Source organism: Paenibacillus pasadenensis (assembly GCF_023715725.1).
GTDB classification, from domain to species: Bacteria; Bacillota; Bacilli; order Paenibacillales; family Paenibacillaceae; genus Paenibacillus_O; species Paenibacillus_O pasadenensis_A.
In genome coordinates, this window is record NZ_JAMBOT010000007.1 from 115344 (window position 1) to 173014 (window position 57671).

At 49.5% G+C, this 57671-nt stretch carries 50 protein-coding genes (2 of these 50 cut by a window edge); 14 read left to right on the top strand and 36 right to left on the bottom strand.

Translation table 11 applies throughout. The annotated features are described in order from the left end of the window. From M3223_RS17310 to M3223_RS17410, 21 genes are all read right to left on the bottom strand, one after another. A protein-coding gene (locus M3223_RS17310; RefSeq protein ID WP_251563815.1) for a hypothetical protein crosses the window boundary here: on the bottom strand, positions 1–291 show its start. It extends 498 nt beyond the left edge of the window; only the first 291 of its 789 coding nucleotides appear in the window; the start codon lies at positions 289–291; its stop codon lies beyond the left edge, outside the window. Further along, positions 269–547, bottom strand: a complete 279-nt coding sequence (locus M3223_RS17315) for a PqqD family protein (protein ID WP_251563817.1) — start codon at positions 545–547, stop codon at positions 269–271. The genes M3223_RS17310 and M3223_RS17315 overlap by 23 nt, the downstream gene beginning before the upstream one ends. After that, complete coding sequence (locus tag M3223_RS17320; RefSeq protein WP_251563819.1) at positions 544–1353, bottom strand: hypothetical protein; 810 nt, start codon at positions 1351–1353, stop codon at positions 544–546. The genes M3223_RS17315 and M3223_RS17320 overlap by 4 nt, the downstream gene beginning before the upstream one ends. Positions 1354–1450: 97 nt before the next feature. Next, on the bottom strand, positions 1451–1678 hold the full coding sequence (locus M3223_RS17325) for a hypothetical protein (protein ID WP_251563821.1): 228 nt from the start codon (positions 1676–1678) through the stop codon (positions 1451–1453). Positions 1679–1973: 295 nt separating this feature from the next. After that, positions 1974–2474 carry a hypothetical protein gene (locus M3223_RS17330; protein WP_251563823.1) on the bottom strand — a complete coding sequence of 167 codons (501 nt, stop codon included), beginning with the start codon at positions 2472–2474 and terminating at the stop codon, positions 1974–1976. A gap of 36 nt (positions 2475–2510) precedes the next feature. After that, a complete protein-coding gene (locus M3223_RS17335; protein ID WP_251563825.1) occupies positions 2511–3071 on the bottom strand; it encodes a VanZ family protein in 561 nt (186 codons plus the stop codon). Beyond that, on the bottom strand, positions 3072–4010 hold the full coding sequence (locus tag M3223_RS17340) for an LCP family glycopolymer transferase (protein WP_251563827.1): 939 nt from the start codon (positions 4008–4010) through the stop codon (positions 3072–3074). Then, positions 4007–5173 (bottom strand): nucleotidyltransferase domain-containing protein, encoded by a 1167-nt coding sequence (locus M3223_RS17345; protein ID WP_251563829.1) that lies wholly within the window; start codon positions 5171–5173, stop codon positions 4007–4009. Before M3223_RS17345 ends, M3223_RS17340 begins: the two co-directional genes overlap by 4 nt. A 79-nt stretch (positions 5174–5252) precedes the next feature. Next, positions 5253–6152, bottom strand: coding sequence for a dTDP-4-dehydrorhamnose reductase (gene rfbD / locus M3223_RS17350; protein ID WP_251563831.1), 900 nt, complete (start codon positions 6150–6152; stop codon positions 5253–5255). Beyond that, positions 6145–7164 carry a dTDP-glucose 4,6-dehydratase gene (rfbB, locus tag M3223_RS17355; RefSeq protein ID WP_251563833.1) on the bottom strand — a complete coding sequence of 340 codons (1020 nt, stop codon included), beginning with the start codon at positions 7162–7164 and terminating at the stop codon, positions 6145–6147. Before rfbB ends, rfbD begins: the two co-directional genes overlap by 8 nt. Before the next feature lie 22 nt (positions 7165–7186). After that, the gene (rfbC, locus tag M3223_RS17360) at positions 7187–7732 is read right to left on the bottom strand and encodes a dTDP-4-dehydrorhamnose 3,5-epimerase (RefSeq protein ID WP_251563835.1); all 546 of its coding nucleotides are present in this window, start codon (positions 7730–7732) and stop codon (positions 7187–7189) included. A gap of 16 nt (positions 7733–7748) precedes the next feature. After that, a complete protein-coding gene (locus tag M3223_RS17365) occupies positions 7749–8498 on the bottom strand; it encodes a sugar phosphate nucleotidyltransferase (protein WP_251563837.1) in 750 nt (249 codons plus the stop codon). Further along, positions 8495–9721 (bottom strand): beta 1-4 rhamnosyltransferase Cps2T, encoded by a 1227-nt coding sequence (gene cps2T, locus M3223_RS17370; RefSeq protein ID WP_251563839.1) that lies wholly within the window; start codon positions 9719–9721, stop codon positions 8495–8497. The genes M3223_RS17365 and cps2T overlap by 4 nt, the downstream gene beginning before the upstream one ends. A gap of 45 nt (positions 9722–9766) precedes the next feature. Further along, positions 9767–10993, bottom strand: coding sequence for a glycosyltransferase family 4 protein (locus tag M3223_RS17375; protein WP_251563840.1), 1227 nt, complete (start codon positions 10991–10993; stop codon positions 9767–9769). A 13-nt stretch (positions 10994–11006) separates the two neighbouring features. Then, the gene (murJ, locus tag M3223_RS17380; RefSeq protein WP_251563842.1) at positions 11007–12554 is read right to left on the bottom strand and encodes a murein biosynthesis integral membrane protein MurJ; all 1548 of its coding nucleotides are present in this window, start codon (positions 12552–12554) and stop codon (positions 11007–11009) included. Beyond that, complete coding sequence (locus M3223_RS17385) at positions 12551–13822, bottom strand: polysaccharide pyruvyl transferase family protein (RefSeq protein WP_251563844.1); 1272 nt, start codon at positions 13820–13822, stop codon at positions 12551–12553. The genes murJ and M3223_RS17385 overlap by 4 nt, the downstream gene beginning before the upstream one ends. A 27-nt stretch (positions 13823–13849) precedes the next feature. After that, on the bottom strand, positions 13850–14533 hold the full coding sequence (locus M3223_RS17390) for a sugar transferase (protein WP_251563846.1): 684 nt from the start codon (positions 14531–14533) through the stop codon (positions 13850–13852). Position 14534: 1 nt separating this feature from the next. Continuing rightward, positions 14535–15434, bottom strand: coding sequence for a UTP--glucose-1-phosphate uridylyltransferase GalU (gene galU / locus M3223_RS17395; protein ID WP_251563848.1), 900 nt, complete (start codon positions 15432–15434; stop codon positions 14535–14537). Positions 15435–15686: 252 nt separating this feature from the next. Then, positions 15687–16379, bottom strand: coding sequence for a CpsD/CapB family tyrosine-protein kinase (locus M3223_RS17400; RefSeq protein WP_251563851.1), 693 nt, complete (start codon positions 16377–16379; stop codon positions 15687–15689). Then, the gene (locus tag M3223_RS17405; protein ID WP_251563853.1) at positions 16360–17112 is read right to left on the bottom strand and encodes a YveK family protein; all 753 of its coding nucleotides are present in this window, start codon (positions 17110–17112) and stop codon (positions 16360–16362) included. Before M3223_RS17405 ends, M3223_RS17400 begins: the two co-directional genes overlap by 20 nt. Positions 17113–17138: 26 nt before the next feature. Next, positions 17139–17558: a hypothetical protein gene (locus M3223_RS17410; protein ID WP_251563855.1), complete on the bottom strand. Its 420-nt coding sequence runs from the start codon at positions 17556–17558 to the stop codon at positions 17139–17141. A 229-nt stretch (positions 17559–17787) separates the two neighbouring features. On the opposite strand from M3223_RS17410, the gene M3223_RS17415 reads away from it, so the two are divergent. The 3 genes from M3223_RS17415 (at position 17788) to M3223_RS17425 (ending at position 20589) form a co-directional block, all read left to right on the top strand. Next, positions 17788–18156 (top strand): helix-turn-helix domain-containing protein, encoded by a 369-nt coding sequence (locus tag M3223_RS17415; RefSeq protein ID WP_251563857.1) that lies wholly within the window; start codon positions 17788–17790, stop codon positions 18154–18156. A 245-nt stretch (positions 18157–18401) separates the two neighbouring features. Next, the gene (locus M3223_RS17420; protein ID WP_251563859.1) at positions 18402–18566 is read left to right on the top strand and encodes a hypothetical protein; all 165 of its coding nucleotides are present in this window, start codon (positions 18402–18404) and stop codon (positions 18564–18566) included. A 595-nt stretch (positions 18567–19161) separates the two neighbouring features. Further along, positions 19162–20589 carry an oligosaccharide repeat unit polymerase gene (locus tag M3223_RS17425; protein ID WP_251563861.1) on the top strand — a complete coding sequence of 476 codons (1428 nt, stop codon included), beginning with the start codon at positions 19162–19164 and terminating at the stop codon, positions 20587–20589. A 140-nt stretch (positions 20590–20729) separates the two neighbouring features. Here M3223_RS17425 and M3223_RS17430 read toward each other — a convergent pair whose 3' ends face one another. The 10 genes from M3223_RS17430 to kapB form a co-directional block, all read right to left on the bottom strand. After that, positions 20730–21749: a carbohydrate-binding family 9-like protein gene (locus M3223_RS17430; protein WP_251563863.1), complete on the bottom strand. Its 1020-nt coding sequence runs from the start codon at positions 21747–21749 to the stop codon at positions 20730–20732. Positions 21750–22251: 502 nt separating this feature from the next. Beyond that, positions 22252–23763, bottom strand: a complete 1512-nt coding sequence (locus M3223_RS17435) for an RICIN domain-containing protein (protein WP_251563865.1) — start codon at positions 23761–23763, stop codon at positions 22252–22254. A gap of 330 nt (positions 23764–24093) precedes the next feature. Continuing rightward, positions 24094–25461: a sulfatase-like hydrolase/transferase gene (locus M3223_RS17440; protein WP_251563867.1), complete on the bottom strand. Its 1368-nt coding sequence runs from the start codon at positions 25459–25461 to the stop codon at positions 24094–24096. Between the two features lie 18 nt (positions 25462–25479). Continuing rightward, positions 25480–27039, bottom strand: a complete 1560-nt coding sequence (locus tag M3223_RS17445; RefSeq protein ID WP_251563869.1) for an extracellular solute-binding protein — start codon at positions 27037–27039, stop codon at positions 25480–25482. 28 nt (positions 27040–27067) lie between these two features. Beyond that, positions 27068–27931 carry a carbohydrate ABC transporter permease gene (locus tag M3223_RS24570; RefSeq protein ID WP_251563871.1) on the bottom strand — a complete coding sequence of 288 codons (864 nt, stop codon included), beginning with the start codon at positions 27929–27931 and terminating at the stop codon, positions 27068–27070. A 16-nt stretch (positions 27932–27947) separates the two neighbouring features. Further along, on the bottom strand, positions 27948–28838 hold the full coding sequence (locus tag M3223_RS17455) for an ABC transporter permease (RefSeq protein ID WP_251563873.1): 891 nt from the start codon (positions 28836–28838) through the stop codon (positions 27948–27950). A 148-nt stretch (positions 28839–28986) separates the two neighbouring features. Beyond that, positions 28987–31188 carry a helix-turn-helix domain-containing protein gene (locus M3223_RS17460; protein WP_251563876.1) on the bottom strand — a complete coding sequence of 734 codons (2202 nt, stop codon included), beginning with the start codon at positions 31186–31188 and terminating at the stop codon, positions 28987–28989. A 158-nt stretch (positions 31189–31346) separates the two neighbouring features. Then, positions 31347–31805: a hypothetical protein gene (locus tag M3223_RS17465; RefSeq protein ID WP_251563878.1), complete on the bottom strand. Its 459-nt coding sequence runs from the start codon at positions 31803–31805 to the stop codon at positions 31347–31349. A gap of 175 nt (positions 31806–31980) precedes the next feature. Then, positions 31981–36588, bottom strand: a complete 4608-nt coding sequence (gltB, locus tag M3223_RS17470) for a glutamate synthase large subunit (protein ID WP_251563880.1) — start codon at positions 36586–36588, stop codon at positions 31981–31983. 629 nt (positions 36589–37217) lie between these two features. Continuing rightward, positions 37218–37613, bottom strand: coding sequence for a kinase-associated lipoprotein B (gene kapB, locus M3223_RS17475; RefSeq protein WP_251563882.1), 396 nt, complete (start codon positions 37611–37613; stop codon positions 37218–37220). Positions 37614–37785: 172 nt separating this feature from the next. On the opposite strand from kapB, the gene M3223_RS17480 reads away from it, so the two are divergent. Beyond that, a complete protein-coding gene (locus M3223_RS17480) occupies positions 37786–38904 on the top strand; it encodes an MGDG synthase family glycosyltransferase (protein ID WP_251563884.1) in 1119 nt (372 codons plus the stop codon). 894 nt (positions 38905–39798) lie between these two features. After that, a complete protein-coding gene (locus M3223_RS17485) occupies positions 39799–41211 on the top strand; it encodes an NAD-dependent malic enzyme (protein ID WP_251563886.1) in 1413 nt (470 codons plus the stop codon). 258 nt (positions 41212–41469) lie between these two features. On the opposite strand, the gene M3223_RS17490 is transcribed toward M3223_RS17485, so the two are convergent. The 3 genes from M3223_RS17490 to M3223_RS17500 form a co-directional block, all read right to left on the bottom strand. Beyond that, the gene (locus M3223_RS17490) at positions 41470–43104 is read right to left on the bottom strand and encodes an SH3 domain-containing protein (protein WP_251563888.1); all 1635 of its coding nucleotides are present in this window, start codon (positions 43102–43104) and stop codon (positions 41470–41472) included. A gap of 722 nt (positions 43105–43826) precedes the next feature. Beyond that, positions 43827–44708: a cation diffusion facilitator family transporter gene (locus M3223_RS17495; protein ID WP_251563890.1), complete on the bottom strand. Its 882-nt coding sequence runs from the start codon at positions 44706–44708 to the stop codon at positions 43827–43829. A 288-nt stretch (positions 44709–44996) separates the two neighbouring features. Further along, positions 44997–45479: a zinc ribbon domain-containing protein gene (locus M3223_RS17500; protein ID WP_251563893.1), complete on the bottom strand. Its 483-nt coding sequence runs from the start codon at positions 45477–45479 to the stop codon at positions 44997–44999. A gap of 305 nt (positions 45480–45784) precedes the next feature. Here M3223_RS17500 and M3223_RS17505 point away from each other — a divergent pair, with 305 nt between their 5' ends. The 6 genes from M3223_RS17505 to M3223_RS17530 all read left to right on the top strand — a co-directional run bounded on the left by M3223_RS17505 (position 45785) and on the right by M3223_RS17530 (position 52324). Beyond that, positions 45785–46816, top strand: coding sequence for a fatty acid desaturase (locus tag M3223_RS17505; protein WP_285891335.1), 1032 nt, complete (start codon positions 45785–45787; stop codon positions 46814–46816). Positions 46817–46896: 80 nt separating this feature from the next. After that, positions 46897–48039, top strand: a complete 1143-nt coding sequence (locus tag M3223_RS17510) for a sensor histidine kinase (RefSeq protein ID WP_251563895.1) — start codon at positions 46897–46899, stop codon at positions 48037–48039. Further along, the gene (locus tag M3223_RS17515; RefSeq protein ID WP_251563897.1) at positions 48036–48635 is read left to right on the top strand and encodes a response regulator; all 600 of its coding nucleotides are present in this window, start codon (positions 48036–48038) and stop codon (positions 48633–48635) included. Before M3223_RS17510 ends, M3223_RS17515 begins: the two co-directional genes overlap by 4 nt. Positions 48636–48765: 130 nt before the next feature. Then, entirely contained in the window at positions 48766–50133 is a 1368-nt protein-coding gene (locus tag M3223_RS17520; protein ID WP_251563899.1) for a spore germination protein, read from the top strand. Next, entirely contained in the window at positions 50130–51224 is a 1095-nt protein-coding gene (locus M3223_RS17525; protein WP_251563901.1) for a GerAB/ArcD/ProY family transporter, read from the top strand. Before M3223_RS17520 ends, M3223_RS17525 begins: the two co-directional genes overlap by 4 nt. Continuing rightward, the gene (locus M3223_RS17530; protein ID WP_251563904.1) at positions 51221–52324 is read left to right on the top strand and encodes a Ger(x)C family spore germination protein; all 1104 of its coding nucleotides are present in this window, start codon (positions 51221–51223) and stop codon (positions 52322–52324) included. Before M3223_RS17525 ends, M3223_RS17530 begins: the two co-directional genes overlap by 4 nt. A 46-nt stretch (positions 52325–52370) precedes the next feature. Here M3223_RS17530 and M3223_RS17535 read toward each other — a convergent pair whose 3' ends face one another. Continuing rightward, complete coding sequence (locus M3223_RS17535) at positions 52371–53378, bottom strand: iron-hydroxamate ABC transporter substrate-binding protein (RefSeq protein ID WP_251563906.1); 1008 nt, start codon at positions 53376–53378, stop codon at positions 52371–52373. Between the two features lie 230 nt (positions 53379–53608). Here M3223_RS17535 and M3223_RS17540 point away from each other — a divergent pair, with 230 nt between their 5' ends. Further along, positions 53609–54781 carry a MalY/PatB family protein gene (locus M3223_RS17540; protein WP_251563909.1) on the top strand — a complete coding sequence of 391 codons (1173 nt, stop codon included), beginning with the start codon at positions 53609–53611 and terminating at the stop codon, positions 54779–54781. A 28-nt stretch (positions 54782–54809) separates the two neighbouring features. On the opposite strand, the gene M3223_RS17545 is transcribed toward M3223_RS17540, so the two are convergent. Then, positions 54810–54974: a hypothetical protein gene (locus M3223_RS17545; protein WP_251563911.1), complete on the bottom strand. Its 165-nt coding sequence runs from the start codon at positions 54972–54974 to the stop codon at positions 54810–54812. A gap of 368 nt (positions 54975–55342) precedes the next feature. Between M3223_RS17545 and M3223_RS17550 the strand changes: the two genes are divergently transcribed. Together M3223_RS17550 and M3223_RS17555 are read left to right on the top strand one after the other, a co-directional pair. Continuing rightward, on the top strand, positions 55343–56764 hold the full coding sequence (locus M3223_RS17550) for an FAD-dependent oxidoreductase (protein ID WP_251563913.1): 1422 nt from the start codon (positions 55343–55345) through the stop codon (positions 56762–56764). 247 nt (positions 56765–57011) lie between these two features. Next, positions 57012–57671, top strand: partial view of an alpha-glycosidase gene (locus M3223_RS17555; RefSeq protein ID WP_251563915.1) — the start only. 1125 nt of this gene lie beyond the right edge of the window; only the first 660 of its 1785 coding nucleotides appear in the window; it begins with the start codon at positions 57012–57014; the stop codon falls past the right edge of the window.

Sequence of the window (57671 nt, forward strand, 5' to 3'; positions counted from 1 at the left end):
GCCGCTTACAAACAAGCATATATCCCCTACCGCCAGGCTCTCCGCGTTCACCCGCACAAAGCGGCTGATATCGCCCTCCCGGATTAAGGGATACATGCTCATACCGAAGGAGGTCAGCTCCATGACGCCGCGCTTCTTTAAAAGGGCGGCAATCACGGGGGCCGGATTGGCAGACGCTAGTTCACTTACCTCTCGATCATTTCCCTCTCGACCATTCCCGTCTCGACCGCTTGCCGCTTCACCGCTCCCCGGCGAGCCGTCCGCCGGGTTAGTCATGCGTGACAAGTCCAACGCGGATCAGCTCCGCCACAAAAGCTTCCACATCCGCTTCAACTTGCAAACGATCCGCGTTAAACTCCGCCGCGATGCGGTCCGTCAGCTGCGAGATCGTCGGGCAGTTCTCCATCAGCTCCCAGATATACCCGCCCATCTCATTAACCTTCGTAATGGAATGGCTGTCCAAATCAAGCAGCACCCACTCCCCGTCAAGCTCCGCCGTTTCAATGAATTCCTGCCGCTGCAGAAGCTGATTCGCCAGCACCGTCATGAGATTTGCCCCCAGAAAGTATCGTTTTTTTGAAAATACAGATTGTAGGCCGGAGTGCGCTGCACAACCTCGCGGCATACCGCAATCATTTTGGCCGTTTCCAGCTTGTTATGCTTCCAATAAAACACTTTGTCCATCAGGCCGACCAGCGTTTCGACCTTGCTCACAGGGTCGCGCCGCACATCAGCGGATTGGATGAGAAAATGAATGCCGCCAAGCTCGCAGGCGCTTACTTCGCCCCGCTCCTCGTTCTCGCTGCGCAGCGGCGAGTCTTGAATCGTCACCTTGCCGTCCGGCCCCAGCAGCAGCAGCGTCGCTTCATCGGACAAAATCGGACGCGGCGCGGACAGCTCCGTCACCGTCGACTTGCCGGCTCCGCTATGCCCGACAAACAGCCAAGCCTTGCCGTTTTCCACTACGCAGGAGCTATGGATAAGCAAACCTTTGCGGCGGTGAATAAGCCAAGCGCTGTACCAGTTGATCAGAGCATGCTTGAGCGCCAAATCATCAAATACGGCCAGCTCGACACGGCTGTAATCGGCGGAAGCAACCATCCGGTAATCGGTGCGCGTATACGTTACCGAATCTTCGTCTGATTCAATCTCCACCGGGCCGTCGTCATACATCGATCCGTAAAAATCCTTGATAGTCAGCACCGCTTCCTCCAGCGGTCCGCTTTCCCCATTCTCCGCCCCATCATGCTGGCGTTCTTCCGGAAAACGAGCTGCAATCCATTCCTTCAAATGCTCGGTCTGCACCACAAAACGAATCCGATGGTCGCCGATAACCGATTGATATAGATACATTATGTATCACCCCATATGTGACAATTCGCCGCATACCCGGCCCGAGAGAGGGGAACGGCAGCAAAGCCAGTTCCCCCTCATCGTACGGCTGCGGTTTTTAACGAGTGCCGTCAAATTTGTCCAAATAACCAAGCGGCTTTGGTCCGCATCCGCAAGGCCCGCCTGGACCTCCCGGACCCCCAGGCCCGTAGAAAAGCTTGCAAATAAACGGCTGGAAGTTTTGGCTTTTGCACCATTTGTAAAAAAAGTTGTTGCTGATATTGACGGTCCCGAACTCAACCGCCTGATGACTAATCACAGCTGGAGCCTGATACGGCTTCATCATCCGACACCCACCTCGTCTAAGTAGCTGTAAAACCTATCACTTTGGCTTCCAGCCGTCCAGATGGCCAAACGGCTTAGTGCCCTTACCGCCGCCTGATCCGTGGTTGCCATAAAACAGCTTGCAAATAAACGGCTCAAAATTGCATCTTTTACACCACTGATAGAAAAAATTATTGCTGATATTGACAGTCCCGAATTCAACCGCCTGATGCATAATGATCTTCGGTGCCGAATATGTTCTCGTCGACAATGTTCTTCACCTCACTTTATTAATTTAAGATACATTTTGTATCATGTCAAGATGATTCCGTATCGGAACTCTCTTGATATGACCAGAGGACCTTCCATTCACCGGCCTCCTGAGCGACGTAGACCTCCTGATCCACCTCAAACACGCCAAAGCTGCTGTTATATTCCATGATGACCGGCACTGCGAACACTCCTTCCAGCGGAGTCTGCTCCGGCGCCATCCTCCATGATCCGACAGCTTTGAGCTCTCCGAGCCTGATTCCGAACGTCTCGACACCGAAGTCCTGCATGAACACATGGGCACGCTTCTGGATGTAGCTGTCCTTCGTGAAATGCTCCTTCATTTGCGAATGGAACAATTCCCAGGACCCTCCGAAGTTGCCCTCCCGCTCCATCGTGTAAAATTCAAGCACGGTTTCACGGGCGCCCCCCGAATCGGTTCCACCGAGCAGTCCCGCCACGGAGCGGACCAGCAGCCACAACAGCCATGCAATGACCGCTGCGGCAAGCAGCCCGCCCAGCGGCAGTCTCCTTTTCCTACGGAACATGTCCTCACCCCTGTCCAACAAAGTACCTTGGTAATTTTATTCCAAGGACAAGGGATTAGACCTGCGGCGGACCTTCGAGACTATATATAGAACAACCACCCCGAGGCAGCCGCCGATCAGATCGATCAGCACGTCCTCGGGGTTGGGGGTGCGCGAAAGGGAAAATTGCTGGTTGTACTCGTCCAGGCAGGCGATAAGCGCGGTCAGCGACAGCGCAATGAATGCGGATAATCCCGCGCTGACCCGGTACATCCGCAGCAGCAGCCAGGCCGAAGCAGCCAGAACGCCATACACGAACAGATGAGCCATTTTGCGGAAAATAAATTCCATCACATCGTACGGGTTGAACTTGGACATATAAAATTCGCCGTTATAATGAAACGACATCGGCGGCAAATAGCGCTGCGCCGTCTCGGAGTCTATTTTGCGCTCCAGCGCAGGCTTAATCGATTGCGTTTGGTACGACTGGTTCGAAAACACAAAAATAAGCGCGATCCACGAAATGAGGCAGCCCCACAGCAGCGGCCGCAGCCGGGACGTTACGGGCAGCCTCCGCCTGACCATCGGGCGGCCAGCGCCCGCTCTTGGTTTGGCCATCTAATGCAACGCCCCTTGCGTCTGCTTCTGATGCTCCTTGATCATGTCGTGAATGCGGCCGCGCTCCGCCTGATCAACGATATAATAGTAGATGCCGCCGATTCTCGTTCCCCGGCCGCTGATTTCCTTCTGGGAAATCTTCTCGATCTTCGGACGATAGTTCACAAGCAGATCCTTCATCGTTTCGAACGAGACATCCGTTTTGACGTTGCCGCCGATCTCCTCCAGCATGCCGTTCGCCTTGGTCAGACTGCTGACGGTGAGCGCATTTTTCATCACCTGCTGGATAATGTCGCGCTGACGGCTCTGCCGTCCAAAGTCGCCCCTTGGATCGTCGTAGCGCATGCGGGAATAAAGCAGCGCCTGCTCTCCGCTCAGCAGCAGCTCCCCCTTGTCAAAGGAATGGCCCTCGTAGGTAAAAGCGAACTTGTTATCCACTTTCACGCCGCCAAGCAGATCAACAACCTTTGCAAAGCCCTCCATATTAACCTTCACATAATAATCCACCGGATAATCGATAAAGCTTTCCACCGTCTGTACGGCCATCGTGACGCCGCCGAAGGCGTAGGAATGATTGATTTTGTCCTCTGTGCCGTGACCGACTATCGTTGTGCGCGTATCGCGCGGAATGCTGAGCATCAGCACATCGTTTTTCTCGGGATTAACAGCGAGCAGCATCATCGTATCGGCGCGTCCAACGTCGTTCCTCCGCTCGTCGACGCCCATAACCAGCATTGTGAACGGCAGGTTGTCGGACGGAACCGTCTCCACGTCTGGGTCCTTACTGACATAAGACGGCCGCTTCGTCGGCTCATAAACTTTGTTAGCCGTTCCTTTAATGGAGTTGTACGCATAGATGCCAAGGCCGACTACGGCTATTCCTACAATCAATAGCACCGACAGGACGGAAATCAGAATCCGTTTTTGGGTCAGGCTCATGGGGTGTCTAGCTCCTTTGCACCGGCTCTGGCACGCCTTCCTAGCAAATGCCCCAGCCGCTGCCGATAAATTCGGGAATACAGAGACAGCAAAGAACCGCCTTGTTCTTCCTTGAACTGAGAACGCGCATAATCTGCAGGCGGCAGAAACAAATATTTGAAATGGCTCAGCATGGCGGCCGTATGGTCGAACGTCACAAAAATCGAGCAAAGCCGGAACAGATAATACCGGCGGCTTTTAATTCCAACCCCAGCCTCGCGCATCAGCTGCTCGCTCCAGAAGGGCCATCTAATGCGCCGGTCAAGCGGCTTGACCCATTGCAAGGTCGGGCAAAGACGGTATACAAGCGACAAAACGGCAGTCAGCTTGGCAAGATTGCCATCGAGTCTCGCTTTATTCCAGAGCGATTCATAGGAAAAGCCATCCCATGTCTGATCGATTACTTGAGCAATATCGACGATATATTTGAGCGAGAGCATGTGATGATTAAAACCGTGCAAAGCGGTATGATACAGGGTATCCTCATCGTTAAGCTCACGGACATAGCGGTAGCCGGTTAATGGAATGGTCCGGCTCCATAACGCTTCGAGATCCGTTTCGTGATGATGAGAACGCATGATACTCCAGTGCAGCTCAACCGCTAGAAACGGAAACATAGGATTATTGTAAAATTTGTTGAACTGGAGATGGAAATGATCGTCGTCTAGTGTTTCTCCATCTCCGAAACTAAGCTGTTTCAACAGCGCCGAAGCCCGCTCCAAATCCGATGGTCGAACCAGCACATCAATGTCCGTTGTTGGGCGGGCTGCAAAATGGCCGAAGAAGCGCTCCGACATGCGGATGCCTTTGAGCACAAGGAGAGGGATTTCTTCTTGCTCAAAGGCCCGAAACAGCTTTTTCTGTTCCGCACGGATCAGCATGTTCTGGTAGAGAATCCGTTCCGACTCGGCTTTAAGCTCAGCCTGGAGCCATTCCGGCGTCTGCTCGAGCAGATCCCTGCTTTGCAACAAATGATAGAATTGGCTTCCGGTGAATGAGCCTCGAATATCCTCCCACGCCTTTTTCCAGCCTGCATCACTCCGGCCTAGAGTTCTCTCTCCGCTGTAGATCTGATCCAACAAGCGGACCGCTTCACTCGCTTTCATCGCGTTCTTCCTTTCCATACCGAGTCATCCGGCACACTGCTCTAAAGTGGTTTAAAAAGTACCATTGCGCCAAAGCACGATCACGATCCGGTCCGTATTAAGAGTGTCGTGAATCGGCGCGCCTTCCCCCATAACCTACGGCACCAAGGTTTTCCATTGCCAAAAACTGCTGCAGCGCCTCGCGCCAATGGCGCATAACCGGGAAGCCGCCTTGCGCTAAAGCCTCATGCGCAAAGACCGAGTAGCCGGGACGTATCGCCGGACGGACGAACTGGTCGCTTGTTACAGCCTGCAGTTGCACCGAAAGGCCTGCCTCTTCAAAAATAGCCGCTGCGAATTCATGCCAAGAGCAGGAGCCCGAATTGGACACATGATAGACTCCGTAACGATCGCTGCGGATGAGCGCGACGATGCAGCCTGCCAGGTCGCGGGTAAAGGTTGGACAGCCGAACTGATCACCTACAACGGAAAGCGGCTTTCCTTGGCGGGCCAATTGCAGCATTGTGCGGACAAAGTTGCTGCCATGCAAGCCGTATACCCAGGAGGTGCGCACGACGAATGCCTTACTGGAAAAAGCCAACGTTTGCCGCTCCCCTTCCAGCTTGGATGCACCATACACATTCACCGGACTGGTCGCAGCGGTTTCCGCAATCGGCGCAACTGCCGTACCGTCAAACACATAGTCCGTGCTGACGTAGACCAGCTTCGCACCGGCCTTCTCCGCAGCTTGAGCAATAAAGCCCGCCCCGTCGCCGTTTATCTTGAAGGCCAGCCCAACCTCGGCTTCCGCCTGATCCACCTTGGTATAAGCTCCGCTATGAATGATTACGTCCGGCGAGATCCGGCCAATCACCTCATCGACTTCATCCTGGCTGCTGAAATCCAGCTCCGAACGGGTTAACCCGTGCACCTCGTAACCTTCCGCCAACAACAAAGAGACCAGATCGGTTCCGAGCTGGCCTCCTGCGCCTGTTACGATAACTCGCTGTTTAACCATTGGCGGGTTCACTGTAACGAAAGTCATATCCGTTTAAATATTGGCCGGATTGAATATCCCTCCACCAAACTTCATTCTCCAAATACCAGTCAATCGTCTCCACGATGCCGGTCTCAAACGTATATTTGGGCTGCCAGCCAAGCTGCGACTCCAGCTTTGCCGGATCGATGGCATAACGGCGGTCATGTCCGAGGCGGTCTTCCACGTAACGGATGAGCGCCTTGGAGTTGCCCAGGCGTTCAAGAATAAGCTCTACAATCTGGATATTCGTCCGTTCATTGTGCCCGCCGATGTTGTACACCTCACCGGACTTGCCCTGGTGAAGCACCAGATCGATGGCGGCGGCGTGATCCCGAACATGCAGCCAATCCCGAATGTTCAAGCCGTCCCCGTATACAGGAAGCTCTTTTCCGTCCAGCGCATGCGTAATCATGAGCGGGATAAGCTTTTCCGGGAAATGAAACGGCCCGTAATTGTTGGAGCAGCGGGTAATGTTCACGTTCATGCCGTAGGTTTCATGGTAGGCGCGAACGAGCAGATCGCCAGCCGCTTTGCTCGCAGAATACGGACTGTTAGGGGCAAGCGGCGTTTCTTCCGTAAAATAACCCGTTGCACCAAGAGATCCGTAAACCTCATCGGTTGAGATTTGAATGTATTTATCGATGCCATATGTACGAGCGGCTTCCAGCAGCACCTGCGTGCCGGAAATATTCGTTGTCACAAAAATGCCCGGGTCGCTGATGCTCCGGTCCACATGCGATTCCGCTGCAAAGTTGATGATAGCGTTAATGGAATAGGTGCGCAGCAGGTGGCGAACGAGCGCCTCGTTGCAGATGTCGCCTTTTACAAAACGGTAGTTCTCATCGTTCTCCAGATCCGTGAGATTATCCAGGTTGCCCGCGTACGTCAGCTTGTCGAGGTTGACAATCAAGTAATCCGGGTGCGTTTCTCTCATATGACGAATAAAATTGCTGCCGATAAATCCTGCTCCGCCTGTAACCAGTAGGTTCATTCTCTCTACATCTCCTCTAAAATTAGAAATTATGCTCGGCCTCACGGAAGCCGGGATGGATTTTATCTTTGTCCGACAGAACAACTTTTACGGTCGGCCAATCGATGCCTAGCTCCGGATCGTCCCAGCGAATTCCCCGGTCATGCTCTTTCGAATAATACTCATCGACTTTATACATAACCTGCGCATTCGTCGTAAGCGTGCAGAAGCCATGGGCAAAACCTTTTGGCACGAGCAGCTGGCGTTTGTTCGCTTCGCTCAAAATAAATCCTTGCCACTGGCCATAGGTCGACGACTGCTTACGAAGATCCACGACAACATCGTAAATAGCGCCGCTCACACAGCGAACCAGCTTCGTTTGCGCCTTCGGATTCAGCTGGTAATGCAGCCCTCTCAGCGTACCGGGCTCTTGAGACATCGAATGGTTATCTTGGATAAAGTTATGTTCAATCCCGGCCTGACGGAATTTCTGTTCATTATAACTTTCCGTAAAAAAGCCCCGATTGTCGCCGAATACGTCGGTCTCTACAATCAGGACTCCATCAAGCTTAGTCGGAATACTATTCATATTTATTCAAGCTCCTTTACACCTTTGCCGCGATACGGCCAAAGTTCAAGTCGAATGAATCGTGGCGAACCAGCTCATTGGCATTAGCCCAGGATTCATGCGTTCCTGCATCCGTCCACCAGCCGCTCAGCACGTCATAGGTCAGCAGCCCTTGCTGGATATACGCGTTGTTAACGTCCGTAATCTCCAGCTCGCCGCGACCGGAAGGTTTAAGGCCTTTGACAATCTCAAATACATTGTTGTCGTACATATAGATGCCGGTTACCGCCATTTTACTTTTCGGCTGTTTAGGCTTCTCTTCAATAGATACGATGAGTGAACCGTCCAGCTCCGCAACGCCGTAACGCTCGGGGTCATGAACCTCTTTCAGCAGAATTTTAGCTCCGCTGCCCTGCTGCTTGAAATTGTCAACAAACGGCTTCATATCGTCCTGGAACACGTTGTCCCCGAGAATAACCGCCATCGGTTCATTTCCAATAAAGCTCTTGGCCAATCCAAGCGCCTGTGCGATACCGCCAGCCTGATCCTGAACCTTGTAGGAGAAGCTAACGCCGAACTCATAACCGCTCCCCAAAAGATTAACGACATCGCCCATATGGTCACGTCCCGTGACAATGAGGATGTCGTCGATTCCCGCTGCTTTTAATTTGTAGATGGAATGGTAGATCATCGGGTACTGGCCAACCGGTAGCAAATGTTTGTTGGTCACCTTGGTCAAAGGATAAAGTCTAGAGCCTGTTCCGCCTGCGAGGATAATGCCTTTCATACTTTTACCACTCCTTTTGTAGGGTACGTAACGATATTTGAAGGTGATTGTATGTTTTCGCTACTAAAAATCTCTTCATATTTCTGAATTATTGAATTCCATGAATAAGCAGTTTGAACCCTATTAACAGCCCTTTCTCCATATTCCTGTATTATTTTTGAATCCAAATCATCACAATTAGAAATTAATGTTGCTAGACTGTTAGGGTTCTTATCAAAATAAAGTGCACCGTTCTCTCCTACTTCTCGATTAAAAACAACATCCAATAGTAAATTTAAAGATGTGCTTGCCAGTGCCTCTAATAGTGAAGGATTTGTCCCTCCTACCTCATGTCCATGAAAGTATCCGTATGCTTCTTCCCTTATCTTTTTTAACAACTCTGGATCGTATACAGTTCCAACAAATTTAATCCTTTTATCTTTATCAAATCCTGTTTTTTCAAGAAGCTCTTTATAAAACGAGTTGTTTTCAACATTAGATATAATCACGAAATCCTTTTTGGTATCAGACTTCATAAATTCTCGTATCATTAATTCGTAGTTATTTTCTGGAACAAACCGTCCAACAACTAAATAATATTGACGAATTCGAATTTCTTTCTCTTTTAACCAATTCACAAATGGAAGATGGCTATCGCTTAGTGTAGATCGCGTTGTATCTGCTCCATATGCTATGAATTTTGTCAACGGCTTAAATCGGGAGTATTCTTTGTGAATATATGTTTCAATTCCTTTGGAGTCACAAATAAGCAAATCAGCTCTTTTTACCATCATAGACTCAGATATCTTCCAATATTTCCTTATTAGGAAGTTCCATTTGGATCGTTTCCATTCATGACCATCTGGATTGACGTATATTTTCGTATTAAATTCATTAAGTCTTCTCTTGTAATAGTTCAAAAATGGGCCGATCCGACATGCCAATATGTAAATAACACTATTTTGAATATTGTTTTCTTTGATATAGTGATAACATTCTTTTAAACTAAGTACATCATATAGAACAGCTTTTCCGCTTCCAATATTAGGGACCGAAATGTTAAAGCAACGCGCTCCGTTGTATATATTAATTTCCTTGTTCTCAGCCAGACATGAGACATGGTAATGAATATCATCATTCTGTCGACTTTTTGTTAACTGTTCAACAAAAGTCTCAAACCCGCCATACTTAGCCGGAATTCCCTTTGATCCGATTATAAAAATATGATTTTTTATTGAACTCATTCGTATCTTCCTTTCCAAATAAAAAAAGCAGCCTATAGGCTGCTTTTATGCGGTGATTGTTCTATAAATGGGAAGTATTTGAGATAAATGATTCTTAGCATCAAAAACATACTCCGCTTTTTTTCTTGCATTTTGACATAACTCCAAGTAATTCTTTTCCGGAAGTGTTTGCATTATATCAATCTTACTCGCCAACTCGTCTGAGTTCTTAGCCTCAAATAAATATCCATTAATACCATTATCAATATGTTCCGGAATGCCACCAATATTACTTCCTATAACAGGTTTACCACTTGCAAATGTTTCAATAAGTGCTAATGGACCATTTTCATACCATTCTGATGGCATAATAACACATTTCGCATTACTGATTATTTGTTCGAGATTAGAACCGCTTATAAAACCTAACATTTCAACCTTTTCTTCCAAACCGTTTTGATTAATAAAATCATTGATTAAGTCAGTCAACGGGCCAGTTCCTGCTATTTTCAGCTTAGCTGATCCGGAGATCTTTTTCATAGCCTCCAGAAGCGTAAGTATCCCTTTTTCTTCCGACAATCTCCCTAAATATAACATATAATCTTTGTGTAAGTAACTGGGCGAAATAGAATTAGTATCGAGAAAATTAGGAATATACGAAATTTTAGTTTGAGGAAATCCCCATTCAATCATCTTATCCTTGTAAAACTGACTCGGTGTAATAAAGTGATCAATATACTCTTCATAAACCTTCATGCCATGATGAAGATAAGCTTCGAGCATAGAAATCAAACTTCCACTCAAAGAATTTTTAGTACAGCGATTTAACATAACATTATAAAATTTTCCATCCTTACATTTCTCACATATCTGGTTTTTATGAAGCATTTTATAGTTAGGACACATTACTTTTAAATCATGAACCGTATAAATAACTGGAATTTTTCTTTTTTTTAGTGGAATAAGGATAGATGGGGATAGTTGGTGTTGAAATAGATGCAAATGGGCAACATCTATATGTGTAACATCTAGCAGTCGTTCTAGATTTCTTCGTGCCTCCTGAGAGTAAATTACTTTTGAACCTAATTTGATTTTCTCAAGAAATCCAGCATTCCCATAATCAATATGATCTACAAAATAATCCTCGTACTCAGTTGGATAGTTTTTGTTATCTTTCATCGCAAAAGGAATTACTTTATGTCCAATATTTTCAAGTTCTCTCTTCAATGCAAATAAATATGTTTCACTTCCACCTTTAATATAATAAAATTTATTTATTGTCAATATATTCATTCGGCACCCCAATCTAGGAATTACTGTTTAATGTCCTCCGTGAAGTGCGATTTATTATTCCACGAACCTTTTGAATCGTCACAACACCTTCATCCACTTTAAGTAATACACTCAAAGCGAAGTAGCATACACATATCAACGACATCCCAATAAACATTGATAATATATTGATTTCAATTAAACTCGACAAAATAATTCTCCAAAAGATAATTAATGTTACTGATGTAACTACAAAAATTTTAAAATATGGCCAAACAAGATTTTTAGGAATTGATTCTCGTTGTTTGACGATATAAATAACAGTCAATATAATAAAATTTACAGTAACTGAGGTACTATATGAAATTGCTAACCCATTCCCCCCCATGCTTCCAACTAAAATAAATGAAATTATAATATTTAAAACTGTAGCCCCAATATTACTTAAAACGGGAATCCATATTTTTTTACTAGCATAGAAATAACGAGAAATAAGCATCGTAAGAGAAGCTCCGATAATCCCTAAAGAATATAGCACCACACCCGTAGCAGTAATATTTGTTGCAGCGGCGTCAAAAGCTCCCCTTTCAAAGAGAAGTTGGGTAAGCGGACGCGAAAATAATATTAAGCAAATAATTGCAGGACAAGTTATAAAGAGAGTCAGTCTAATCCCTTTGTCCAGTACGGTAAATGCACCTTTCTCATCCTTTTTACTCACCATAACCGCTAAAGCTGGAAAGATAATTGTTGAAACAGCTGTAGCAAATATACCAGAAGGTAACTGAGTTAATTTAAATGCATAATTAAGTGCTGCAATGCTACCTTCCGGGAGAAGCTTTGTAAAAAATTTATCAATAACCGTGGTGGACTGAAGAAAAATAGATCCAATTGCCATAGGTAGAGCGGTCGAAGCTATGCTTAAATAATCATCCCTTTTTAAAGGATCAACATATGAAAAGTTAAATCCCTTTCTCATAGCAAACGGAATTATAAAGATAAGAGCAGTCAAAGAAGATAAAATTGTTGCCCAAACAAGACTTTTTACCCCATTCGGCAGCAACATTAGAGTTATAATAAATGTAATGCTCATAATTAAAGGTGAAAGAGTGGGGATTACAAAAGACTTTTGCGCATTTAAAAATGAAGTAAAAAAAAGTGCTAATACCATAGCAATAGTCACTGGAATCATTAGGCAGTAAATGAGCCAAGTTAATTGGTTGGGAGAAGCAAACATTCGGTCAACGACCCACCAAGACGAACAAAAAGTGACGATTACATAAACGATTATTAACTTTAATATTAAGTTAAAATAGCCTCGTGAAAATGATTTTAACTTTCTAGAATCTTTGTTCCTGTTCATTTCAATGAATAATGGGATAAATGAAACTGTTATGACTCCCCCAAATATATTTGAAATATATTGAGGGAGTGTAAATGCTGTTACGAACATATCGGCAGAAGATGAAGTTCCATAATAATTTGCTATAATCTGCTCTCTAACAAAGCCTGTCGCTCTCCCCAAAAAAGTTAAGCATATTACTAAGAGCGTTGTATTGAAGAAAACCGCTTTTATAGACTTCATAAAACAAGCGCTTCGGTCTTTCCGTTTGTAACAAGCTTTTTAATAATAATAGCAGGTTCTTCAGCTTTTGATTTCATCATAGGAATACGATTTTCTAGATTCTGTCTATAATTATTCATTTCTCTCCATGCCAAATCACATTTATCAATAAGTTCTTTACTTGTAATTGTATTTATCTCACATACATATTCAGATAAATCCAACATTTTCATAATCCCTGTTGTCTTGGGTTCATAGGATATTGCCACGGTAGGGACGTGAGAAGACAGAGAAAAAATATTGGAATGCATTCTTGTACCCACAAACATATCAAAATTACTATATATGGCTTTCAACTCAATTGGAGTAAAATCGGTAGTCAACATTTTCACTGATTTTTTAGTCTTATCTTCTAGTAGATCCCATACATGTTTACTTCCAATTCGGTCATCTTCAATTGGTGTCGGACCAGTAACCTGGGGTACTAAATACACAGTGACATTCTTTTTTTGGACCAGGAACTCAATTGCATCAACAACAGATTGAATATATCGTTTATACTTCTCATTTGGATTGTTTTGATTTGGAAATGTCCATTGACGAACTGTAACTCCTACATTCGCACGTTCATAATCTAACTCTATTAGTTTGTTCACATCTATATGATCCGTTTCGATGACAAATGCAGAGTCTCCAACCATAAGAGAGTTGTTTACTCCTATATGGGCTAGAAAAGCCTGTGAAAGCTCTTCCCTAACTGTAATGACATCGACTTGATTAAGTATATTTCGAGAAATAATCTTTGAAATGCCACTATGAAATGGACCAATAGATTGTGCGTATGTTATAACTTTTTTCTTTAGTTTTTTCGCAAAAAATATTTGTGCTAGGTGCATTATCAAACTAGCTTCAATTAATGATGAATGAGAATAAATAAATCCTCCACCACAACTAACAATGATATCGGCACTTTGGTATTCTGAAAAAATATCAGGATTACGATGTTTTGGAATTATTCCTTTTTTCACAAAGATCTGAGCATGTCTTAAATCCTTTAAAATCAAAGATAACCTCTTAATTTTTCCATATTTCTTGTCTGGAAAACGAGTAATCTGATCAACAACTTTACACCCATAATCTAAATACAAGTCATCATCTAGCGGATAACGAGATGATATTGTAATTGAAGCATTCGGATTAAATTTTCGAATACTTTGAATCATAGAAATAATAATTGCCGCATCGCCTTTGTTCTTGCTGGAGTGAGCATTTATGATTAGTACCTTCATTATTCATCACCTGTTATCATATTTAAATTAAAATGCATTTTTAGACATTATGATTTCTCTTACAGTCAGTAAAATAATTTTAATATCAAACCAGACACTCCGGTTCTGGATATACTTCAAATCCAGCTCCACCATTTGATCAAAGGAGAGACTATTACGACCACTAATCTGCCACAAACCAGTACAACCTGGTGTTACGGCTAAACGCTGCTTATCATAAGTAGTGTATGATTCAACTTCTCTTACAAGCGGTGGCCTTGGCCCCACAAGAGACATATCCCCTCTAAGAACATTTACAAGCTGAGGGAGTTCATCAACACTGGTTCTTCTAATAAATTTTCCAATAGTAGTGATTCTAGGGTCGTTTTTCATTTTAAACATTGATCCGTTAATTTCATTTTGGGCCAATAATTTTTGAAGCATTTCTTCTGCATTAGAGACCATTGATCTAAATTTATACATTCGAAAGTGTTTTCCATTTTTACCTACTCTTGTTTGATAAAAGAATACACTTCCCTTTGGATCTTGAATTTTAATTATTAAAGCTACTGCCATAAAAAGTGGAAGCAGTAAAAGAAGACCAACAGTAGCTAATGTGATATCCAAACATCGTTTAACATAATCCGATATTATGGCGGTTTTAACATTATCATTAAAATAAGGAGACGGCCGTACCAGAGCTTCTACTTCTTTTTGAGAATTACCTTCCATGTTAATTCCCCCTAGTACTTGTTAACTTATTGGCTTCCCTCGTTAATATTTGTTCTAATTCTATTAGCAATGGAAGTCTAATTTCTTGATTTTTAAGGGCAAATTCCAAGCTTGTTAAAATAAATCCAAGCTTTTCACCTACATCAAAACGATCTCCATCAAATTCAAAAGCACACACACCTTGTAATTCGTTTAGCATTTGAATAGAGTCTGTAAGCTGAATCTCACCGCCAGCACCAATTTTTTGCATTTCAAGAAAATCAAATATTTCTGGTGTAAAAATATATCTGCCCATTATAGCCAGATTAGATGGGGCTTCGCCTATAGGAGGCTTTTCAACAAATCGATTGACACGATAAAGTGGTCCTTTATTGTTAAGAGGATCAACAATGCCGTAGCGATTGGTTTGACTTATATCCACAGTTCGTACACCAATAATAGATCTATGTAATTGATTGAACTGATCAATTAATTGCTTAGTACATGGAACTTCCGCTTGAACAATATCATCACCCAACAAGACTGCGAAAGGTTCATTCCCAATAAAATTACGTGCACACCAAACGGCATGCCCTAATCCTTTAGCCTCTTTTTGTCTTATGTAATGAATATCTACATTGGAAGATTTTCTAACTTCCTCAAGAATTTGAGACTTACCCTTTTTTTCAAGAGTGTGTTCCAGCTCAAACGCAACATCAAAATGGTCCTCAATTGCTCTCTTTCCTTTGCCAGTTACAATAATTATGTCTTCTATCCCTGACTGAATTGCTTCTTCAACGATGTACTGAATTGTCGGTTTATCAACTATTGGTAGCATTTCTTTTGGCATTGCCTTGGTAGCGGGCAAAAATCGAGTTCCTAGACCAGCTGCTGGAATAATTGCTTTTCGAACTTTTTTCATAAATTCACCTATCCTTATCTCTATTCTCTTGTCTAAAACGCCAAAAAAAACGAGCTACGTTTCCTGTCGAAACATAACCCGTTTTTATTGCATTCTTGAAATGGATAAAAAGAAGGGGCATTCAACCCCGCCTCACGCTGTACCATCGACGATTCACGTCTAAGGTCCGCTTGCGAACCCACAGTACAGCCGAGTGCCTACAGTGATAAAGGTGCAGTAGACATTACCTTTGGTGTTGCTTTCCGCAAAAACTTATCTCGCTTCTGCGCCGTAATAATAGTAGTTGTACTTGTCGCCCTTGCTGCTTTTTGTATTGTTAAGCACGACGCCCAGAATACGGGCATTTACATGCTCCAAATTCGTTTTTGCTTTACGCACCAGCTCGCTCTTCACCTTGCCGGCATGCACAACGAGCAGCACGCCTTGGCACATCGCCGATACGATCAGCGAATCGGTTACCGCTAGCACCGGCGGGGTGTCGAAGATGACGATGTCATAGGAAGCTTTGAAATCCTCCAGCGCCGCTTTCATGCTTTGGGATGCAAGCAGCTCCGACGGGTTAGGCGGTACGGGCCCGGACGGCAGGACAAACAGATTGTCAACATCCGTATCCTGAATCGCATCCTCCGTGCGGCATTGACCGGAGACGACCGTAGACAGTCCGACCCGGTTCGAGACGTTGAACACCTTGAACACGGACGGTTTGCGCAGGTCGGCGTCGATCAGCAGAACCTTTTTGCCTTCCTGGGCATACGTGACGGCAAGGTTGGACGCGGTTGTGCTTTTGCCTTCGCCGGGGTTGGCCGAAGCGACCATGATGACCTGAATCGCTTCGTCGAAGGATGAGAACTGAATGTTTGTCCGCAGCGTACGGTAAGCCTCCGAGATTGGAGACTTCGGATCGTTGTGGGTAACAAGGCTGTTGTTATTGGTTGAGCGTGGCATAGGAACCCTCCCCTACCTTTTTAGGCGTTGAAGCGGATGTTTTGTGGGAGCGCGCTCCGTACTTGTCGATTTTCGTAATGAGCGCAAGCATCGGCAGCTCCAGCTCTTTCTCCACGTCCTTCTCGGATTTGATCGTGTCGTCCAAATAATGCAGCAGGAATACGAGACCGACCGCAAGCATGAACGAAACGACAAACGTAATGAAGAGAAGCACAATCGGGCTCGTGTTGATGCTCATCGCCTGCGCCTCAGCGTCGGCTTTATTAAGAATGGTCACATTGTCGACCTTCATGATTTCCGGGTTGGTCGTGCGGAAGGTTTCGGCGATCGCGTTGACGGCTTTGGCCGCTTGCGGGTAGGAGGTGCTGACAAAGGTCAGATCCATGACCTGGGATTCCGCGGAGGAGCCGATGCTGAGTCCGCTGCGCAGCTGATTCGCGTCCAGCTTCAGATCGGGGAAGTTGCTAGCTACTTTATTAAGGATGGCGTAAGATTGTATAATCTCTTTATAGGAATTGATGACTGTGATATTGGTTTGCATCGTGCTTAAATCCAGCATGGACGTTCCTTCGAATTCGAACGCCTGGTTGACGATCAGCTTGGCCGAAGCTTGATATAATGGCGTTGTATAGTAGAAGCTCTTTACTCCTGTTGCGATGCAGGCCAGCAGCACAATGGCAGCGACGAGCCACTTTCGTTTGGCTAAAATGCTCAGATACTCTTTCAGTTCCACGTTAGAGCCTCCATTATGTAAATTAATTAGTTCCGATAAAGATAGTGGACTTTATGTGCAGGAAGAGCAGGCTGATGGCGCAGCTTCCAATCGTTCAGCTCCTTCAACCATTCCGTGCGGGGGATCGATCTTTCTATGATTTGAAGCTCATACAGATAGAGGTGTTTTTGTTTGACCCTCGAGACTATGCGGCCGGTTATCCATTGATGCTTACGCCCTAACTGCAGGCTGAACGTAAGCCTGTAGCGGTCGTGAACCGGAAATCGAAGCGTGGTGGAGAATTCCGCCTCGTCCCCGCTCATATGATGCAAAAGCACCTTGCGCGAGTTGGATACGACAGGCTGGCCTCCCACCTCCGAGATGTGAAGCTCGGCGAGCAGCTGATTATTCAGCCTCATTCGAGGAATTGCGTCAGCGCGAGTCTCCATATTCCGACGGTCAAGCATGTTTCACCTCCGACAAATACCGCCGCAAAGGTATGAAGCAAATGTCTGCGGGGAAGAATGAAAATGATACAATTTGTATCTTGGACATTTCCAACTTTACGATACAATTCGTAACATGTCAAGGGGTTTTCAGGTCAATTTTCAAAAATTGCGTCTTTTTGTAGCATTACTTTGAGGTTGAGCATTTCCGTATTAAACTTGAATATATGTAGAGTTAGGAGGTACGTAAGTGGACATTGGAACTCGGCTTGCAAGTCTGAGGGAAGACCGGGGATGGACTCAGGAGCAGACGTCACAGTCGCTTGGAATATCCCGCGCCGCCTTGAGTCACTACGAAAAAAACCGGCGAGAGCCGGATACGGATACACTGGCTAAATTTGCCGATATCTATCAGGTATCTATCGACTATTTGGTAGGAAGAACCGACAATCCTGAAGCAACGCTTGATTCGGATGTGCGGGACTTCGCCGGCAGCATTGAGCTGTCCGATGCAGAGATTTTAGAAAAATTCGCCTTTTCTATTGATGGAAGTCCTCTCACTCCGGAGGAATCCAAAATGTTTATTGCGTTCATTCGAGCGAACAGATCCATGAGATAATATAGATTTTAACTTGAAAAAACCTGCAATATTGCGGGTTTTTTGGTTTTTTTACCCACTAGCAATACATCTTAGATAAATAGAATCAGATTAGACACCATTGTGATTCTTCAGTCCTAATTCGACAAATGTTTCTGTAATGTAACCTCACATTCCGACACCCTTTGCATATCCAGTAGGGTATACTTTATCCTATGTTCCCAAACGTAGAGAAAACTGAAAGGAAATGGGAGTGGGGTAAGAGGATGAATAACAATCAGCAACGAAGCAGCGAGAAACCTCTTGTGAAGGTGTTGGAAGTACGTCAAGTGTTGGAACAGCTAGGGTTTGACCCGGATCTCGCGTTAAAGGAAATCTTTGCGGAGAGGTTTGCGGAGAGCGAAGAGATTGAGCCTCCTAAGAAGAGGTAGTCGGGGTTAAGCTTCCGATAAGGATTTTGAGGATTATAATCGGCGCTACGGCACTTATCGTCTTTTCTTTGTGTTACACTACGTATAGATACAATATGTATCACGATACATAACCATGATAGACAGCTGCGGAGCTTATTGCCCCGAGCTGTCTATTTATTTGGATGTTATTCTACCCAAGCTCTGCCGTCTTCACGGATTAGTGGTTACCTCTTCTTCAGAGTCCAATTTAGGAATTTTCGCAAGATTAAATCTATACGTATATAAAGTATACCGATTAGGAGCATTTGATATCCTAATTATAAACATCGCAGCATAACATCATTAGTTGGTCAGTAATTACCACCATAAATCTTGAAGATAACCTTTTTGGCAAAGCCATGATTTTGTCCATTCTAATAGTAATCAAAGAATACACCAATCAGTTGTCAATTCGGATACTTACAGGCCCTATTGTAACCGTCTTAAGAACTGCCAACTTTTTTTACATTCAATTTTAAATCTCATTGAAAATTGCCGAATAGTTATGATACAATTTGTAGCATATATAGTATGTTAACTGTGGATTGATCTGATTACAAAGGTGGATATCAAAATGATTGAGCACAATGATAAGTTAGACAGAGAAAAATGGTTCTGGAAAATTCTACTATCTTTTTGTGTCATAATATTTTCTTTCTGGCTCACACAAGGTATATCAGGTTCTTTAAACAAAACCTTCTTACTTATTTTCGTGATGTCATGTTTAATAATCTCAGTTGTAGGAGTACTTAATGGTATAAAAAACAAAAAATTCATTGATTTCATGTCTCCTTATATTTTATTCCCTCTTATGTATTTAGTAATTTATGCTCCAGGTACAAACGAAGTGATGAAACTTAATCCTCAACTTGGTGATAAAATGCTATTTTTTCTTTTCACAGGTCTCATAATGTTTTTAATAGGTGCATGGTCTGCAAGTTCTATATTTTTAAAGGCCTCACACCGAGGGTCGTTTGATGATAGCGGTATAATATACACGAAATGGATAAAATTTTATTTTATTTTAGGAGTATTCTTTATTTTAGTTTATTGGATAAAAAGTGGTGGAATTCCTATATTTAGTTCGGATCTAGAAAACAGTCGTGTCTCTGCCATTTCGGGAAATGGAATCCCGTTTTATATGTCATTGTTGATGAGCGTAGCTGTATGGCTTCATTTTATTAAAAGTGACCAATATACTGTCCGTAAACACCTTATTCCATTACTAATAACTGTTATATTATTAATGAGCACAGGCTGGCGAAGTACTGCGGTTGCATTTATATTTATCACTTTGGCAATTTACCATTATAAGAAGCCTATTTCTTTATCAAAACTAGGTTTAATCGGAACCTTAATCATTTCATTTATTACTATAATGGGACTTTTTCGAATTAGATCCTCAAACAGTAAGTTTGAGTTAAATGATATGATGGAAAGTGGAAATTACATTGGGGCTTTTATGCAATATCTATATAACTATCCTGTTGTTTTTGGTAAGGATATACTGAGCGCTATTATCTCAACACTTCCCAATAGTAATATGCCACTTCAATACGGAAAAACTTTTTTGTGGAACTTCCAATTAATGATTCCTGGAAACGAAGCAGAGCCCTTTGATTTCATTCTTAAGGGTGCCTTAGGCAGGGGCTTTGATGGTGGCGGACTACCTCCGACACTTCTTGGAGATTTATATATAAACTTTGCTTTTCCCGGCATTGCAGTCGGTATGCTCCTTCTCGGATTTGCTTGGTCAACCTTACATTATTTAATGGCTCGTAATACCACTAATATTATTGGCCTCGTTGCAGCCATTATTATTTATTTCTTCTCTGTTTCCATACGTGGAGGAATAGAAAATATTACCCTGATGACAGCTTGGCTTTGTTTTGGAACAATTATCTTATTCACATTCGCGTATTTTCCACAAAAAGAAGTAATGAAAAGAGTGAAATCAGAAGAAAATTTAAAAATATTACGAAAAAGAAAATTTAATTTTTAATACACGGTAATATTGGTTGATATTTTATACATCTCTTATTGCACTTAAACAATTCTAATTAGTTAAATTTTTATACGTAATATTTAAATAAATAGACAGCTGCGGAGCTTATTGCCCCGAGCTGTCTATTTATTTGGATGTTACTCTAGCCAAGCTCTGCCGTCTTCACGGATATGGACATACTCCCCTGAAGGCAGCTGCGCGGAAATGTGGAACATCTCTTTCCCGCATTCCATCTCCGGCTGAATATCCCAGCTTGCGCCTTCCATGAGCGCAGCGAGATCGGTGTTAAAACGGCCGTTCTCCGTGTAATAGTTCCGCTGGCGATAATACAGCTTGCGCAGCTCCCATTTGGCCAGCTCCGATTGCGGCACCGTCGTGTCCAGCTGCTGATCTCCGTCCGCAAACCAGACAAACCCCCATAACTCCGGGTAGTGCATGTTAACAATGCCCATCGGCGACCAGACCCAGTTCTCCTCAGGCAGCGATTTGCCCGTCTGTTCGTTTTTGCGCTTCACGTACTGGCCGTCCACGATGTCCGTATGCCATTCCACTCGCGAGAAATTGACTCTCCAATATTCCCCGGCTTGCGGCGGGCGCGCGCCTTTGGCGCATTCCTTCAGCGCTTTCCAAGGCATAGCAACCTCTAGCGTCCATTTGCGGTTCGCAGCACCGGGCTTGTTAATCTCCCCGTCGATATGCACCGCTGTTTTGAGGCCGTTAATATCCCAGCCGTCCACCGGCGGGCCGCCGTCGCGATAAGGCTTGACGAGCAGCAGATCCCATACGGTGTTAAAGGCGTTCATTTCAAATTCATAATATTGATGGGTATCGCCATCGGGATCGATGAAAATTTCGAAGTCGTTATCATAAAAAATAACGGAGTCCCGCTCCGTGAGCGTCGCCCAAATTTCATCCTCAATCAGCTCGGCGCCGAAGTAGAAATACTCGTCGTCCCAGGCCATTTTAACGCGGGTCTGTTTGGCTGGGAGGGGACGCGCATCGCCCTCGATGTCGACAAAGTCGTCCGTCCAAGGGACCTGCGACCAGAACGGCTTGTCCAGCCGTCCGTCCAGAACTAGCGGCTCTGCGGCTTTTGGGCATACATAATGTTTAGGTTCGAATATAAGGCGCGGTTCAGGCACTTCGCCGTATGACATGACAAATTCCCCCTGCTCATGGATTCGTTAGAATTGTTTGGTTGAGTTGGATGCCTAACAAGGTAGGTTTGGCGGGAACATTGTACCATGAACGGGGGCGTGGACAAACGGGGGAAAATTCCGGCTAATCTTCGGGAACAGTTAGAGCAGGCTGTTAATAGACGCGAGCTTTGGCGAGCTCGAGCCATTCCGTAAGGTCGTTTGACGTCCTTACCGTAGCGGGTTTCGCGTTCTTTTCCTTCCGTAAGGTCGTTTGACGTCCTTACCGTTTTTCATTTTGAATAACGGAGGTTCCACGCACAATCCCATTGCCAACAGTGAGGCTTATCTGTCTTTTAATAAGAAAAAGACGCCACTGCTATGCACCATTAAGATGGGCACTTGCTGTGACGTCACATTCTCCATTATCCGCACCGCAGTTCCCAGCGCGTGGTGTTTCGCTGCATGACGGCAGTCGCTCACCCCTATGGATTGGCGCTGCGTCTATTCTCTCATCCCGCTTCTAATCCAATGCCGTAAAACTCCATCTGAGATTCAAGGAGCTGGAATCTGGAGATTGCACCACGCTGGCGCCATCGGCTGTGGATTCTCCGTTAATGCCAATCACTTTTCCGCTGTTGCGGTTTTTCAGCTTAAATGTGCCTCCGCCTGTAGGGATGACCTGCCATTGCTGATTAATGGAGGTAGTGGCCATATACTGGATAGCCGGGGCGTTATCTGCTGTGGAAGCCCCGTTAATATTTAAATATTTGCCGCTATTTACGTTTTGAATTTTATAATAACCGCCGCCCGCATCATAAAATTTCCAGACTTGACCAGCTGCGCTCGAAAACGGATTTTGCACGGCCGCTGCGCCGTCTGCCGTTGAATTTCCGCTAATGCTCATAGCCTTGCCGCTCTTTTGATTCGTAATGGAATAGGTTTTGTTCACATCGATATTAACGCTCAAAGGCCCCCACGTTCCTGCCGCAGCATCAATGGACCAGCTTGTATTGCCGTTAATGGTAGGCACTCCGGAGCTGTTGAAGGTTACCGGATGCCAGTTGTTTCTGCCAGCAGCGCTCGGACCGCCCGACATGTTGTTCCAACGGTCGCCTAAGTAAACATACATCGTGCCCGAAGTGCCCTGAATCGGCAAAATCTGATCGGTTTGCGTATCGTATGAGTTCGTCGTAGCCGGATTCGTTGCGCATACGTTCTGTGCGCTCCATGTGCCGGACAGGCTGGTGGCTGACATGCAGTACGTTTGGCTTGAGCCCCAGCCGTTGGTAGCGGAAGCGAACATCCAGTAGGTAGATCCTACTTTAATGAGCGTAGACGCCTCTTTATTCGGGTAGCTAGACCCGATCGTTTTGACTGTGGACGCTACGCTTAAATAATCCGGCGCCAGCTCGGCAATGCGCAGCGAGCCGTTGATTGCAGGATAATCAACGGTCATCGAAATATACGTTTTGCCGTTGGTGTCTTTAAAGATTGAACCCAGGTCTCCTACCGTATTTCCGGTTGGCAGCGGATCGTTATTGTTAAACACAAACGGGCCTGCAGGAGACGAGCTGGTCAGGTACGTCAGCCCTTTCCGAATGGTCCCGACGGAGTTATTCCATTCAATAATCATAACGTAGTTGTTGTTTACACTGTTATACGCCACGACCGGCCGGCCTAGCCAGTCGCTGCCCGAATAACCTCCGGAAGCATCCGTAAATCCGCTGAAATCAACAACATTCCCCTGATAGTCCCAAGTTGCCATATCCGTCGAAGTATATAAAGTCACCTTTTTTTGACCGTTAACCGAATAATCGACGCCGTACCAATAAAACGTATTGCCCTCTTGCATGACCCAGCCGCCCTGCGACCAAATCTGATTGCCGTCCGTGTCGTACCAGTTGGTATTGTTGACAATGTCGGCCGACGCCGCTTTAGCAGACGGGGCAAAGCCTAACGTTGTTAAGACGAGTGCTATTGCGAGCATTGCAGTTATAAGTTTTTTGGGCAGTATGCCTTGGGTTAGTAACATTACAAACATCCTCTCTGTTTTTAAATGCTTACTTCATTTAAAATTCGGCAGCGTTAGCGTTCCGGATTTTCCTGGCGCATCCCCCCTCCCAACATTGAAACGCTTACAAAATGATGTATAAGAAACCCTAGTCTAACCATCTTTATCATGATGATTAGACTAGAGAAAGCAGCGGAGCCAAGGTCGAGCCCGTAGAAGCGACAGCGGTCGCATTTGAAGTCGGATTTCCGCCTCTAGGAATAGTTAAATTCAAGGAAATCCGAGTTCAAGAGCCGATCGAAGGACCGACCTTCGGCGCAGCCGATCGTAGGGCCTACCTTGGCGGAGCCGCTAAAGCTTTTTCCGCAGCTCGGTTATCGATGCTCTTCTGGCGCCTGAACCGCGTTGTTCCGGCGTTGGCAAAATCTCAGGAGCAGCCTCTCCCGCTTCCTGCATCCGGCGAATCAGCCGTTCGCGCAGCTCAGCGGCAATGGTGTTGAATGACTCCACCCCGACCAGGTTGTTCAGCTCATGCGGATCGGACTGCAGGTCGTACAGGAACTCCTCCACATAAGTAGCGGAGCCGGAATCCTTCCAAGCATTCGCTTCCGCCGCTTTTACGCTGTATTTCCAGCGCTGCGTCCGGATCGCGCGTCCTACCTGCTCTTCGCTGATTTGAACCAGTACCTCCTCCGGCCAGCCTTCTCTCTCGCCGCGCAGCAAAGGAAGAATAGAGCGGCCCTGCATCGAGTCCGGCACCGGTATTCCGGCAGCGTCAAGCAGCGTTGGCGGCAGATCTACCAAAGACACCAGCTCCTGCAGGCGACCGCCGGATTTGAAAGGGCCTCCGATAAATGCGGTCGGTACGCGGATGGAGCTGTCATGGCAGGAGCGTTTGTATTCTCCGTTCCGCGTTTTGAAGTGGCAGCCGTGATCGGAGGTGAACATGATGATCGTGTCTTCCTCCAACCCGAGGCTGATCAGGCTGTCGAAGATGCGTCCCAATGCTTCGTCAATGCGCTTGACCATGCCATAATAACCGCCAAGATGAGCATGCGCCGTACCGCCAAGCGTAGCGAGGTCGCCGGGAACAAATTGGCTGCCGCTGTAACGCCCTTCGTATCCGCGCGGAGCCGGATAGTTGTCTGTATGATTTTGATGATGCGGCTCCAGATAAGACAGGAACAAGAAGAAAGGCTCATCCTGATGCTGGTCGATATACCGGATAGCTGCGTCCGTCTGTGCGTCTACACGGTAACCAGGGAGCTTAACCGGTTTATTGTCATTGTCATACATGACCGTGTCGTAAGCGTCCGAGGAGTATTCCAGCACGTTGGAACCGAGCCAATACTGGTATCCTCCGCGTTGATCCTGAGGCACAGGCTCCTGCCCGGCCAGATGCCATTTTCCGATGTAGCCCGTGCTGTAACCCATTTCATTGAAATGATGTGCAAGCGTCAGTTCGCCTTGTTTCAGCGGAATTCCATTAACGTAACAGCCTGTCTCCGTTGCATATTTGCCCGTTTGCAGGGAGGATCTGGCCGGACCGCATACGGGCTGGCAGGTATAAGAGTTAAATACATGAGTGCCTTCCATCGCCATGCGGTCAAAGTTAGGGGTCAGTCCGAGGGGGTTGCCATGAACCCCCGTCGTGTCAGCTCGCTGTTGGTCGGTAAAAAACACAATTACATTGGGCCTTTTAGTCGTCTTCGCTGTCATCATCATCTACCCTTACGATTAGTTTTTGGACTTCTTCCATTCCTCGTTAGCCTGCTGCTCAATTTTCTGGCCGCCCTGCTTATAATAATTTTGCACGAATTCGTCGAATCTATCAACTGCCCATACGCCTGTTACAATTTTTACAAAGTATTCCGTCCATAGTTTCTTCTCCAGATCCGGATAATCCAGCTCTGCGGGAACCGTTTTCCACAGTTGGTTTTTCACAATATCCGTTGATGCGATCTCCAGCGCGGCCCGCACGGTATCGTCCGTCCAGCGGCGGTCCGTTACTTGAACGAATCGAACCGGATTGGAAAAACCTTTGGCATACAGGTCCGAATAAGAGGTTTTTTGCGTAATTAAATTTTTCGCTTCATCAAAGGTGTAATCTACGCCCTCTTCTCCGTAAGTCAGCAGGTTGACGCCGCCGTTTGCTTCGTCGCTAACCGACCAGTCCAGCATCTGAATAAGTCTCTCCGGATCTTTGGCATCCGCACTGACTGCCCGCAGCGCTCCGCCTGAATAAGGATTAACCTCCGGCCAGCCCTTCTTGCCGTCCGGGCCCGCGATGCGGTTAATCATCGTTAGCTTGGCCGTCGGCAGCACCTTGAGCAGCGAGGTGTAATAACCGCCGCCAGCTGCATTGACGCCAAAGGCATCCCCTTCAAAAACGCCGATTTTGGAATTTATGACCCGAGCGTCCCCCTGTTTCGGCTCCATGACCGGGAATTCAGGGTCAATCAGGCCTTCCTTATACCACTGCTGCAGCACGGCAAGCGCTTGTTTAGCTTCCGGCGTAACGAAGCTTTTGACGATTTTGCCGTCCTTTTCCGTCCAGAAAATCGAGCCCGACATCAGACCGATGCCAAATGCGCCAAACACCGTATTGAACACGGTCGATTTATTCCCGCCCAGCCCGTACGTATCGTCCTGGCCGTTTTTGTCCGGATCATCCTTCGTAAACGCCTTCAATACGTTGTGCAGCTCATCCAAGTTTGTAGGCTGCTTCAGTCCCAGGTTGTCCAGCCAGTCCTGGCGGATCAGCAGACCCGCCGTATTGGGGGAATTGAACGATTCCGGTCTTACGCCCTGAGGAATCGCGTAGATTTTGCCGTCAAACGTTACGCCTTCCCAACGCTCTTTCGGGATGTATTTCTTCAGATTCGGCGCCTTGGCAAGCAGATCGTCAAGCGGCATCAGCAGCCCTTGATTCACATACATAGCAAGCTGGGTTGTATCAACATTGAAATAATCAGGAATTTCGCCGGATGAGATCAGCAGGTTCAGCTTTGTTTTATACTCGTCGCCGGAAATCATGCTGATTTTGTAATCAACTCCCGGCAGCCCCGCCTTCTCCATCTGCGCCGTAATTTTAGCTTTGGCTTCCCCGCCATTGTCGGGAAATTCCGGAATTCCGTAGTTGAAAAACATATTATACGTAATAGGCTTCACTTCGGATTTTGCTCCGGAGGTATTGGAGGCATTGCCCCCGTTTTCGCTGGATGAGCAGCCGGCGGCAATCATTCCTAACAAACAAGTCGCACATACAACAGACACCATTTTGTTCAGCTTTTTCATCTACATGCACCCCTTTGATTTGTCTTGGTTAGGATTTGACCGAACCCAGCATCGTGCCCTTCATAAAATACTTTTGCAGGAATGGATAGACCGCAAGAATCGGCACGATCGATACGATGACGGTTGCGGCAATCGCGGATTCAGCGGCAAACGTTGTAAACTGTCCCGTATCGGTCGCCAGCTGCTGGCCGGCAATGATTTCTTTTAACAGCAAAGGAAGCGTGAACAGCTCTTTGTCGTTCAAATAAATGAGAGCCTGCATAAAATTGTTCCATAACCCCACGCATTCCCACAGGGCAATCGTGGCGATAACCGGCTTGCACAGCGGCAAAATAATCGTGAAAAAAATACGCAGCGGGTTCGCGCCGTCCATTGAGGCTGATTCCTCCACCTCATCCGGAATGGTCCGCATAAAGCTTTGCATGACGATAACGTTAAAGGCCGAAATCATGCCTGGGAGCATAAGCGCCCAAAGGGTGTTGGTCAACCCTAAGGTTTTTACAAGCAAATAGGTCGGGATCATTCCGCCGCTAAAGATCATCGTGAATAATACAAGCAGCGTCATCGCCTTCACGCCCGGCAGGCTTCTTTTATTCAGCGCATACGCGGTTGTTGCTGTAAACAGCACATGCAAAATAGTGCCTGCTACTGCGACGATAATGCTGTTTCGGTAAGCCAGCCAAATAAAGCTTGAGCTTAACACGCTTTTGTAGGCATCCAGCGTAAAACCTCTCGGGAAAAGGAACAGCCCGCCTCTCATCGCTCCCGCAGCCGAACTGAGAGAGATCGATATTTCATGCCATAATGGATAAAGCGTCACTAGGCTAAGCAGCGCCAGGAACAAGATGTTGCCCGCTTCAAACGTGCGCTCGCCCCAACCTTTTTGAATCACAACAACCCCTCCTTCCCTACCAAAGTCCCCGTTCGCCCATTCGTTTCACGAGCCAGTTCGTAAACACCAGTAAACATAAACCTACAACCGCCTGGAATAGCCCTGCCGCCGTTGCAAGCGAGAATCTGCCCATCGTTAAGCCGACCCGGTAAACGTACGTCTCGAGAACGTCTGCAACGTTATAAACGAGCGGATTGTACAGAATGAATATCTGGTCAAAGCCTACGTTCAAAATTTGACCCGTGCGCAAAATCAGCAGCACAACGATCGTGGAAGCAATGGCTGGCAGCGTAACATGCCGGATGAGCTGGAAGCGGTTCGCTCCGTCTATTTTGGCCGCTTCATATTGCTCCGGGTTAACACCAGCGATGGCCGCCAAATAAATCACCGTGCCCCAGCCGACCTCTTTCCACATTTCAGAGCCTACAAGAAAACCCCGGAATGCGTCGGGATTCATAATAGGAGAAGTAGAAAGGCCCAGCAGCTTCGTAACTCCCGTATCCACGGAGAAGACCGAGAACAGGATGCTCCCCAGCACAACCCAGGAAACAAAGTGAGGGAAATAAATAATCGTCTGCACAATCCGCTTAAAGGCGCCATTAATGAGCTCGTTCAGCAGAAGGGCCAATATAATCGGCGCCGGAAAGTTGAAGATCAGCTTATAAAAGCTAATGATGACGGTATTCCTGAGCGCCACCCAAAAATCGGGAGATTCGAATAAAATGTTGAACCATTTTAATCCCGCCCACGGACTGTTGAATACGCTTCCAGTAATTCTGAAATCTTGGAATGCAATGGCGATGCCGCCCATCGGGATATACTTGAATAGAATAAAGTAGATAATCCCGGGCAAAAGCAATACATAATAGTACTTGTGTTTATGGAACGATTTCATTGTCTGACTCACCGCATCCCCTCCCCTCAAGGTCATGATGTTTACGCTTTCATGCTACCCTGGGAACGAGAATCAAAAAAACCCTCAGTTTGGAATAAACATGAGGATTTTCTGATGGCCGCTTGTCTAATGTTAGAAATTACGAATAAATATCAGCTTTTTAGGTGCTTTTGCGGTACTCGCCTGGCGTCATGCCCTCGTACTTTTTGAAAAAGCGGATAAAACTTTGCACATCGTTGTAGCCGACCGACTGGCCGATCTCATGCAAGGAGTCGTTGCAGCTGTTAAGCAGCTCTTTGCTCTTGTTGATTCGGAATTCCGTTAAATATTCGAGCATCGATTTCCCGGTTTCCGCCTTAAACGTCCGGCTTAAATGGCCGCTGCTGACCCCGATCCGTTCGGCGATTTCCGTAATGGACAGATTGCTCGTGTAATGCGCCTCCATATAAGCAATCGTTTTGGCCACATACTGATTCGTAACCTGTTTGTCCTGCTGCGCCTCCAGAAATCCGATGATTTTGCTGATGTGCTCCATCATAAACTGATATAACTGGTCATTATTTCGGCATTCATTTAGTTTGAAAATATCAACCTCGTCGTTCAAGCTCCCGATGTCATGCCCTTCCTTCAGCAGCTCGTTCAAAACCGAGCTCATCAGCACAACGATCATGCCCTGCAGCTTCTCAAACGGATACTTGGATTTATAAATGTACTGCTGGAACAACTCGTCGACGCATTGGCTCGCTTTGCCGGGGTTCATTGCCGTGACGGAATGAATAAGCTGTTTTTGCAGCAGCAGCGGGTATACAAATTTAAGCTCGCTTGTATGGTCCTGCACAAATACGACATCACTGCGGTTAATAACCGCTTTGTAATTCAGCATCCGGCGAATCTGCTCGTAGGCTACATACAGTCGCTCCGGGCTCCCCGCATCGCTGACGATTAATTGCAGAGAGACGTTCAGCTCCTCTTGAGCAACAGCGTTCATCTCGGCAAAACATTGGTGAATGAGCTCCCGTATGCTGGCGTCCATGCCGCTCTCCGGCACATTCACGATAAACCCGAGCTTGCTGCGGTCCAGCACCGTGCCTTCTGCGGGCAAGTATTTTTTTAGCGTCTCCGACACCATGCTGTACATAATCAGCTTGCGCTGCGGATCCTCCTCGTCCTCCGGCCGCAGCGCGTCGAACACCGCAACGATGACCGCATAATGCGGATGAGGGAACGTCGAGCCTGCCTGCTCCAGTCTCGCAGAGATTTTATCGGTGACGTTGTTTCGCAAAATATCGGAAATTAAATGGTCCTTCATGACCGGCTCATTCTGTTTAATCGTATCCATCATGGAGCTGATCGCTCCGCTGACCAATAAATACTCATCAGAGGAAGGCTTGTTATCCCCTGATGCAGTGATGACCTCGATTATTTTTTTCCACGGGTTGTACATCCTCACAGCAAACGCATAGGCTATCGCCAGACCGATCAGGAAAACAACAAACACGATCAGCATCAGCTTGGACATTTTTTTGGCGAACAGCTCTTTGTACACCTCGTACGGAATCAGGCTGACGACCGTCCAGCCGTTATCCTGCACCGCCTGCGTATTGGCAAAATAGGCTTGATTATCAATACGGATTTTTTGAAGAGCAGCTGATGCAGCCAGCCGGTTGATTGCGTTTTGTTTGGCCTCGCTGATGGAGGAAATAGCCGTGCCATTGCTGTCGATGATGTAAACATTATGATCGCTGCTGTTGTTCAAATTATAGATCGTGTGCAGAAACCTATCCTTGGGAATATTCACGACCACCGTGCCGAGCGGCTTCGTTTCCGTAACCGGAATCGCTTTGTAAAAGGTAATGTAGTCGTCACGAACCTCGTACCAGAAAGACTTATCGGCGTTCTGCCGGATCTGATCCAGGACTGGCTGGTCAAAAAAAGAAGCCGCGTCGTAAAGCCCCTCTCCCGAAGTCATAAACCTCTCGTTGAGCGCGCTGTAGACGTAGACGGATTCAAACAATTCACTGGAAGTAATCTGGTTGCGCACCTGCTCTTTCAGCTGGTAGTAGTCGTAGAGCGTAAATTGGGAAGGGTTCTTCAACATGCGGTTCATATCCGGCACAAAGGATAATTGAAGAGAGAAGTAATTAATTTGATCGATCATATCCTGTATGTTCTTTGAAACCCGTTGCACGCTATTGTCCGAGGTTTGTTTAAGCTGGGATTTGAGATCCTCGCTAATCGTATACGAGTATACGGAGACAATCATAAAGGTTGGAATCAGTACCGTAATGAAATAAGAGAGCAGCTGCTTTCGAAACAAGGACCGGTTGAATACCGGCTTCTTTGTAAGCCTTTTCAAAAACAAGGATATCCCTCCCTTGATGTCCGTCACGGTGCCGAATAGCATACATTTTAGTCAATTTCTTTTGCCATTGTCAATATAAAAAAATAAGCCAAACCACCGCAAATGGAATAGTCTGGCGTTCAGAACGATGCCGGAGGTCCGCTTGTCTCTGGTTTATCCTATGCTGAAGGGGGTTTGTCTCCCAACGTGACATAAATGACTCCTTTGTAGTTGCTCGCTTCGGAAGTCATTGAGATGGGTTTTCCAACCAATAAACGCGCGTCAAGTCCGCTATTTCTGGTTTCAAATGTCAGGGAGAGTGCGCCAATCGTTCGCCCCTCGGTTGTATAAACAGCGTATTGGGCAACGGCTCTAGTCGTTTGATAGAAAGGTTTGGCCACAACTTCGAAACGATAGTTTCCTCCAGGCGTTACGATATTGGCCGACGGCCCGGGAGATTCAAAGTCTCCTGAAAAAGCGGTGCTTACAAAATTATAATTGCTTGTTCTATTTTGCATTATGAAACCTTTGCTTCCTGTTATGGTTGCATCCTCTTTTGACCCCGGGACAATGTAGTTTCCGACACATGTAACAATAACCAGCAGTATAAACAAAACTAATACCAAGCCCAGCTGCATACCAATGCTACCTCCTATTCTACTCTATAAGCATAGTATGGAGACTTGCTTCGCATTGATTGGGCAATTACTGATTTGATGACAATCTCAACAACGATTACGGAGTACTGAACTCCAGTAAACAAACAGCGCGCCCGCTTATGCGGACGCGCTGTTTGTTATAGCGATTACCGGATTAGTTGCCTCCGACGCGCGCCAGCTCTCTCATATTTGCTTCAAAGGCGGCCAGAAGGGCTTCTTCGCCTTCCAGCCCTTGCTCTTCCTCGGCTTTGCGAATCTGCTCCAGCATCCGCTTGTAGTCCTTCGGAATAATACGCACGAAGTCGCCAAGCGATTGCTCCCAATTGGAAAGGATACGGTCGCCGATTGCGCTGCCCGTGTAACGGACATGGTTCTCGATCAGTCCGCGCAGCTCCGCGATGTCCGCTTCTTCCTCAACACGTTCCAGAAGCACCATCTCCAGGTTAACGTGTTTGTAGAATTCGCGCTTTTCATCAAGCACATACGCCACGCCGCCTGACATACCGGCCGCAAAGTTCCGTCCCGTGCCCCCTAGCACGACTACGCGTCCACCTGTCATATATTCGCAGCCATGGTCGCCTGTGCCCTCAACGACAACCTTCACGCCGCTGTTCCGAACCGCGAAGCGTTCGCCGGCGATGCCGTTGATGTAAGCTTCTCCGCCCGTACCGCCATAAAGGGCCGTATTGCCGATGATGACATTATCCTCAGCCGCGAACGTAGCCTTCGGCGATGGAGCGACAATAATTTTGCCGCCGGACAGACCTTTACCGACGTAGTCGTTTGAGTCACCTTCCAGCGAGAGCGTGATGCCTTTCGGCACGAACGCTCCGAAGCTTTGGCCGGCGGAGCCGACAAAATGCATGGAGATCGTGTCCTCAGGCAGACCTGCAGCGCCGTAACGGCGGGTTACTTCGCTGCCGAGAATCGTACCGACAACACGGTTCGTGTTGCAGATCGGGAACGATGCTTTAACCTGCTCGCCGCGCTCCAGCGCAGCTTCGGCAGCAGGAAGCAGCGATTGCATATCGAGCGACAGCTCCAGGCCATGGTTCTGCTCCTGCACATTATAACGCACAGCATCCTGCGGAACTTCTGGCTGATGCAGCAGCGGCGTCAGATCCAGGCCGCTCAGCTTGTAATGCTCAATGAGCGACTTGCTTTCCAGAATATCGACGCGGCCGACCATCTCGTTGATCGTGCGGAAGCCGAGCTCTGCCATATATTCGCGCATCTCTTGTGCGATAAAACGCATGTAGTTGACGACATGGGACGGATCGCCCATGAATTTTTTGCGCAGCTCCGGATTTTGCGTCGCAACGCCGACCGGACAAGTGTCCAATTGGCACACGCGCATCATGACGCAGCCGAGCACGACGAGCGGAGCCGTCGAGAAACCGTACTCCTCGGCGCCAAGCAGCGTGGCGATCGCAAGGTCGCGGCCGTTCATGATTTTGCCGTCGGTCTCTACAACAACGCGGTCGCGGAGATTGTTGAGCATAAGCGTCTGGTGAGTCTCAGCCAGACCGATCTCCCACGGCATACCGGCATGACGCATCGAGTTCATCGGGGATGCGCCCGTGCCGCCGTCATAACCGCTGACAAGGATGACGTCTGCGCGGCCTTTGGCAACGCCAGCCGCTATCGTGCCTACGCCGACCTCGGAAACGAGCTTGACGTTAATGCGCGCGCGCGGATTGGCGTTTTTCAGATCATGGATCAGCTCCGCCAAATCCTCGATGGAGTAGATGTCATGATGCGGCGGCGGCGAGATGAGGCCGACACCCGGCGTGGAGCCGCGAACCTCAGCGACCCAAGGATATACCTTGCGTCCCGGAAGCTGTCCGCCCTCGCCCGGCTTGGCGCCCTGCGCCATTTTGATCTGAATCTCGTCCGCATTGACGAGGTAGTTGCTCGTAACGCCGAAGCGGCCCGATGCAACCTGCTTGATGGCGCTGCGGCGGGAATCGCCGTTAGCGTCCAGCACCCAGCGGCCCGGATCTTCGCCGCCCTCGCCCGTGTTGGACTTGCCGCCAATGCGGTTCATCGCAATCGCGAGGCTTTCGTGCGCTTCCTTGGAAATCGATCCGAAGCTCATCGCGCCGGACTTGAAGCGTTTCATAATATCCTCGATGGATTCGACTTCTTCAATCGGCACCGGCTGGCGGTCCTTTTTGAAGTCAAGCAGCGAGCGGAGCGTCATGAACTTGCTGTCTTCGCCTTGAACAAGATTCGAGAACTTTTTGTACAGCTTGTAGTCGTTGGCGCGGGATGCCATCTGCAGCGTGTGAATCGTCTGCGGACTGAACAGATGGTCCTCTCCGTCCTTACGCCACTGGTATTCGCCGCCGGAATCAAGCTCTTTCTCCCCGCCCTGCTGTTCAGCATAAGCGCGGTTATGAGGCTTGAGCGTTTCTTGGGCGATAATATCCAACCCGATGCCGCCGATACGGGACGGCGTCCAGGTGAAGTATTTGTCGATGACGCTTTCCTGCAGGCCGACCGCTTCAAAAATCTGCGCTCCGCGATACGACTGAATCGTGGAAATGCCCATCTTGGACAGAATTTTCAAGACGCCTTTAGTAGCGGCCTTAATAAAATTCTTAACGGCTTTTTCATGCTTCACGCCGCGCAGCATGCCTTGGCGGATCATATCGTCCAGCGATTCAAACGCCAGGTAAGGGTTGATCGCGCTCACGCCGTAGCCAAGCAGCAGCGCAAAATGATGCACTTCGCGAGGCTCGCCCGACTCCAGCAGGATGCTGACGCGGGTACGGGTGCCTTGTCGAATCAGATGGTGATGCAGGCTGGACACCGCCAGCAGCGCAGGAATGGCGCAGTTGTCGCGGTCCGAACCAAAGTCCGACAAAATAAGAACGTTATGGCCTTTCGCAATGACGCGGTCGGCCGCTTCGCACATCGTATCCAGCGCTTGGCGCAATCCTTTTTCTCCGCCGTCAGCCGGGAAGAAAATCGGAAGCGTGATGGATTTGAAGCCAGGGCGGCGCACATGGCGCAGCTTGGCAAACTCTTCATTGGACAGAATCGGGGACTCCAGACGAATCTGGCGCGCGCTCTCCGGCTCAGGGTTAAGCAGATTGCGCTCCGGTCCAAGCGAGGTGCCCGTTGCCGTAATGATTTCCTCGCGGATCGCATCGATCGGCGGGTTCGTTACTTGCGCGAACAGCTGCTTGAAGTAGCTGTAAAGGCGCTGCGGACGCTCCGAAAGCACCGCAAGCGGAGCATCGTAGCCCATGGATCCAATTGGCTCTACGCCGGAGGACGCCATCGGCTCCAGCACTTTGCGCAGATCCTCAAACGTATAACCGAACGATTGCTGGCGCTGCTGAACCGTTGCATGGTCAAGCTCCGGAAGCTCCGGCGCGTCAGGCAGATCCTCCAGGCTGATTAAATTGTCCTCAAGCCATTGCTGATAAGGCTTTTCGGAAGCGATACGGGATTTGACCTCTTCATCGGAAACGATGCGGCCTTCCTTCGTATCAACGAGCAGCATGCGGCCTGGACGCAGACGATCCTTGTACAGCACGTTCTCCGGTTCAACATACACCGTTCCGGCTTCGGAGCCGAGAATGATGACGTCGTCCTTCGTAACGTAATAACGCGCTGGACGCAGCCCGTTGCGGTCAAGAACAGCGCCGATCTGCGTGCCGTCGGTGAACGCCATTGCAGCCGGTCCGTCCCACGGCTCCATCAAGCAGCTGTGGTATTCGTAAAAAGCTTTTTTCTCAGGGCTCATGTCCTCATGGTTGGACCATGGCTCCGGCACCATCATCATCGCTACATGCGGCAGCGAACGGCCGGACAAGTACAGGAACTCCAGCGTGTTATCAAACATCGCCGTATCGGAGCCGTCCGGGTTGATAATCGGTTTGATTTTATCCAGGTCCTCGCCAAACAGCTCGGAGGCAAACAGCGATTGGCGGGCATGCATCCAGTTGACGTTGCCGCGCAGCGTATTGATCTCGCCGTTGTGAATCAGGTAGCGGTACGGATGCGCGCGCTCCCAGCTTGGGAACGTATTTGTGCTGAAACGGGAGTGAACGAGCGCAATCGCCGTTTCCATCGTTTCATCGTTCAAATCAACGTAGAAGGCGCGAACCTGCTCCGTCGTCAGCATTCCTTTGTAAACGATCTTTTTGGAGGAGAAGGACGGGAAGTAGAACATGTCTCCGCCTTCCAGGCCCGCATATCGAATCGCCAGCTCCGCGCGCTTGCGAATAACGTACAGCTTGCGCTCAAAAGCCAACTCATCCGCGAGTGCCGCATTGCGGGATACGAACACTTGGCGGACATAAGGCTTTGCCTTCAAAGCCGATTCGCCGAGCTTCTCGTCATTAGTAGGAACGGTACGCCAGCCGATCAGCTCCTGGCCTTCCTCGGCAATGATCGTTTCCAGCTTGCTTTCAAGCGACTCGCGTACAGCCGCATCCTGAGGCAGGAACAGCATACCGACGGCATAGCTGCCTTCGGCTGGAAGCTGAATGCCCTGGCGGCTCAGCTCGCGCTTGAAGAAACCATGCGGAAGCTGCAGCATGATGCCTGCGCCGTCACCGGTGTTGGGCTCGCTGCCCTGGCCGCCGCGGTGCTCCATGTTCTCCAGGACGGTAAGCGCCTGTTGAATGATTGAGTGGGACTTGACTCCCTTGATGTGCGCGACAAATCCCATGCCGCAAGCGTCTTTTTCGTACTGAGGATCGTAGAGGCCTTGTTTCGGCGGCAATCCAGTCATTTTCCTGTTCATAGGATGCAACCTTTCTGTCGGAGAATAGATATAATAACGGACGGCATCAAAGGCTTCATATTATATAGGCATCTTAACCGGGAAGGCTTATGCAGTTCGCAGGAATGTCCATTGGACAGCCTCCGATGTATAAAGATGCATAATAATACATATCCAAATCCTGCCGTCCTGTAATTAACAGGGCAGAATCCGGTCGAATCTCCGGGGGCAAAATCCCGGGGAAAGGTAGGTCGGCTGACTTAGTTATTCCTCGATTTTATCACTTGAGGCGTATGAGGGCAATTTAATCTTTTTATAAATATGATTATGAACTCTAATCAACATCAGCCGGTTCCCTTGCGCCACAAGGGTTCCACGGCTCTCTCCGTCTGCTTCTCCACAATGCCGCGATGCTTCTCCATCCATCCTATCACAAGGCTTCTCCCCATGTGTATAGCAAGTTTAAGGAAGTTCGTCTTCTTTCGAGCTTTGAATATATATGTTAATTGAATGCATAAAGTGATATGTATAATGATGCAAATTTTTAAACTTAAACTCCAAATGTTTAGACGGCTCGAAAAACATAAATGCCCCGGCTCTCATGGAATGAAGAGGTCCGGGGCATGTTAAAAAAGAGGGATACGGGGAATTTAGGAAGGCCGGTACTCGGAGGCCACTGTCTTCAGCTGCTCCGAAGCGCGGGCCGCCCAGCGCTGCAGCCGGTCCAGCTCCTCCAGCGACTTCTTTACCGCCTGCTCGCGGGATTCGTTGTAATCGGGTAGCTGAGCTGCCGCATACGGTCCGATGTCCCGGTTGGGGACCAGCGCTTTTTCGCGGTGGGCAAGGGCTCGCCGTTCATGGAAAAATGGAACATCCGGGTTGTAAGGGTTATGCAGATCGCCTTGTTCGGGATGGCGCAGCACCGCCAGCGTTTCCACAACGCTGCGCGGCGAGCCTTCTTCGACGAGGCGTCCCGCGTATTCTCCTGTTTTGTACGTAAAGCGCACCCAGCTTTCCGCTGCCGGGGACGAATCGTTTGACGTCATGCGCAATCCTCTCCTTATTACTAATGTAAACATCAATATCCGCAACCTGAAAGGACCTTGCCTTTTAACACAGAATATAGGAAGCGATGCGCGGACACAAGCATCCAAGGCCAAGCTTGTCTTATATACCGCGCTCGTCGTAATATTGGTAGTGAGAAAAGTAGGTGAGTGCATGCGTAAAAAAAGAGTGCTGCTGCTCTCGGAGGGGTTCGGGTCCGGACATACCCAAGCGGCATATGCGCTCGCTGCCGGCCTGAGGCATCTTTCGTCCGATGTTCAGACCCGTGTGCTGGAGCTGGGTAAATTCCTGAATCCGGTGCTTGGTCCCCTCATTATGTCCGCTTACCGCAAAACCGTCGGCAAACAGCCGAAGCTGGTAGGCATGATGTACCGCACCAACTATAAGCGTTCCTTCAACCGGTTCACGCAGCTGGCGATTCATCGAATTTTTTATACCCAGACTGAGCAAGTCATTGAGCAGCTGCGGCCGGAGATCATCATTTGCACGCATCCCGGTCCCAACGCGGCGGTAGCCCGGCTGAAACGTCTCGGACTCGACATCCCGCTGTATACGCTCATCACGGATTACGATGCGCATGGAACCTGGGCAAATACAGAAGTCAATCACTACCTCGTCTCTACCCCCGTCGTCAAAAGAAAACTGATGGCGCGGGGCATTCCGCCCGGCCGCATCGAGGTGACCGGAATTCCGGTCCATCCTCAGTTTTGGAAGTCTCAGGATCAGGCCGAGGCGCGGAGTGAGCTTGGTTTGCAAAACATGCCTACCGTGCTTGTTATGGGCGGAGGCTGGGGGCTTATGGAGGAAGAAGACGAGTTCTTTACGTACATGACCCGCTGGCGGGACGAGGTACAGATCATTTTTTGCACCGGGACAAACGAAAAATCCCGGGAGAGCATGTTGGCGGACGAGCGTTTTGTCCATCCTAACGTTCATGTGATGGGTTTTACGCGCGAAATTTCCAAAATGATGGACGCCGCGGACCTGCTCGTCACCAAGCCTGGCGGCATGACTTGCACGGAAGGCATGAGCAAGGGTATTCCGATGCTGTTCTACAATCCGATTCCCGGCCAAGAAGAGGAGAATCTGGAGTACTTCGTCGGCAGCGGATTCGGTGAGCCGCTGAAGTCAAAAAGTACGATTGACCGCTGGTTCCGGCTCATTCAGGAGCCGTACAGCACCGGTCAGAACCGCCTGCGGCTGCTGTCGAAAAGCAGCCAGCAGTACGATCCGCTGGAATGCCCGTCGGCTGTTCTGCGGCTGATGAACTGATTGTTGGCTGCGGCTCGTGCGGAGTGGCTAGCGAGTGGTTTGACGCCCTTATTGCGCTCCATTTGCACGGGATCGGGACGGTTAAGGGCGTTTGACGCCCTTATTGCGCTCCATATGCGCTGGATCGGGACGGTTAAGGGCTTTTCCATTAGCACGGTTCGGAGCTATTAAGGCCAATTTTAGCCTTATTCTTCTCCTTTAGCGCGGTTCGGAGCTATTTAAGGCCGCTTTTGGTCTTAATCTTCTCCACTAGCTCAGTTTGGAGCTATTTAAGGCCAATTTTGGTCTTATTCTTCTCCACTAGCTCAGTTTGGAGCTATTTAAGGCCAATTTTGGTCTTATTCTTCTCCTTTAGCGCGGTTCGGAGCTATTTAAGGCCAATTTTGGTCTTAATCTTCTCCTTTAGCGCGGTTTGGAGCTATTTAAGGCCAATTTTGGTCTTATTCTTCTCCTTTAGCGCGGTTCGGAGCTATTTAAGGCCAATTTTGGTCTTAATCTTCTCCACTAGCTCAGTTTGGAGCTATTTAAGGCCAATTTTGGTCTTATTCTTCTCCTTTAGCGCGGTTTGGAGCTATTTAAGGCCACTTTGGGCCTTATTCTTCTCCACTAGCTCAGTTTGGAGCTATTTAAGGCCAATTTTGGCCTTATTCAAACTTGCTAGCACTGACTGTGTGCGAGCTAAGACTAACCTAACCAGCAGCTGTCTCATCAAGCCACCAAGACTTAGTCCGCCCCGGCGGTTGAGTCTTGCCCGCATACAGCCGGTTAACTTCGAGCATGCTCTTTACTCGGGCAGGTACACACATATTGGGGACGGGATGGATGCCGGCCCCATTTTTTCGCAGCAAAATCAAATTAATTACTCTACGGGAACTCGCCAAGGAGGATGAGGATATGGATAACAAAGCATTGGATGGAAAAACGGTCATCGTGAGGCTCGAGATCGACTCTGGAACCAACTTTAGTTCCGTTGTATCCGCAATCGAGGCAGCCGGGGGCGATGTAATCGCGATTGACGTTATCAAAACGGGCAAAGGCAGCACCACCCGCGACCTTACCGTCAAAGTTAAAGACACCGGCACGACAGAAAGGCTCGGCAAATCGCTTAGCCTGTTGCCCGGCATCCGGGTTGTTAACACCTCAGACCGCACTTTCCTGCTGCATCTTGGCGGAAAAATAACCGTTCAGCCCAAAACACCGATCCAGAACCGGGACGATCTGTCCAGAGTTTACACTCCGGAAGTAGCTCGCGTTTGCACAGCGATTCACGAAGACCCTTCCAAAGCATTTTCGCTTACGATCAAACGCAACACAGTCGCTGTTGTATCTGACGGCAGCGCCGTACTCGGTCTCGGCAACATTGGTCCAGAAGCCGCAATGCCCGTTATGGAAGGCAAAGCGATGCTGTTCAAACAGTTCGCGGACGTCGACGCTTTTCCAATCTGCCTGGACACCCAGGATACGGAATCAATCATCGCTGCTGTGAAAGCGATTGCGCCAGGATTTGGCGGAATTAATTTGGAGGATATCTCCTCCCCGCGCTGCTTTGAGATTGAGGAAAGGCTTCGCGAGGAGCTCAATATACCAGTGTTCCACGACGATCAGCATGGCACCGCCGTTGTTCTTTACGCGGGGCTCCTTAATGCACTTCGTCTAACCGGCAAAAGGATCGAAGACGCAAGGATTGTCGTTTGCGGTATCGGCGCGGCGGGCACTGCCTGTACAAAAATGCTGCTGGCCGGAGGAGCGCGTCAAGTTCTCGGCGTTGACCGGGACGGAATTTTGACCGCAGATCGCGAATATGCTCATCCAATGTGGAACTGGTACGCCGCCAATACAAACCCGGAGAGGTTAACCGGCGGATTGGCTGACGCGCTGCGTGGTGCAGATGTGTTCATTGGACTGTCGGCTGGTGGCATCCTTAAGCGCGAAATGGTACTGACGATGAACGAACAGCCGATTGTGTTTGCGATGGCCAACCCGGATCCGGAAATTCGTCCCGAGGACGCGGAGGATATCGTTGCCGTTATCGCTACCGGCCGATCGGACTTCCCGAATCAGATCAACAACGTGCTTTGTTTCCCGGGTATTTTCCGCGGAGCTCTTGATTGCCGCGCCGTTACGATCAACGAGCAGATGAAGCTGGCCGCCGCCGAAGCGATTGCCTCAACTGTCGGTGAAGACGAGCTAAGCCGCAGCTACATCATTCCCAGCGTGTTCAACACCAAAGTCGTGGAAGAAGTACGCAAACGTGTCATTCAGGCTGCTCGCGATAGCGGCGTGGCTCGACGGAGTCCGAAGGAATAAAAACGAAGTTTTCGGAGCAGCAGCCGCAATTTCCGGTCCGCCAGGAATGTAAGTGAAGAGGTAGCTGGAGAGTCCAAAATGTTGGTTAATGAAACTTACCGCTGTAATTTGCCCCCATCAAAATCTAAAGCTATGAGCTGCTACAGCCAGCTAAAGCAAAAGCGCGCCAGCCGGCGCGCTTTCGTGCTTATTACGGTAGAACAAATACAACCCTTGGATCGGAAGCCGCAGCTTCATTTCCAAGGGTCTTTTTGACTGCTACTGCAGTGCGCTGCCTCCAAACATAAACCGCGTTTTCCAGCTGGAGTTGGATGGAATTTCTGTAACTTGCACGCCACCTGACTCCTTGGAAAAAGTCTGCAAAATCTTGTTGTCCCCAAGATAAATTCCAACATGCGAGATGAGCGATGTGTCCAGTAGCTCGTCTGACGTAATTTCTTTGCTGATCGCGTATGTGGTGAAAAACATCAGGTCGCCGCGTTCAAGGCTGTCCCATTCCATCTTGTAGACCCCTTTATTTTTGACAAACTGGCCTTGCCCGCGTGAATCGGCGGGAAGCTTAATGCCCAGCGCGTCAATAAAGGCTTGCCGGACAAAATCCGAGCAGTCAAACGTAGCGGTATCATTGCGGCTGGAGCCGAACTCGTAAGGCGTCCCCAAATATTTAAGTCCCGCCTGAATAACAGACTCTATATCAAGCGAGGACGATCCATCCTCTTCGGGACCATTGCCAGGAGCCGGCGCCGGCATGGCTGATGGTGTCGGAGATGGCGTTGGGCTGTTTCCACCTGGCAGCTCCCCCGTTACGGTTATGTATTTTGTATCCGAGCTTACATACCCGCTTACCCCCGAGCCGTCGCGCACCTGATACCAGCTGCGATTGGCAACAGCCTCGATCTGCACTTCCTCGCCAACTTTTAAATAACGGATGCGCTCATGAGAGGTGGACGGTCCGCGGCGCAACGCCACGGATGCAGCAACTTCCGCGTTCGGAATGAATTCGGTTGACCCGGCGTCCGGCGTCGGTGCTGGCGTTTTGCTCGGCGTGGCCGTTGGCACTGGCGTTTTGCTCGGCGTGGCCGTCGGCGCTGGCGTTTTGCTCGGCGTAGCCGTTGGCGCTGGCGTTTTTCTTGGCGTGGCCGTCGGCGCTGGCGTTTTGCTCGGCGTGGCCGTTGGCACTGGCGTTTTGCTTGGCGTGGCCGTCGGCGCTGGCGTTTTGCTCGGCGTGGCCGTCGGCGCTGGCGTTTTGCTCGGCGTAGCCGTTGGCGCTGGCGTTTTGCTTGGCGTGGCCGTCGGCGCTGGCGTTTTGCTCGGCGTAGCCGTTGGAGCTGGCGTTTTGCTTGGCGTCGGTGTTATGCTCGGCTCAGGGCTCGTCCGCCCCGGCACATCGCTAGTTAGAGTAACATATTTGGTGTCGGAGCTTATGTATCCGGTGCTGCCTTTTTCATCCTTAATCCGGTACCAATAAGGCGTCGGAGAGGAGAGGATTTGCACGTTTTCGCCCTTTTTGAGATATCGCAGCCTCTCGCTTGAAGCGGACGCGCTAGCCCGGAACGAAACGGTTGCCGCAATCTCCGCGTTGGCTTGGATTAATGGCTTTGAAGCGGTAACCTTATCGCTTTTCAGGCTAATATATTGGCTGGATGAAGAAACGTAGCCGACTTTGCCACCGCTCTCCTTTACTTTAATCCAGCTGTTATTTACGCGGCTAATTACACTTAGATTTTCACCTTTAGCAAGCAAACGAAGCACCTTACCTTTAGTGGAAGGCTCGTCTCGCAAGTTAACGGAAGATTGGGTTACGGCGGATTGAGAGGCAGCGCTGGCGTATGGCAGCGGCGCAGCTGTCAGCAGCATGCCTGCAGCCAGTACAGCAGCGATAGGCTTTCTCATTCGATCACGACTCCTCATCAGGTAAAATGTCGATTGTCATTGGTCAAGATCAGCAGTTGAGCTAAACGGCAAAGCTTAGACCTGCTTTCCCTTTATCGGCATTTGACGGGGCGGCTTTTAGGCTTTTCTTGCAGAAAGTGTCGCGGTATGGTGAGCAATTGTTAATAGTTTAAATATTTGATATCAAAAAAACATCGGCCTATGCTCCCATTTCTGGTAATTCGCAAGTACTTGCCCTGAGAAACAAACTCCTCAAACCTATAACGCAACTGAGATCCGCTATTTGCTCGATTTCAGCCAGTTGGAAACTCTAACGCAACTCACAAGCGTTATTTGAGCATTTCTAGAGCTTTTAGCCTGCAAAATGCGGAAATAAGACCGCTGAGTTGCTTTAGATTCTAGATTGAGCTAAAAAATTCCAAATAAGCGCTCTCAGTTGCGTTTGCTAGAATGTTGGAACGCCTGGGTTGCTGCCTCGGGCACAGCAGCTTCGCGCTTCCCCTGCCCTAAAAAGAAAAAGCCTGCCTGGCCCCAGCATTGAATGCTTGAGACCAAACAGGCTTTCCTTGCTCTACAGCGCGAGCCTGGACAAGTTGCTTTTGCTCCTCTGCAGGACCAGATAAAGGCTACTCCGCTGCACGAAACCTAACAGGCAACTTTACCCCTTAACCTGAAAAACAAGATCTTGCCCCTTCACTGCTAGAGCTCCCGAACTAGCGAAATTACGCCGATTCACAGGGCTCCACATGCACATGGACGTGCATAATATTATGCTTCCGCTCCATCCGGTGCTCGATCTCGTCGCTGATCCGGTGGCTCTCCACCAGACTGAGCCTGGAATCTACCAGCACAATGACGTCAACGAGGACGTGGCTTCCGTGCACGCGGGCCTTCAAATCCTTGATCGATTTGACGCCGCTGACCTTTTCGATTGAATTGCGCAGCGTAAGCAGCTCGCCGTCGTCGAAGCCGTCGGTCAATGCATGGGTGGAGCTGTAAAAAATCTCCCAAGCCGTTTTGCAAATAATGATCCCGACCGCAATCGCGGCAACGGGGTCTAGCCAGTGCCATCCAAGCGAGGCGCCCGCGATGCCGACGGCCGCGCCGGTGCTCACGAGCGCATCGGACAAATTGTCCTTGGCTGCAGCCATAAGCGCCTGGCTTTTGATCTGCTTCGCCAGCTTACGGTTGTACCAATACACACCGAGCATCGCGATGGCGGAAGCAATGGCAACTACAGCCGACAAAATGTTCGGCGCTTCCTGCACGCCGCCAAACAAGGAGCGCACGGAGCTTATCAGCACCTGCAAACCAACCGTCGCCATAATAAAGGAAGCGATGAGCGACGCAATCGTTTCCGCCCGGAAATGGCCGTACGGGTGGTCCTTATCCGGCGGCTTCTGTGCAATGCGCAAGCCGATCAGCACGGCAAAGGAAGCGGCGATGTCGGTCAGATTGTTAAATCCGTCCGCCGTCAGCGCCTCGGATGCAAAAAAGAATCCGGCCGCAAGCTTTGCGGCGGACAGCACCAAATATGCGGCAATGCTGATCCAGGCTCCCTTTTCTCCTTTGCGGATATCGGCGTACTGCTGTTCCGTTGACACAAGCCTTCTTCCCCTCTCCAAACAACTGCTCCTACCTTATCCTCCTGAACCCTAGTGGGTCTAGAGAAAAATTGTTGTCCTAGTGCGCCTTTTTGTGGCTTCGTCCAACACTTTCAGCCTTGAGCAACGGGGTTTAGGATGCCCTGCCACTGGGATTTTTACCCTTGGCGGGAGACGGAATTTTTGAGGGGCTGCGCTGAAAAAAAATTTAGACACAAAAAGAGGCTCCATTCCGGAAGCCTCTTTAATGTATGCAAGTATGACTGATATCCTCCGCTGTGCAGCAGCCTATTGCCAGGAAGCAAGCTCGCTTCCACAGCGGGTGCAGCGGCGGGCATCCAGCGGATTCTCTGCCTTGCAGCGGCCGCATAACACATGCACCTGACCTTCCAGCTGCAGCGTCGGCATGACGCTCTCCTCTGGGAATCCCTCGCCGCAATCGGGGCAGTATCTCGCCTCATAATCGGCCTCACGGCCGCAAGCGCTGCAGGTTTTAAGCGACTTCACGGCGCGGATGCGCTGCTCCAGCTGGGCAATTTGTCCTTCGGCGGCAACAATTTGCTGGCAAAGCCTGAACGCGGCGTCCTGCGCGCCAGCGATGTTATCTTTTCGGTAGGCGGTAAACACCGCTTCGCCGATTTCTTTTTTGTAGCGCGATATATCCCGCTGCCTGAGCGCAATCTGCGATTTGAGGCGGGCTGACTCCACCGTTTGCTGGGCCGCCTTGGCTGCCTCGGCGGCACCCTGTTTCATTTTATCAAATATAGACATGCTCCCACTCCTTGCTCCGGAATGTAGGTTCTGCCTCTAGGCTACACCAATCGGAGCCTGACCGGCAACCGCCGATATGCAGTCGTACCTCGTCTCAGACGCCTCCAGCCGCCGAGAAGAATATCCGGTGCTGGAGCTTAATGGGACTGGGGCTTCAATCAGTTCATTTTAAAATTGTTCGACAATTGATGACAGTTGTCATATTGGAACGCTGACGGGTATGACTGCCGCGGCCGTGGCTAAAACTCTATACTGGAAACAATAGCCTGAGCGAGCACCATCGCTCTTGAATCCGGGAGGCAACCATGTCCAAGACCAAACAACTCCGCCAAATGATCGCTCCCTTTGAAAGCAATGACCGTGCCGCCAGCATCCGTCAGCTGCTCAATACGCTGCCGCCATTTCTGCTGTTATGGCTTGCCGCTTACGCCAGCCTGCAAATTTCCTATGCCCTTACGCTGCCGATTGCCGCGCTTGCCGCCGGTTTCCTGATTCGCAGCTTTATTATTTTTCATGACTGCTGCCACGGCTCGTTCTTCCGCAACCGCCGGGCTAACGATATTCTCGGAACGGTGCTCGGCATCTTGACGTTATTCCCTTATGAGCAATGGAAACGGAGCCACAACATTCACCATGCCGGCAGCGGCAATCTTGAAAAGCGCGGTATCGGCGATATGTGGCTGCTAACGGTGCGCGAGTATGACGCCGCATCTAAGTGGACGAAGGTTCGTTACCGCATTTACCGCAACCCGTTTGTGATGTTCATCGTCGGACCGATCGCCCTTATCTTGTTCGGCTACCGCTTTAATGAAAAAGACGTCCGCCGCAAAGAGCGGCTGAATACGTATCTGACTAACGCCGGAATTGTTCTGCTGTACGCGCTCGCCATCTGGGCAGTCGGCTGGCAGGCGTTCCTGCTCGTGCAGCTTCCGATTTTCTGGATCTCCGGTGCAGCCGGCATCTGGCTGTTCTATGTGCAGCATCAATTCGAGGACTCCTATTTTGAGCATCAGGAGGATTGGGATTACGTCAAAGCCGCTGTGGAAGGAAGCTCCTTTTACAAGCTGCCCGCTGTGCTCCAATGGCTGACCGGCAACATCGGCTTCCATCATGTCCATCACTTGAGCCCGCGCGTTCCGAATTACCGCCTGCAGCAGGCTCATGAAGCAGCGCCGCCGCTGGCGCATGCCACAACGATTACGCTCCGCACGAGCCTGCAGTCGCTCCGCTTCAATCTGTGGGATGACGAGGCCCGCCAGTTCGTCAGCTTCCGTGAGGGAATACGCAGAGCCATTGCCGTGAAAATGCCGGACAAATCGCCGGGCCGCGCCTCTTAACCGGGCTAACCGCCGCAATATATGCTACACTGGCAGTGATCCCACTAACGCCGGCATCAGGCAAGGAGCCGATTCAATACATGCAGCAAAAATGGCATCAGGTGCTGCCCCGCAACACGGGGCTTGTACCTTATATTTGGCTGATCTTTATCGTTCTGCCGTTTTATTTCATTTTCCGCTACTCGGACACGGGCAGCATTGTAGCCGGCAGCCTGATGGTTGCCGTCTTTTTCTTCTGCTTCCAGCTGACGCGCAAAGGGCGCGGCTGGCGCATGTACACGGGCCTCTCGATTCAGATGGCCATTTCAGCCGTCATGACCATTTATTTTCAGTACCCTTACTTCTCCTTTTTTCTCGCCTTTTATATCGGAAATACCCGGAGCAGAGGCGGATTTTTGAGTCTGTATATCGTCCATCTGGTTCTCGTCGCAACGGCGGTATATACGGCTTACGCAATGCAGAACGCCTTTTTCATTCCCCAGCTCCCTATCATCGCCATCATGCTGGTTGGCGTATCGGTGCTTCCGTTTAGCCGCTACAACTGGCTCAAGCAGGATCGGCTCCAAGGCCAGCTTGAGGACGCAAACCGGCGCATCGCTGACCTGCTCGTTCTGGAGGAACGGCAGCGCATCGCGCTTGATCTGCATGATACCCTTGGCCAGCAGCTGTCGCTCATCCGGCTCAAAAGCGATCTCGCAGGCAAGCTGTTGACGAAGGATCCGGAACGGGCGCGCGGCGAGATGGCGGACGTCCACCAAACGGCGCGTATTGCCCTGCAGGAAGTCCGTGAGATGGTCTCGCATATGCGCGGCGCAAGGCTGGAGGACGAGCTTGGCCGGGTCGGCCAGATTTTGAAAGCGGCGGACATTGAATTTGTGCTGGAAGGCGATGCTAAACTCGTTCATACATCCCGGTTTACGGAAAATATGCTCAGCATGTGCATCAAAGAAGCGGTCACCAACGTTGTGAAGCACAGCCGCGCCAGCAGCTGCCTTGTCCGCATTGAACAGAAGCCGGACGTCATCCGCGTGCTCGTCAAAGATAACGGAATCGGCTTTAAGCTCCGCCGCATTCCAGACCGCTGCAACGGACTGCAAGGGATGAAGGAACGGCTGGAATTCGTCAACGGAAGCCTGGAAACAACGAGCGGCAGTGATGGCACCTCAATTCGGATGAACGCTCCTCATAATGTAAGCCGTATGGAAAAGGAGGAAATGCTGTGATTCGTATCGTTCTCGCCGAAGACCAGCGGCTGCTGCTGGGCGCGCTCGGCTCTCTCATTGATCTGGAAGAGGATATGCAGGTGGTTGGCCAAGCCGCAAACGGCAGTGACGCAATTGAGCTGGTCAATAAGCATAAACCTGATGTTTGCATTATGGATATAGAAATGCCGATCATGAACGGGCTGGAGGCTGCGGAGCAGCTGAAAAGCGACGGCTGTAAAGTAATGATTTTGACGACGTTTGCCCGCTCAGGCTACTTCGAACGCGCGCTTAAAGCGGGAGTACAGGCGTACCTGCTCAAGGACAGCTCCAGCGAGGAGCTTGCCGGCTCCATCCGCAGCGTCATGGAAGGACGCAGGCTGTATGCTCCAGAGCTTGTCGACGAGGTGTACAACGAAGGCAATCCGCTCACCGAGCGCGAGCGTGAGGTCATGGAGCTTGTATCCGCCGGTAAAAATACAAAGGAGATCGCCAGCCAGCTGTTTCTGTCCAGCGGTACGGTGCGCAACTATATCTCCGTCATTCTCGACAAGCTAGGCGTCAGCAACCGGATTGAGGCCGTTTCCCGCTTCAAGGAAAAAGGCTGGTTCAAATAAGCTCAGCTCTAGCTTAACACTTGCCCGTCATCTTCGGATGGCGGGCTTTTTGCTGTTTGTACATATTTCCAAAACAGGTTGCCAACACTAATCTCTGCCATTACTTTCATGAAAAGGAGGAGCAACCGACATGTCCCGTCTGCTGGCTCAGCTTCATCGCTTGCGCACTGAACAAGGAACCGGAATGTTAATGGAGCAGCTGAATGTGCTTTTCAGTGATTCCAGTGATTATATTGCTTTTAAAATAGGCGGAAGCGGCGAGGACGAGGTGTTTCTCTGTTATCTTTCCACGCTTACGTCGCATCAGCAGCTCCACTTTACGCTTTCAGCTGACGAAAATTCGTTGAAGTCACAGCTGCTCGAATATGAAGGAACACCTATTGGAGAAGCCGATCTCGAGGAATGCGAGCAGGCGCTGTGCAGCGGAGTGGCGATTCTGTGCATGAAAAACTCGTCTACAGGGCTGCTGCTGGATTTGCAGCAGGTGCAGCAGCGAGGTTTGGAATCCCCGTATACCGAAACTGTTCTGCAAGGACCTCTGTATGCGTTCAATGAAAACTTGGAGGTGAATTCCGGGCTCGTCCGCCAGCGCATCCGCACCTCCCAGCTCAAATCATACTCCATGATTCTTGGAAAAAATACGAGAACTCCCGCACGAATATATTACTGCAACGATGTAGTCGATCATGACTGCTTGGCCAAAATCAAAGGAATTTTAACAAACATGAAAGCGGATGGAATTCAAGACACCGGCGAGCTGCTCCGCCTGATGGATACCAAACGCTGGATGAGGCTGTTCCCGAAGGCGATTCTGACTGAGCGTCCGGACCGTGTCTCCTCCGACCTGCTTCGCGGAAAAATCGCGATATTGCTGGACGGCACTCCGTTCGCATTGGTGCTGCCTGCCGTTTATACGGATTTCTGGCATTCTCCAGAGGACAGCTTTGTAAATCCCTATGTATCTGTTTTCCAGAACTCGCTGCGTTTTCTGGCCATGCTGATGAATCTGTTTCTGCCGGCGCTCTACGTCGCGCTTACATCCATCAACGTGGACGTTAACCGGTTGGAAATTAGCCTTGCGGCTGCAGCCAGCCGCGAGGGTGTGCCTTATCCGGTCTTTTTTGAAACGGTGCTGATGTTAATTCTAATCGATTTCATTACGGAAGCCGGTACTCGCCTGCCGAAGGCAATCAGCTCTACCGTAACGATGGTCGGCGGCGTCGTGCTCGGACAAGCGATCATCCAGGCGAACATCGTGAGCAACCTGCTCGTCATCATTGTGGCGGCTACAGCAATTACCAACTTTATCGTCATTGACTATCAGATGGGTCTGATACAGCGTCTGTTAAAATATTTCTTCTGCGTCGGGGCAGGCATTGCCGGATTGTTAGGCATCGTCTACATTTTAGCCGCGATGATCTTCTATTTAAGTACCCTGGATTCATTCGGAACACCGTATCTCACTACGCTAATGCCGCAGAAGGGAGGGAAAAAATGAAGCAGGAATCGCTGAGCACTTACGATATTTTCTGCATACATGCTTTATATGCCGGCGCATGTGCCGGACTGATTTACCCAAGTATGTTGATTAACAGCACGATCGGGCCTTTATGGATTCCCATCGCCGTTTGGGCGACAGCCTCCCTGCTCAGCGGCATGCTTTACGGAAGGCTGCTGTTGAAGCTGAACGGTCAAGAAATCGTGCCTTTTGTCGGGAAACTGATTGGCAAGCCCTTTGCTTTTTTGCTGCTGCTTCCTGTTTTGGTCTTTATGTGCGCTGCCATTACCGTTATCCTTCGTTCCTTTACGGAGCTAGTTTCCATGACGCTGCTTCCTACAACTCCGATGCCTTTTATGAACGGCATGATCATCTTGCCCGCTGCTCTGGCTGCATCCGGCTTTATGCCGATTGCCCGCGCTTCAAGAGCTCTTCTCCTTACGGCCATCGGAACGATCCTTGTATTGATCATCGTTAGTTTTCCGTCTACCGAATGGGATTTGGCTGGACCATGGAGGGGACCGACTGGCGATTTTTTTACGCATCGGGACTTCTATGCAGGGTCGTTCGTATGGATGGGCTTCATCTTTACTGCGATCATCGCGCCTTATTCCAATCAACAGGCCAAACGGTTTCAAAAAGGGTTTTGGGCAGGAATCGCTTTCACTCTGGCCCTCGTTCTCTGTTTTATTTATATTCCGACTATGACCTTTGGCCGAGAAATGACAGAGGCGCTTTCCTTTCCCGTTGTGTCTAAAATGGATGCAATTTATGAATATTGGATCATTTTCGAGAATTTGACGGCGATTTTTCTGTCCGCAACCTTACTTTGCATTCTGCTCGTGCTTGCGCTGCAGCTAAAAGCGGTAGAACGGATCGTCACCGGCATTTGGACCAAGCTGCCCGGAGTTTGGGTTGTCGCCGCTACGATGCTTCTCGTATTTTTCATTGCCCTTTTTATTCCGGAATGGAGGAATATGGAGCGGTTTATCATTAACAGTGTTTTTTTGCGTCTTTATTCCATGTTCCTCTTCCCTTCCATTGTTATGCTCTGCTATTTTATCAAACAGCGAAAGGCGGGAAGCGTATGAGACCGTTCCGACGAGTGCGGCAGCTCGCTGCAATTTCTCTCTCGGCTTGCATGCTCGTAACCTCTAGCGGCTGTTGGGATTCCAGGGATGTGGACAATCGGATGCTGGTCGGCTCCATCGGCATTGAAGACATTGACGACGAGAATCTTAAAGTGTGGTTTCGCGTTCCGATCACAAGCTCGACAAGCTCCAATGATAAAGATTCCTCCTTTACAGCTTCGGCGCGCGGAGTTACCGTCATGGACGCAATAAATCGAGTCCAGTACAAGCTCTCGAAGTCGCTCGACGTTTCTTCCACCCGCGCTGTTTTAATGAACATGAAAACGGCCCGTGTCGGACTATTGCCTTATCTGGAATTCGCTATCCGCGATCGTTCCGTTCCGCTGGACGCCGTCGTCGCAATCATTGATGGCGATATGGCCCCCTTATTCACGAGAAAAAATCCCATCGGCGAGCTTTCCGGTATTTACACCAAGCTTTACTTTGAGCCCTACGCTGGCGGAATTCCAAGAAAGAATAAAACGACATTGTGGGAAATTTATTCAAAATTTCTCAACCCTACTCACGCCAATCTTGTTCCAGTGTTGAAAGATGACAAAGAAAGCCTCTTTACTCAGATTGGCAATGCTTATTTTAACGGTGACAAATACGCAGGCATGATTACTATGGATGAATCCTTGATTTACGAAATGATTACGGAGCGGCTGGCTGATACCGAGATCATGCTGATGAGCCGCTCGGATATTAAGGTCGTCCACAAAAAAACAAAGGTTCATACCAAACTTGAAAACGGGAAACCTATCATCAACGTGGTCATATGGGTTGCGATTTCGTTAACGGACAAATCGCAAAATAAGGGAGTGACAACCGAAGAGGATATTAAAAGGGAATTAGACGGAGAGCTTCATAGGCTTGCCCGGTCCCTGACCAAAAAAACGCAGAAAGCGGGCACGGATATCGTCGGCTTTGGCAATCGCTTCCGCGGCCGCATGCATCCGAACGATTATGACAAATGGCCGGACATGTACCGAAATGCCGAGATTAACTATAAGTTTCATATCCGGCTGCGCAATTCGGGACTGGAGTTTCTGGAGCAATGAAAAAAGCCGGGTGCTCCGAAGCACCCGGCTGTTCCGTTTAACTGATTTATTTTTTGAGCGAAAGCAGACTTTCCTTAACGAACTCCAGCTGTTTATCCAGAGAGATCGGGTCGTTGAAATATGCGCCTGCCGCATTCAACTGGAATACATGTCCGGCTTTTACAGCCGGCAGAGATTTCCACAGCTCGTTGTCGTACACGATTTTCGGATCGGCGTCGTCTCCGGACCAAGGAGAAGTGAAAATAATGTCTCCAGCGTATTCTGGCAGCTTCTCTAGGGAGATGGAGGCCCAGCCAGTGCCGCTGTCAATCGCCTCTTTTTGCGCAGGAGCAGGAGCCTTCAGGCCGAATTCTCCGTAGATGATCTCGCCGCTGCGGCCAAAGTTATGACCGAATACGTACAGGCCTTTGGCATAAGGATTCAGGATGGACACGGTGCGGTCGCCTACAGCCTCTTGAATTTGCGGCTTCAGCTCGGCAATTTTTGCGTCCCACTGGTCAATCCACGCTTGAGCTTTGTCTTCTTTACCGGTAAGAACGCCGAATTCCTTCAGCTGATCCCTATAGGATTTAACGCCGTATTGAATCGCCACAGTCGGAGCGATTTTTTCCAGCTGCTCCAGCCCTTCTCCGCCGTTGAACGTAATGATCAGATCCGGATCAAGCTCGATAATTTTTTCAACCTCGGTGCCAGTGCCTACATTGCCTACGCCATCCAGCAAGCCTTCAAAAAACGGATTCTGATGAGCGGAGTCCAAAATGCCGACAGGCTTAACGCCAAGCGCCAGGAAATGTCCCGTATAAGAACCGGTCAGATCCACGATGCGCTGCGGATTTTTTGGCACGGTTACATCGCCGTTGCCGGCTTTGAACACCATCGTTTCGCCAGCGCCGGATGGCGATGCGGACGGTTCCGTTGAGGCGGCTGGAGACGCGGAAGGCGATGGTGACGGAGAAGCCGTTCCGGAATTGTTGGATGACTGGCCGCATGCGGCAAGCACGAGCGATAAAACCAGTGTTATGGCAAATAGGGCAAGACGTGAAAATCGTTGCAAGTTGTTCAACCCCCGATGAAATTTGTTAACTCCACTATCCGTTAGTTCTCTAAATTTCATGATAATGAGAATCGTTATCACTATAACATGGGTTAGATAGCTTGACAATCTTTTTTAAATTGCTTTTTTTGACATCCCCATGACAATTCCGGCTAATTCCCGTAGACTGTTTCGTGCACCCTATTCTTAGCTGAATTTAACTGAACCAAACGGAAAGGAGACTGATCCTCATGACCCGGCATCAGTTTGATACCTTGCCCTCCTTTGAGGGAATCGCATCGGAGAAATGGGAGCATCACCACGGCAAAGACACGCTGCCAATGTGGGTGGCGGATATGGATTTCCCCGCTCCGCCCGCTGTGCTCCACGCGCTTGAGGCAAGAATAAAACGAGGCGTACTCGGTTATACAACGATTTCTCCCCAATATAAAGAGGCTGTCGCCGGTTGGATGAGCCGCCGTCACGGTTGGACAATCGATCCGTCATGGTTGCGTTTTTGTCCTGGGGTCGTCGTATCGCTATCTGTCATTATACGAGCCTGTACTTCTCCGGGAGACGGCATTGTCATTCAGCCGCCCGTCTATCCGCCTTTTCATGCTGTCGTAGAGGACAACGGCCGGGAGCTGGTGCTTAATCCGTTGCTGAGGCGGGAGGACGGCACGTATGGCGTGAACTTTGCCGAGCTGGAGCAGCAGCTCTCGGACGAGAAGGTCAAAATGCTCATTCTGTGCCATCCTCATAATCCGGTCGGCCGCGTTTGGAGCCGGGAGGAGCTGAAGAGGATTGCGGAGCTGTGCGTCCGCCATAACGTGCTCGTTGTGTCGGATGAAATTCATGCCGATCTCGTTCACGAGGGCAGCTTCATTCCGTTTGCTTCCTTGTCGGAAGAGGCAGCGGCGCGTTCGCTCGTCTGCACTTCCCCAAGCAAAACATTTAATATTGCCGGGATGAACAGCTCCAATATCATTATTCCGGACGCAAAGCTGCGCGCTGCCGTTACGGCGGAGCTAAAGCGCATCTCGGTCGGCTCGATCTCGGCGCTAGGACACGACGCCGTTATTGCGGCTTACGAACAGTCGGAACAATGGATCGACGAGGCGCTCGTTTACATCCGGGGCAATATGGAGCATATCGTCTCCGAGCTTTCCCGGCATGCGCCGGAAATTCGCACGGTGCTGCCGGAAGGAACGTATCTTTTATGGCTGGACTGCCGCGGGTTAGGCATGGATGACCGTGATCTGTACCGGTTTTTCATGGACAAGGCGCTTTTGCAGCTTAGCCCCGGCTCGGCATTCGGCGCGGGCGGATCAGGCTTTATGCGGCTTAACGCAGCATGCACCCGAGGCACCGCCGAGGAAGCGGCGCGGCGGATCGTGAGCGCTCTGCGCGAGCTGCGGGGATGAGCTTGGAGCTATCGGGAGCACAGGCTGGTTAACAGCCGGCTTCCGGCAGCGGGCCGACGGCAGGCGTCGCAGCAGGCAACGGGCACTGCAGATGGCGAAGAGAGCTTCGGCATGCAGCAATCTCAGTCAGCCGCAGTACAGTAAGGCGATCCTGCAAGCCCTGCATCATAACCTTCTGCATGCCCTCCGCCATAACCAGCGTGCCCTGTTCTGTGTAAACCTGCCTCGAATTGGTTATGAAATAGATGAGACCGGAAGAGCTTGATCCATTTTGCGTCAGCCAGTCGAGTTGTCACACAATTGCAATAAATCGCTGAAAACGCCACTTGCGTGGTGCCGGACTCAATGATAAGATGAATTCATAAAGAGATTGTGATTAATTTCACATAACAAAGAACAGTCGAAAGACGGTCTAGCTCTTCCGATGGCGATCCGGCTCCGCTCTACTCGCGGCAGCATGACCCAGACGCAGACGTTATGGCCGTCCCGATTAACCGCTAGTTTGTGATTTATTTCACAATATATCTATATTAGAACATTCCCTCAAGGAGGAATTCACTTATGAAAATCGCCGTTATTGGATGTACACATGCAGGAACTGCCGCCGTCAAAGCTATCGCCGCCGAACATCCGGAAGCACAGATTACCGTTTACGAGCGCAACGACAACATCTCGTTCCTGTCGTGCGGCATCGCCCTTCATGTGAGCGGCGTGGTGAAAAATCCCGAGGGACTGTTCTACAGCAGCCCCGAGCAGCTGGCCCAGCTTGGCGTAGATACGCGAATGCGCCATGAAGTGCTGAAGGTCGACACCGCCGCCAAAAAGCTCCGCATCCGCAATCTGGCAACCGACGAACAGTTTGAGGACAGCTACGATAAACTTGTCGTCACGACGGGCTCGTGGCCGGTTGTACCGAATATGGAAGGCATCCGGCTGGATAATATCCAGCTGTGCAAAAACTACTTCCACGCCAAAGAAATTATCGCCCGCGCTGAAGGAGCCCGGCGTGTTGCCGTTATCGGCGCCGGATATATCGGCATTGAGCTGGCGGAAGCGTTCTGCGATCTCGGCAAAGAAGTGACGCTGCTGGACAACATGGACCGCGTCATGGCGAAGTACCTCGACCCCGAGTTCACCGAGGTTGCCGAGGATGAGCTGACAGCAAGAGGCATCCGCCCCGCTCTAGGCCAGCTTGTAAGCCGTTTTGAAGGTGAAGAAGGACGCGTAACAAAGGTCATTACGGATAAAGGCGAGCACGAGGCGGATCTCGTTGTCCTCTGCATCGGCTTCCGCCCCGGCACGGATCTGCTGAAGGGCCAGCTCGATATGCTGGATAATGGCGCTCTCCTCGTTGATGAGTATATGCGCACAAGCGATCCCGATGTGCTGGCGGCCGGCGACAGCTGCGCAGTCCGTTACAACCCGACCGGCAAAGCGGCTTACATTCCGCTGGCGACCAATGCGGTGCGCATGGGTACTTTAGCCGGGAAAAATCTGACCGAAGCCAAAGTTAAATACCGCGGCACTCAGGGCACGTCGGCAATTAAGCTGTTCGATCTGAATATTGCTTCGACCGGCCTGACCGAGCAAGCAGCCAAGGAAGCTGGACTTGCGGCAGCCGCCGTTACGCTGCGCGAAACGCATCGCCCGGACTTTATGCCGGACAATGAGGATGTGCTGCTCAAAATCGTTTACGAGCAAGCAACGGGACGACTGCTCGGAGCCCAGATTCTGTCGAAGGCCGATTTGACCCAGGCAGCCAATACGCTGTCGGTCTGCATCCAGAACCGCATGACGGCCGAGGACCTTGCTTATGTGGACTTCTTCTTCCAGCCGCACTACAATCACCCGTGGAACCTGCTTAACAAAGCCGGTCTGGCTGCCGAAGAACAGCGCGACCAAGCCATCAAAGCCAAGGAAGAGGCCGATCGTAAAAAAGCCGAGCAGACTAGAGAGGCCGAAACCCGCCGCGCCAGCGCATAAAAAACGGGCGTAAAGACGGATATTGCCATCCAGCGCCCGCTCCCGTTATAATGAACTCAATATAAAGGCAATGCTACCCAGCTCATCCGGGTACAACCTCGCGCTTAAAGCTTTCTGCGCCATGGTTGTACCCTTTTTGCGTGCAGTTACAGGGACTGGCAGCAGCCCGTTCTTTGGCCTTTTGCATCCCCACGCAACAGTCAGCTGAAAGCGCAACCTTTTCATCATCCAACTGGAGGAATCGCTCATGAATCTTGAGGCTATTTATCACCGCCCGCGCGGCAACTGGGCCTACGCTTACGACACGGCCACCCTTCACATCAGACTGAGAAGCAAAAAGGACGATTTGTCCGAAGCCATTCTGATTCATGGGGATAAATACGCCTGGGAGCGCACCGTATCCAAAACCGTCATGCACAAGCTCCCTTCCGACGAGCGGTTCGATTACTGGCAGGCCGAGGTGCGCCCAACCCTCCGCCGCACGAAGTATGCCTTTGAGCTGCGCTCTGGCGGCGAGGCGCTTTTTTATGAGGAAAAGGGCTTTCGGGAAGACGAACCAGCCGATCCGCATAAAATGTTCGATTTTCCGTTCCTTAACGCCGCCGATGTTCATACGCCTCCGGCATGGGTGAAGGAAGCTGTATTTTATCAAATCTTCCCGGAACGTTTTGCCAACGGCGATTGTTCCAACGATCCCGAAGGCACCGAGCCTTGGGGCGGAAAACCGACGCCGAAAAACTTTTTTGGCGGCGATTTGCAGGGCGTTATCGACCATCTCGACCATCTTCAAGAGCTTGGCGTAAATGCGATTTATTTTAACCCGCTGTTCCAAGCGACGACGAACCATAAATACGACACATCCGACTACTTGAAGGTTGACGCTCATTTCGGCGATAACGAGCTGCTC

Bases quoted from the DNA above. Each gene is read 5' to 3' on its own strand.
- M3223_RS17320 (WP_251563819.1), bottom strand. From the start codon at position 1,353: ATGTATCTATATCAATCGGTTATCGGCGACCATCGGATTCGTTTTGTG.
- galU (WP_251563848.1), bottom strand. From the start codon at position 15,434: ATGAAAAAAGTTCGAAAAGCAATTATTCCAGCAGCTGGTCTAGGAACT.
- M3223_RS17435 (WP_251563865.1), bottom strand. From the start codon at position 23,763: ATGTTACTAACCCAAGGCATACTGCCCAAAAAACTTATAACTGCAATG.
- M3223_RS17430 (WP_251563863.1), bottom strand. From the start codon at position 21,749: ATGTCATACGGCGAAGTGCCTGAACCGCGCCTTATATTCGAACCTAAA.
- M3223_RS17545 (WP_251563911.1), bottom strand. From the start codon at position 54,974: ATGGCGGAGGGCATGCAGAAGGTTATGATGCAGGGCTTGCAGGATCGC.
- M3223_RS17500 (WP_251563893.1), bottom strand. From the start codon at position 45,479: ATGTCTATATTTGATAAAATGAAACAGGGTGCCGCCGAGGCAGCCAAG.
- M3223_RS17325 (WP_251563821.1), bottom strand. From the start codon at position 1,678: ATGATGAAGCCGTATCAGGCTCCAGCTGTGATTAGTCATCAGGCGGTT.
- rfbD (WP_251563831.1), bottom strand. From the start codon at position 6,152: ATGGTTAAACAGCGAGTTATCGTAACAGGCGCAGGAGGCCAGCTCGGA.
- cps2T (WP_251563839.1), bottom strand. From the start codon at position 9,721: ATGAGTTCAATAAAAAATCATATTTTTATAATCGGATCAAAGGGAATT.
- M3223_RS17345 (WP_251563829.1), bottom strand. From the start codon at position 5,173: ATGGAAAGGAAGAACGCGATGAAAGCGAGTGAAGCGGTCCGCTTGTTG.
- M3223_RS17335 (WP_251563825.1), bottom strand. From the start codon at position 3,071: ATGGCCAAACCAAGAGCGGGCGCTGGCCGCCCGATGGTCAGGCGGAGG.
- M3223_RS17525 (WP_251563901.1), top strand. From the start codon at position 50,130: ATGAAGCAGGAATCGCTGAGCACTTACGATATTTTCTGCATACATGCT.
- M3223_RS17480 (WP_251563884.1), top strand. From the start codon at position 37,786: ATGCGTAAAAAAAGAGTGCTGCTGCTCTCGGAGGGGTTCGGGTCCGGA.
- M3223_RS17365 (WP_251563837.1), bottom strand. From the start codon at position 8,498: ATGAAAGGCATTATCCTCGCAGGCGGAACAGGCTCTAGACTTTATCCT.
- M3223_RS17400 (WP_251563851.1), bottom strand. From the start codon at position 16,379: ATGCCACGCTCAACCAATAACAACAGCCTTGTTACCCACAACGATCCG.
- M3223_RS17485 (WP_251563886.1), top strand. From the start codon at position 39,799: ATGGATAACAAAGCATTGGATGGAAAAACGGTCATCGTGAGGCTCGAG.
- M3223_RS17440 (WP_251563867.1), bottom strand. From the start codon at position 25,461: ATGACAGCGAAGACGACTAAAAGGCCCAATGTAATTGTGTTTTTTACC.
- M3223_RS17410 (WP_251563855.1), bottom strand. From the start codon at position 17,558: ATGCTTGACCGTCGGAATATGGAGACTCGCGCTGACGCAATTCCTCGA.
- rfbC (WP_251563835.1), bottom strand. From the start codon at position 7,732: ATGAATAGTATTCCGACTAAGCTTGATGGAGTCCTGATTGTAGAGACC.
- murJ (WP_251563842.1), bottom strand. From the start codon at position 12,554: ATGAAGTCTATAAAAGCGGTTTTCTTCAATACAACGCTCTTAGTAATA.
- M3223_RS17520 (WP_251563899.1), top strand. From the start codon at position 48,766: ATGTCCCGTCTGCTGGCTCAGCTTCATCGCTTGCGCACTGAACAAGGA.
- M3223_RS17550 (WP_251563913.1), top strand. From the start codon at position 55,343: ATGAAAATCGCCGTTATTGGATGTACACATGCAGGAACTGCCGCCGTC.
- gltB (WP_251563880.1), bottom strand. From the start codon at position 36,588: ATGAACAGGAAAATGACTGGATTGCCGCCGAAACAAGGCCTCTACGAT.
- M3223_RS17330 (WP_251563823.1), bottom strand. From the start codon at position 2,474: ATGTTCCGTAGGAAAAGGAGACTGCCGCTGGGCGGGCTGCTTGCCGCA.
- M3223_RS17540 (WP_251563909.1), top strand. From the start codon at position 53,609: ATGACCCGGCATCAGTTTGATACCTTGCCCTCCTTTGAGGGAATCGCA.
- M3223_RS17530 (WP_251563904.1), top strand. From the start codon at position 51,221: ATGAGACCGTTCCGACGAGTGCGGCAGCTCGCTGCAATTTCTCTCTCG.
- M3223_RS17465 (WP_251563878.1), bottom strand. From the start codon at position 31,805: ATGCAGCTGGGCTTGGTATTAGTTTTGTTTATACTGCTGGTTATTGTT.
- M3223_RS17375 (WP_251563840.1), bottom strand. From the start codon at position 10,993: ATGAATATATTGACAATAAATAAATTTTATTATATTAAAGGTGGAAGT.
- M3223_RS17385 (WP_251563844.1), bottom strand. From the start codon at position 13,822: ATGAAGGTACTAATCATAAATGCTCACTCCAGCAAGAACAAAGGCGAT.
- M3223_RS17490 (WP_251563888.1), bottom strand. From the start codon at position 43,104: ATGAGAAAGCCTATCGCTGCTGTACTGGCTGCAGGCATGCTGCTGACA.
- M3223_RS17510 (WP_251563895.1), top strand. From the start codon at position 46,897: ATGCAGCAAAAATGGCATCAGGTGCTGCCCCGCAACACGGGGCTTGTA.
- M3223_RS17420 (WP_251563859.1), top strand. From the start codon at position 18,402: ATGAATAACAATCAGCAACGAAGCAGCGAGAAACCTCTTGTGAAGGTG.
- rfbB (WP_251563833.1), bottom strand. From the start codon at position 7,164: ATGAACCTACTGGTTACAGGCGGAGCAGGATTTATCGGCAGCAATTTT.
- M3223_RS17445 (WP_251563869.1), bottom strand. From the start codon at position 27,039: ATGAAAAAGCTGAACAAAATGGTGTCTGTTGTATGTGCGACTTGTTTG.
- M3223_RS17340 (WP_251563827.1), bottom strand. From the start codon at position 4,010: ATGAGCCTGACCCAAAAACGGATTCTGATTTCCGTCCTGTCGGTGCTA.
- M3223_RS17315 (WP_251563817.1), bottom strand. From the start codon at position 547: ATGACGGTGCTGGCGAATCAGCTTCTGCAGCGGCAGGAATTCATTGAA.
- M3223_RS17505 (WP_285891335.1), top strand. From the start codon at position 45,785: ATGTCCAAGACCAAACAACTCCGCCAAATGATCGCTCCCTTTGAAAGC.
- M3223_RS17425 (WP_251563861.1), top strand. From the start codon at position 19,162: ATGATTGAGCACAATGATAAGTTAGACAGAGAAAAATGGTTCTGGAAA.
- kapB (WP_251563882.1), bottom strand. From the start codon at position 37,613: ATGACGTCAAACGATTCGTCCCCGGCAGCGGAAAGCTGGGTGCGCTTT.
- M3223_RS17390 (WP_251563846.1), bottom strand. From the start codon at position 14,533: ATGGAAGGTAATTCTCAAAAAGAAGTAGAAGCTCTGGTACGGCCGTCT.